Source organism: Capnocytophaga genosp. AHN8471 (assembly GCF_016806945.1).
GTDB classification, from domain to species: domain Bacteria; phylum Bacteroidota; class Bacteroidia; order Flavobacteriales; family Flavobacteriaceae; genus Capnocytophaga; species Capnocytophaga periodontitidis.
Window position 1 is genome coordinate 1 of sequence record NZ_JAESPJ010000029.1, and the last position, 57,671, is coordinate 57,671.

The 57,671-nt window shown below is 35.9% G+C and carries 55 protein-coding genes, 1 tRNA gene and 1 pseudogene (1 of these 57 running past the window's edge); 29 read left to right on the forward strand and 28 right to left on the reverse strand.

The window, feature by feature from the left end:
- The 9 genes and pseudogenes from JMN12_RS12075 to JMN12_RS12110 all read right to left on the reverse strand — a co-directional run.
- Positions 1 to 2,075: pseudogene (locus JMN12_RS12075) on the reverse strand (hypothetical protein); the annotation flags it as partial.
- Positions 2,076 to 2,080: 5 nt separating this feature from the next.
- Complete coding sequence (locus tag JMN12_RS12080) at positions 2,081 to 5,356, reverse strand: T9SS type A sorting domain-containing protein (RefSeq protein ID WP_203139502.1); 3,276 nt, start codon at positions 5,354 to 5,356, stop codon at positions 2,081 to 2,083.
- Between the two features lie 38 nt (positions 5,357 to 5,394).
- Complete coding sequence (locus JMN12_RS12085) at positions 5,395 to 5,685, reverse strand: hypothetical protein (protein ID WP_203139503.1); 291 nt, start codon at positions 5,683 to 5,685, stop codon at positions 5,395 to 5,397.
- The gene (locus tag JMN12_RS12090) at positions 5,669 to 5,884 is read right to left on the reverse strand and encodes a hypothetical protein (protein WP_088594354.1); all 216 of its coding nucleotides are present in this window, start codon (positions 5,882 to 5,884) and stop codon (positions 5,669 to 5,671) included. The genes JMN12_RS12085 and JMN12_RS12090 overlap by 17 nt, the downstream gene beginning before the upstream one ends.
- Before the next feature lie 19 nt (positions 5,885 to 5,903).
- Complete coding sequence (locus JMN12_RS12095; RefSeq protein ID WP_203139505.1) at positions 5,904 to 7,946, reverse strand: fibronectin type III domain-containing protein; 2,043 nt, start codon at positions 7,944 to 7,946, stop codon at positions 5,904 to 5,906.
- Positions 7,947 to 8,482: 536 nt separating this feature from the next.
- Positions 8,483 to 8,947, reverse strand: coding sequence for a tyrosine-type recombinase/integrase (locus JMN12_RS15350; RefSeq protein ID WP_238423908.1), 465 nt, complete (start codon positions 8,945 to 8,947; stop codon positions 8,483 to 8,485).
- A 17-nt stretch (positions 8,948 to 8,964) separates the two neighbouring features.
- Entirely contained in the window at positions 8,965 to 9,636 is a 672-nt protein-coding gene (locus JMN12_RS15355; protein WP_238423909.1) for a phage integrase N-terminal SAM-like domain-containing protein, read from the reverse strand.
- Positions 9,637 to 9,681: 45 nt separating this feature from the next.
- Positions 9,682 to 9,755: transfer RNA gene (locus JMN12_RS12105), tRNA-Met, on the reverse strand.
- Between the two features lie 262 nt (positions 9,756 to 10,017).
- Positions 10,018 to 10,371, reverse strand: coding sequence for a hypothetical protein (locus JMN12_RS12110; protein ID WP_203081351.1), 354 nt, complete (start codon positions 10,369 to 10,371; stop codon positions 10,018 to 10,020).
- A 385-nt stretch (positions 10,372 to 10,756) separates the two neighbouring features.
- Here JMN12_RS12110 and JMN12_RS15605 point away from each other — a divergent pair, with 385 nt between their 5' ends.
- Complete coding sequence (locus JMN12_RS15605) at positions 10,757 to 10,957, forward strand: hypothetical protein (RefSeq protein ID WP_410494248.1); 201 nt, start codon at positions 10,757 to 10,759, stop codon at positions 10,955 to 10,957.
- Positions 10,958 to 11,240: 283 nt separating this feature from the next.
- On the opposite strand, the gene JMN12_RS12120 is transcribed toward JMN12_RS15605, so the two are convergent.
- Both JMN12_RS12120 and pta read right to left on the reverse strand, forming a co-directional pair.
- Entirely contained in the window at positions 11,241 to 12,446 is a 1,206-nt protein-coding gene (locus JMN12_RS12120; protein ID WP_203081352.1) for an acetate/propionate family kinase, read from the reverse strand.
- Between the two features lie 63 nt (positions 12,447 to 12,509).
- Positions 12,510 to 14,585 (reverse strand): phosphate acetyltransferase, encoded by a 2,076-nt coding sequence (gene pta, locus JMN12_RS12125; protein WP_203139507.1) that lies wholly within the window; start codon positions 14,583 to 14,585, stop codon positions 12,510 to 12,512.
- A 291-nt stretch (positions 14,586 to 14,876) separates the two neighbouring features.
- Here pta and JMN12_RS12130 point away from each other — a divergent pair, with 291 nt between their 5' ends.
- The gene (locus JMN12_RS12130) at positions 14,877 to 16,205 is read left to right on the forward strand and encodes a TrkH family potassium uptake protein (protein WP_034555982.1); all 1,329 of its coding nucleotides are present in this window, start codon (positions 14,877 to 14,879) and stop codon (positions 16,203 to 16,205) included.
- A gap of 3 nt (positions 16,206 to 16,208) precedes the next feature.
- Positions 16,209 to 16,865 carry a potassium channel family protein gene (locus tag JMN12_RS12135; protein WP_009751053.1) on the forward strand — a complete coding sequence of 219 codons (657 nt, stop codon included), beginning with the start codon at positions 16,209 to 16,211 and terminating at the stop codon, positions 16,863 to 16,865.
- On the opposite strand, the gene JMN12_RS12140 is transcribed toward JMN12_RS12135, so the two are convergent.
- The 10 genes from JMN12_RS12140 to pyrE all read right to left on the reverse strand — a co-directional run bounded on the left by JMN12_RS12140 (position 16,855) and on the right by pyrE (position 27,460).
- Positions 16,855 to 17,736, reverse strand: a complete 882-nt coding sequence (locus JMN12_RS12140) for a CPBP family intramembrane glutamic endopeptidase (RefSeq protein ID WP_203139509.1) — start codon at positions 17,734 to 17,736, stop codon at positions 16,855 to 16,857. The genes JMN12_RS12135 and JMN12_RS12140 overlap by 11 nt on opposite strands.
- Positions 17,737 to 17,745: 9 nt before the next feature.
- A complete protein-coding gene (locus JMN12_RS12145) occupies positions 17,746 to 19,815 on the reverse strand; it encodes an alpha-L-fucosidase (RefSeq protein ID WP_203139511.1) in 2,070 nt (689 codons plus the stop codon).
- 22 nt (positions 19,816 to 19,837) lie between these two features.
- Positions 19,838 to 20,926, reverse strand: coding sequence for a CapA family protein (locus JMN12_RS12150; protein ID WP_088594347.1), 1,089 nt, complete (start codon positions 20,924 to 20,926; stop codon positions 19,838 to 19,840).
- A complete protein-coding gene (locus JMN12_RS12155) occupies positions 20,923 to 22,062 on the reverse strand; it encodes an AAA family ATPase (RefSeq protein ID WP_009751057.1) in 1,140 nt (379 codons plus the stop codon). The genes JMN12_RS12150 and JMN12_RS12155 overlap by 4 nt, the downstream gene beginning before the upstream one ends.
- A gap of 142 nt (positions 22,063 to 22,204) precedes the next feature.
- Complete coding sequence (locus JMN12_RS12160; protein WP_203083435.1) at positions 22,205 to 22,990, reverse strand: Bax inhibitor-1 family protein; 786 nt, start codon at positions 22,988 to 22,990, stop codon at positions 22,205 to 22,207.
- Positions 22,991 to 23,094: 104 nt separating this feature from the next.
- Entirely contained in the window at positions 23,095 to 24,162 is a 1,068-nt protein-coding gene (gene fbaA, locus JMN12_RS12165) for a class II fructose-bisphosphate aldolase (RefSeq protein WP_203083436.1), read from the reverse strand.
- Positions 24,163 to 24,238: 76 nt separating this feature from the next.
- Complete coding sequence (aroC, locus tag JMN12_RS12170) at positions 24,239 to 25,297, reverse strand: chorismate synthase (protein WP_203083437.1); 1,059 nt, start codon at positions 25,295 to 25,297, stop codon at positions 24,239 to 24,241.
- Positions 25,297 to 25,689, reverse strand: coding sequence for an SRPBCC family protein (locus tag JMN12_RS12175; protein WP_203083438.1), 393 nt, complete (start codon positions 25,687 to 25,689; stop codon positions 25,297 to 25,299). The genes aroC and JMN12_RS12175 overlap by 1 nt, the downstream gene beginning before the upstream one ends.
- 42 nt (positions 25,690 to 25,731) lie before the next feature.
- Positions 25,732 to 26,505 (reverse strand): DUF695 domain-containing protein, encoded by a 774-nt coding sequence (locus JMN12_RS12180; protein ID WP_203083518.1) that lies wholly within the window; start codon positions 26,503 to 26,505, stop codon positions 25,732 to 25,734.
- A gap of 313 nt (positions 26,506 to 26,818) precedes the next feature.
- Positions 26,819 to 27,460, reverse strand: coding sequence for an orotate phosphoribosyltransferase (gene pyrE / locus JMN12_RS12185; protein WP_203139512.1), 642 nt, complete (start codon positions 27,458 to 27,460; stop codon positions 26,819 to 26,821).
- Between the two features lie 6 nt (positions 27,461 to 27,466).
- Between pyrE and JMN12_RS12190 the strand changes: the two genes are divergently transcribed.
- From JMN12_RS12190 to JMN12_RS12260, 15 genes are all read left to right on the forward strand, one after another.
- Positions 27,467 to 28,075, forward strand: coding sequence for an NUDIX hydrolase (locus tag JMN12_RS12190; RefSeq protein WP_088594341.1), 609 nt, complete (start codon positions 27,467 to 27,469; stop codon positions 28,073 to 28,075).
- The gene (locus tag JMN12_RS12195; RefSeq protein WP_088594340.1) at positions 28,056 to 28,487 is read left to right on the forward strand and encodes a hypothetical protein; all 432 of its coding nucleotides are present in this window, start codon (positions 28,056 to 28,058) and stop codon (positions 28,485 to 28,487) included. Before JMN12_RS12190 ends, JMN12_RS12195 begins: the two co-directional genes overlap by 20 nt.
- A complete protein-coding gene (gene crcB, locus JMN12_RS12200) occupies positions 28,484 to 28,858 on the forward strand; it encodes a fluoride efflux transporter CrcB (protein WP_088594339.1) in 375 nt (124 codons plus the stop codon). Before JMN12_RS12195 ends, crcB begins: the two co-directional genes overlap by 4 nt.
- An 11-nt stretch (positions 28,859 to 28,869) precedes the next feature.
- The gene (locus tag JMN12_RS12205) at positions 28,870 to 29,484 is read left to right on the forward strand and encodes a DUF4230 domain-containing protein (RefSeq protein ID WP_088594338.1); all 615 of its coding nucleotides are present in this window, start codon (positions 28,870 to 28,872) and stop codon (positions 29,482 to 29,484) included.
- A 63-nt stretch (positions 29,485 to 29,547) separates the two neighbouring features.
- A complete protein-coding gene (locus JMN12_RS12210; RefSeq protein WP_088594337.1) occupies positions 29,548 to 30,606 on the forward strand; it encodes an NAD(P)/FAD-dependent oxidoreductase in 1,059 nt (352 codons plus the stop codon).
- Positions 30,607 to 30,648: 42 nt separating this feature from the next.
- The gene (locus JMN12_RS12215; protein WP_009751068.1) at positions 30,649 to 31,758 is read left to right on the forward strand and encodes a hypothetical protein; all 1,110 of its coding nucleotides are present in this window, start codon (positions 30,649 to 30,651) and stop codon (positions 31,756 to 31,758) included.
- Complete coding sequence (locus JMN12_RS12220; protein ID WP_088594336.1) at positions 31,759 to 32,094, forward strand: ferredoxin; 336 nt, start codon at positions 31,759 to 31,761, stop codon at positions 32,092 to 32,094. It begins immediately after the preceding gene.
- A 55-nt stretch (positions 32,095 to 32,149) separates the two neighbouring features.
- Positions 32,150 to 32,668 (forward strand): hypothetical protein, encoded by a 519-nt coding sequence (locus tag JMN12_RS12225; RefSeq protein ID WP_088594335.1) that lies wholly within the window; start codon positions 32,150 to 32,152, stop codon positions 32,666 to 32,668.
- Between the two features lie 2 nt (positions 32,669 to 32,670).
- Positions 32,671 to 33,762 (forward strand): DNA polymerase III subunit gamma/tau, encoded by a 1,092-nt coding sequence (gene dnaX, locus JMN12_RS12230; protein WP_088594334.1) that lies wholly within the window; start codon positions 32,671 to 32,673, stop codon positions 33,760 to 33,762.
- Between the two features lie 338 nt (positions 33,763 to 34,100).
- Positions 34,101 to 34,361: a hypothetical protein gene (locus JMN12_RS12235; protein ID WP_009751073.1), complete on the forward strand. Its 261-nt coding sequence runs from the start codon at positions 34,101 to 34,103 to the stop codon at positions 34,359 to 34,361.
- Between the two features lie 172 nt (positions 34,362 to 34,533).
- On the forward strand, positions 34,534 to 35,298 hold the full coding sequence (locus JMN12_RS12240; RefSeq protein ID WP_088594332.1) for a DeoR/GlpR family DNA-binding transcription regulator: 765 nt from the start codon (positions 34,534 to 34,536) through the stop codon (positions 35,296 to 35,298).
- Positions 35,299 to 35,328: 30 nt separating this feature from the next.
- Positions 35,329 to 35,670, forward strand: a complete 342-nt coding sequence (gene arsC, locus JMN12_RS12245) for an arsenate reductase (glutaredoxin) (RefSeq protein WP_088594331.1) — start codon at positions 35,329 to 35,331, stop codon at positions 35,668 to 35,670.
- Between the two features lie 7 nt (positions 35,671 to 35,677).
- Complete coding sequence (locus JMN12_RS12250) at positions 35,678 to 36,550, forward strand: outer membrane beta-barrel protein (RefSeq protein WP_088594330.1); 873 nt, start codon at positions 35,678 to 35,680, stop codon at positions 36,548 to 36,550.
- A gap of 172 nt (positions 36,551 to 36,722) precedes the next feature.
- A complete protein-coding gene (gene guaB / locus JMN12_RS12255; protein ID WP_088594329.1) occupies positions 36,723 to 38,192 on the forward strand; it encodes an IMP dehydrogenase in 1,470 nt (489 codons plus the stop codon).
- 138 nt (positions 38,193 to 38,330) lie between these two features.
- On the forward strand, positions 38,331 to 39,200 hold the full coding sequence (locus tag JMN12_RS12260; RefSeq protein ID WP_088594328.1) for a mechanosensitive ion channel family protein: 870 nt from the start codon (positions 38,331 to 38,333) through the stop codon (positions 39,198 to 39,200).
- Between the two features lie 106 nt (positions 39,201 to 39,306).
- On the opposite strand, the gene JMN12_RS12265 is transcribed toward JMN12_RS12260, so the two are convergent.
- Entirely contained in the window at positions 39,307 to 40,206 is a 900-nt protein-coding gene (locus JMN12_RS12265) for a GYDIA family GHMP kinase (protein WP_088594327.1), read from the reverse strand.
- 66 nt (positions 40,207 to 40,272) lie between these two features.
- Between JMN12_RS12265 and JMN12_RS12270 the strand changes: the two genes are divergently transcribed.
- The 6 genes from JMN12_RS12270 to hemW all read left to right on the forward strand — a co-directional run bounded on the left by JMN12_RS12270 (position 40,273) and on the right by hemW (position 45,590).
- Positions 40,273 to 41,184, forward strand: a complete 912-nt coding sequence (locus JMN12_RS12270) for a leucine-rich repeat domain-containing protein (RefSeq protein WP_088594326.1) — start codon at positions 40,273 to 40,275, stop codon at positions 41,182 to 41,184.
- Positions 41,185 to 41,209: 25 nt separating this feature from the next.
- Positions 41,210 to 42,268 carry a 4-hydroxythreonine-4-phosphate dehydrogenase PdxA gene (gene pdxA, locus JMN12_RS12275; protein ID WP_088594325.1) on the forward strand — a complete coding sequence of 353 codons (1,059 nt, stop codon included), beginning with the start codon at positions 41,210 to 41,212 and terminating at the stop codon, positions 42,266 to 42,268.
- Between the two features lie 7 nt (positions 42,269 to 42,275).
- Positions 42,276 to 43,175, forward strand: coding sequence for a Ppx/GppA phosphatase family protein (locus tag JMN12_RS12280; protein WP_009751082.1), 900 nt, complete (start codon positions 42,276 to 42,278; stop codon positions 43,173 to 43,175).
- Positions 43,176 to 43,332: 157 nt separating this feature from the next.
- Positions 43,333 to 43,866, forward strand: a complete 534-nt coding sequence (locus JMN12_RS12285) for a hypothetical protein (protein WP_009751083.1) — start codon at positions 43,333 to 43,335, stop codon at positions 43,864 to 43,866.
- A gap of 13 nt (positions 43,867 to 43,879) precedes the next feature.
- Positions 43,880 to 44,425 (forward strand): crossover junction endodeoxyribonuclease RuvC, encoded by a 546-nt coding sequence (gene ruvC, locus JMN12_RS12290; RefSeq protein WP_088594324.1) that lies wholly within the window; start codon positions 43,880 to 43,882, stop codon positions 44,423 to 44,425.
- Positions 44,426 to 44,438: 13 nt separating this feature from the next.
- Positions 44,439 to 45,590: a radical SAM family heme chaperone HemW gene (hemW, locus tag JMN12_RS12295; RefSeq protein ID WP_203139521.1), complete on the forward strand. Its 1,152-nt coding sequence runs from the start codon at positions 44,439 to 44,441 to the stop codon at positions 45,588 to 45,590.
- On the opposite strand, the gene JMN12_RS12300 is transcribed toward hemW, so the two are convergent.
- The 3 genes from JMN12_RS12300 to rplS form a co-directional block, all read right to left on the reverse strand.
- Complete coding sequence (locus JMN12_RS12300) at positions 45,564 to 46,028, reverse strand: hypothetical protein (protein ID WP_088594322.1); 465 nt, start codon at positions 46,026 to 46,028, stop codon at positions 45,564 to 45,566. The genes hemW and JMN12_RS12300 overlap by 27 nt on opposite strands.
- A complete protein-coding gene (locus JMN12_RS12305) occupies positions 46,021 to 47,349 on the reverse strand; it encodes an exonuclease domain-containing protein (RefSeq protein WP_088594321.1) in 1,329 nt (442 codons plus the stop codon). The genes JMN12_RS12300 and JMN12_RS12305 overlap by 8 nt, the downstream gene beginning before the upstream one ends.
- A 105-nt stretch (positions 47,350 to 47,454) precedes the next feature.
- A complete protein-coding gene (rplS, locus tag JMN12_RS12310) occupies positions 47,455 to 47,802 on the reverse strand; it encodes a 50S ribosomal protein L19 (protein ID WP_002678925.1) in 348 nt (115 codons plus the stop codon).
- 142 nt (positions 47,803 to 47,944) lie between these two features.
- Between rplS and JMN12_RS12315 the strand changes: the two genes are divergently transcribed.
- Both JMN12_RS12315 and mnmE read left to right on the forward strand, forming a co-directional pair.
- Complete coding sequence (locus JMN12_RS12315; protein WP_203139523.1) at positions 47,945 to 49,069, forward strand: hypothetical protein; 1,125 nt, start codon at positions 47,945 to 47,947, stop codon at positions 49,067 to 49,069.
- Positions 49,062 to 50,477 (forward strand): tRNA uridine-5-carboxymethylaminomethyl(34) synthesis GTPase MnmE, encoded by a 1,416-nt coding sequence (gene mnmE, locus JMN12_RS12320; RefSeq protein ID WP_088595303.1) that lies wholly within the window; start codon positions 49,062 to 49,064, stop codon positions 50,475 to 50,477. Before JMN12_RS12315 ends, mnmE begins: the two co-directional genes overlap by 8 nt.
- 66 nt (positions 50,478 to 50,543) lie before the next feature.
- Here mnmE and JMN12_RS12325 read toward each other — a convergent pair whose 3' ends face one another.
- Together JMN12_RS12325 and JMN12_RS12330 are read right to left on the reverse strand one after the other, a co-directional pair.
- Positions 50,544 to 51,494 carry an electron transfer flavoprotein subunit alpha/FixB family protein gene (locus tag JMN12_RS12325; protein WP_088594319.1) on the reverse strand — a complete coding sequence of 317 codons (951 nt, stop codon included), beginning with the start codon at positions 51,492 to 51,494 and terminating at the stop codon, positions 50,544 to 50,546.
- Positions 51,495 to 51,500: 6 nt separating this feature from the next.
- A complete protein-coding gene (locus JMN12_RS12330) occupies positions 51,501 to 52,247 on the reverse strand; it encodes an electron transfer flavoprotein subunit beta/FixA family protein (RefSeq protein ID WP_088594318.1) in 747 nt (248 codons plus the stop codon).
- Between the two features lie 144 nt (positions 52,248 to 52,391).
- Between JMN12_RS12330 and JMN12_RS12335 the strand changes: the two genes are divergently transcribed.
- The 3 genes from JMN12_RS12335 (at position 52,392) to JMN12_RS12345 (ending at position 56,881) form a co-directional block, all read left to right on the forward strand.
- Entirely contained in the window at positions 52,392 to 53,051 is a 660-nt protein-coding gene (locus JMN12_RS12335; protein WP_088594317.1) for a class I SAM-dependent methyltransferase, read from the forward strand.
- Positions 53,052 to 53,116: 65 nt separating this feature from the next.
- Positions 53,117 to 55,345, forward strand: a complete 2,229-nt coding sequence (locus tag JMN12_RS12340; RefSeq protein ID WP_203139525.1) for a patatin-like phospholipase family protein — start codon at positions 53,117 to 53,119, stop codon at positions 55,343 to 55,345.
- 81 nt (positions 55,346 to 55,426) lie between these two features.
- Positions 55,427 to 56,881 carry an aminoacyl-histidine dipeptidase gene (locus JMN12_RS12345; RefSeq protein ID WP_203139527.1) on the forward strand — a complete coding sequence of 485 codons (1,455 nt, stop codon included), beginning with the start codon at positions 55,427 to 55,429 and terminating at the stop codon, positions 56,879 to 56,881.
- Between the two features lie 99 nt (positions 56,882 to 56,980).
- Here the strand turns inward: JMN12_RS12345 and JMN12_RS12350 are convergent, their stop codons facing one another.
- Positions 56,981 to 57,671, reverse strand: partial view of a serine hydrolase domain-containing protein gene (locus tag JMN12_RS12350; protein WP_203139529.1) — the 3' portion only. The gene runs 461 nt beyond the window's last position; the window shows 691 of its 1,152 coding nt (coding positions 462–1,152); the start codon falls outside the window, past its right edge — the gene reads right to left on this strand; its stop codon occupies positions 56,981 to 56,983.

Here is a 57,671-nt window from a genome sequence, read left to right on the forward strand (position 1 = left end):
ATAGTAGCTTGTACTTGTTCTACGGCAAAGCTATGGAAACCTTTGAGAGTAAGCAAAAAGTCGTTAGAACCTTCTACTCGTTTGGATGCGATGAGTGCGCCTTTATCGGTTTTGAAGATAAGGCTATCAGCGCTAATATTCTTATCGGTAATCTGTACTTTGGCTAAGAAAGGTTCTGTTTCACCTTTTACCACCGCTTTAAACGGAATGTACTTACCGTCAAGCTTTTGGTAGTCCTTACTATAGGCTTTGGTAGGGACTTCATAAGCGTATTTAGAGTCGGCTGTATTCTCAAAAGTTACCTCAATACCTTTGGCGGTAAGGGCTGTAGCCTCACCTCCTTTGCTTACGCCATTGGTGTTTTCTTTGGTAGGTTTGCCTCCTTGAGCTACTATTTGAGGTTCAGATACTTTACCGTCTTTATCTATGCGATATATATATTCTTGGGTAGAGGTTACTCCATTGGTAGTAGTGGTTACTTTTCCTTTGACAGTGGAATCATTGCCTCCAAATGGGAATACTTCCTTGCGACCGTCTTTACCTGTAACAACTATTTCACCATTGCGAGTTTCTACCTTATCAATCTCAAAAGGTACGTTTATCTCATTAGATTTTTTGCCTTGACCTATGAGGTTTTCTATGAACTGTACATTTTTCCAATCGGCATCATAAGTAGTTTTCACTACTCCGTCTGTGAGCTGGTAATCACTGTTGATTTTGACGTTTTCAAATTCTACCGCCAGCTTAGTATCGTTCAAGTAAGGCACTTTTATAAAGCCTTTACCTGAAAATACACCATTGCTACCACTCACCTCCAAAAGGGTAACCGCAAAATCACCTGCGGTAAACACTTCATTGGTTATTAAACTATTGAGAGGCTTTTGGTTTGTAATCGTTATTTTGGGTACAATTCCGCAGTTATACCCTTGCTCAGTGGTGTTGGGTGTTTTCTCTATTTTGAAAGTCTGTATATCCGAATACACATAGCTGGGAGTAATACCATAGCGTTCGCCCTCGCAAGAAGCTCCTACACGAAACTCGTACTCACCCGCCTCCAAGTCGGCGATGAGGGTTTGGGTATTTCGGGTAAAGGTCTCGAACCACTGTGCGTCTTCTACGTTTTTCTTACGGTATTGGATATGGTATTTTTGGTGCAGTGTGTGCCCTTGCCAGAGTAGTTTGGTACGACTTTTACCCTGCTGTTCGCTTAGCAAAAAGAGCGGTTTGCTACAGTTTACGGCGTAGACAAACGTGTGTACCTCGCTATAACCATCGTTTTTAAAGACACTGTTTTCTGCCAGTCCACCTGTGGAGATAGCTCTTACGCGCCACGCATAGCGTCTACCAGGGATGAGGTTGGGTTTGCTCACATCATAGACGAAGGTGGTCATTCGTAAATCGTCTTCTTTGAGTATGCGTCGGCTTACTTCAAAAGCAAAACGAGGGTCGAGGGTAGGGTCTAAAATCTCACGTAATTCAAAGGAATAGGTTACATTGGTCGCGTTGATTTGACGGGGTGTCCAACTGAAAATAATATTTTGAAAATCGGTTACAGCTACTTGCTCATTATCAGAGGGAATATTCAGAATTGGGGGGTCATTGAGCATTAGATAGGCAATGGCGCAATGACTTTGGGAGAGCCAACGACCACTGAGCACATCTTTTACCCTAAAGCAGAATGAGTACATCCCATCGGGCAAGGCAGAGGCGTATTGTTGTGAGGTGATACCTTGCAGGTTGCGCAACTGGAAGTAGCTTGCCAGCTCGGCATTGGTGAGGCGGAGGATTTCGCCTCCACTGATACGCAAGGGTGAAACGCCTGAAAGTACAGGGGCTGAGGCTGCTGTAAGTCCATTGCCTTTAATCTCTACATATAATTGTACGGGGCGGTTCTGCACACTCAAGTCGGTAGTGATGAGTTGCAGTTGTACCTTATTAGCCATTGGGTTGGCATAGTCAGCAATCTTACTACTATATGGAGGTGTGAGCACAGGCACTACCTGCACAGGGTAGGTTTGTGCTATGAGCTGCCACGTTGTGAGCAGAAAGAGGAATATGTAAGAGAATAGGCGCATCGTACTTAAGGAATGATAATGATTTTTTTACTTAATCGTTGGTAAGGAGTTTCTAAAACCAATATATAGGTAGCAGCTGGTAGTGGGTCTTGAAAATCAACCCAGTGTTCAGTAGCTGAAGCTGAGTTTTTCTCGCTCACTAATTGCCCTGTGATACTATAAAGGCGGAATTTGATAGCCCCTGCTTTTTCTAAAACTACTTTTGCTTTGAACTTGCCATCGTTAGGGTTAGGTGCTACTTCAAATTCTCTTACAAAAGCCTCATTGGTTTTTTGAGTTTTAGGTAAATCGGTAGCGGGTTCTACAATGATATTCTTGTAGAACAACTCAAAGCAATTACCTTGTGTTTGCTTGATACCTATACGGTATTCACCTTTTGCTTTGAAGATGAGAGAGATATAGTCATCATTTTTATTGGTGACTTCAATAGCTTCATTTTCGGGGACTAACCACTCAGTAGTTTCTCCTTTAGGACTACTGGTGTTTACTAATATTACCTCTTCATTCTCATAGGCTTGGGTAGTGAGTAAGAACTCAGAAGCTATTTGAGTATTTGCACTTTCAATGGTAATAGCATCTGTTGCTGTACAACCATCTTTGGTAGTTACCGTAGCCCTATAAGTACCTTTTTCGGATAAAGTTACCTGAGGTGTATTAGAAGAAAAACCATTATCACCAGTCCATAGGTAAGTAGCTTGTGGATCATTAACAGCTATATTTAAGGTAAGTGTTTGTCCGTTACAAAGCGTACGATTTCCCCCTAAATCAATCTCAAATTTAGGAGGGTTTTCGATAGTGAAAGTTTTGAAGTGAGCACAACCTTGAGCATCGGTTATTTTTACCTTGTACTCTCCTGTGGGGAGGTTGTTTATATTTGCTGTTGTAGCTCCTGTATTCCACAGATATTGATAAGGTGCCGTACCTCCCTGCACTGCAAGCGCTATAGCGGCATTATTAGCATTATGGCAACGAAGTGGGGTGATAGTACCCGTAACCGTAAGGCTATTGGGTTGCAGAACAGCCGTACTTCCTTGTACCATACATCCTGCTCCATCTTTGATTTCAACTGTATAAGGCATAGGTAGCAAGTTTTCGATGGAAGCGGTAGTAGCTCCATTAGACCACAGATAAGTATAAGGAGGCGTGCCCCCAGTAGGGGTAGCGGTAATTTTACCATCGTTACCCTTGCAAGTAGCATCTGTTTTTTGGAGGGAAAGGGTTAATTTGGCAGGTTCTTTAAGCTCATAAACAACGTCTACCACTTTAGTTACTGTATGGGTGTTGTACTCACCCAATACAATACCATTGGCATCTTGTATATTAATAGCGTATTTGCCAGCAGAAAGATTTTTGGCAGTATCAGTCTCAATAGGGAGTGTTACCCAATAGCCATTGCTGTCTTGTTTTTTCCAAGTGTAAATGTAAGGCTTACCACCATTTTGAGTACCTGTAAAAGGAGTTCCTCCTGAAGCCTCAATTTTTAGTTCACCATCCTGACTTTCATCGCGCTGACCGTCGAGATTTCGGTCTCTCTCATTGCCAAATTCGTTTTGAGAGTTGCAGGATATAGATTTAGGAATAATTTTAGCAGTTAGAGGAGGCATAGCTTCTAACTTGAAATGACTATCTTTAACTAAACAATTAGATCTTCCCATGGGGTGATTATAGTAATTTATATCATAGGCCATTAAATAATAATCTCCTTTAGGAATATTATTCGCTATGATATAGAATTTTCCGTTTTCCGTATCGTATCTAGTAATTACTTGTGAAGTTATTTCTTCTATTGTATTTCCATCTCTTCTCTCCCAATAAAAAATATATCCTTGAAAGTAAGGAAGAACAGTTCCTCCTTCAACAACCGCTGTGATTCTTCCTTGAGTAGCATTAGAAAATTTGGGTCTTATTTGTAATTCTGGTGGATAAGAAACTTTTATAGGTAAAGGAGATTTCAGCTTCACCTCCATAGTTTCTCTATTTCTATTTCTATCTCTATCTAAGACTTTTCCTACACATCCTTTTACATCTCTTACGCTAATTGTATAAGTACCTTCAGGAAGATTTGAGAAAGTATGTTTCCTTCCATTAGAAAAATCAGTCCATTCTTCATTATTTATTTTAATCTGGTATGAATTATTTCCTCCCCTCGCTGTAATAGTAATACTACCATCACTATTTTGAAAACAAAAAGGACTTTGTATATCAGTAGGGTCTTCTATATAAAATTCTACAGGGTCGGGATTTTTGATAGTAAATATAAAAGGATGCTCCTCTGTATAAGGAGTATAAGCATTTGCTGAGCCATTTCCCAAATAAGAAACTGCATAAGTTCCTGCTTTTAAATTTTTAAAAGTTAAAGTATTACCCTTTTCTAATGAATCTAATCTATAAGTAAAAGGGTCAGGATTGCCAACATTTACACCTTTAATATTGAAAAACATTTTTTCACCTTCTTTTAAAGGACGATCAAATCGTAGTGTATAGTTAGCTTTATCACCATAACAATCAGTTATGATAACATCGTTATTATCATTTTTAAGAATAGGGAGGGATTTTTTAACTGTAAAAAATACTGGATCTGAAATATTTCCACAAGATGATCTTTGTATAAAAGAAATTTTTTGACCAATAAATTCTTCCATTCTACTTCCTAAAATATCGTAAGCATTCACTTCAATAGTTGATTGTCCATTAAATTTAGACAAATTCATATAACCATCTCCAATGTCATATTGCCAATTATAATCCACAGAGCGAAATCCGTAATCAGATTCTATTTTTATTTTATCTTTTGACGGAAGATCCCCTCCATCTTTTGTTCTGATAACTAATTGAGGATAAATCTTCACTGATATAATATGGTCCCACCAATCAATTGCTTCGCTATTTTCAAAAAAATTACCACAAAAATAAATTCTTTCTAGTTTTTCAGAATCATTAAAAGTTCCATTTCCTCCACATCCTCCTACCCTTCTTTTCCAATTTCTGGAAGCAACCGACCTTAAAAGCAAGGGGCTCCAAGTAGCTGGTACATTATTTTTTTTTATCCCATAATCGGAGTAATGATTTTGGGAGACACCATTTAAATCTTGTTCTAATATCTTTCTCCTTCCTTTATCAAAGAGAATTTCAATTAGAACTTGATTTTTACATCCACCACCATAATTTTCATTATGAGCTTTTATTTTACAGTGAGATTCTATAATATACTCCCCCAGCTGTGCTTGTCCATAAATAATGGAACAAAAAAATAAAGTAAAGATCACAAATATTTTTTTCATACTTTCGAAATAAAAGAAATTTTCTTATTTTTATAAGTTTATATTTTCGTGAATTGATATACAATGGAAACCACATTTTTATTCCAGTCTTGTTCTTTTTCTTTTTCCATTCCTTTAGAAATTTTGAACATTTGATCCTTATCAGGTAATTGCACAATTTTCATTTTAAGTTCTCCTAAACGCTCTCCATTATAGATAAAATCATTACTGATAATATTCCAAGTAAATAGAATTTCATCTACTTTAAATTTATCATCTGGAATACAATCTTTTGTATTTTGAGTTGTATATCCGATTTCTCTACCTCTACCATTAGGTAAAAATTCCAAAAAAAACACAATCATCGGCTTTTTGAACTTCATTACCTTTAGATTCCAACCCAATTTCTATAATTTTCCACTTTCTAATCAATTTTTGTTCGAGGGAGTTTTTAGGTTGTTCTTGAGGTTTAGTGTCGTCTTTTTTTCCACAAGCGTTACTTACAAATACGATTGCGACTAAGGCAATTAATAAAAATACTTTTCTCATAGTGTAAGTATTTAAAAAATTAATAATTAACTTCTACTTTTTCACCTTGTGTGGGTTTGCCATTAGCTAATGAAGGTAAAAAGTAATATTCATATATTGTATTGATATGTATTTCTTTATCGGTGATGTGTTGTTGTTTTGGGGTGAGTACTTTCCAAAGAGAAGGAGTATTGCCCTTTACATTTTTGTAAATCTGTATCTCGGTTACTTTGGCATTTTTTTGATATTTCCAAAACAAAGAGATAGAACGTGCATTCCTATCGGCTACAAAATCTACGCTTTTTATTACTTTATCAGCTCTTACTGGTGCTTTTATGGTTATGGTTGCATTGTCAGCACTTGACCATAGACCTGCTTTGTCCTTTGCTTGAATGAGATACTCATACGTTTTGCTTCCTTCAGTATTTTCATCAATAAATGTGTTGGTTTCTTTGTGAAATACTTGTAACGGTTGCCATTTTTCTGTTCCTTTTTCTCTTCTACTTAGGGTATAGCTTTCTACATCATCACTTGAACTGCTTATCCAATACAGTGTTATCTTTCCGTTTTCGGTAGTGAAATTATTAAAAATAGGGGCAGTAGGCGGGTTTTTATCAGGTTTCTCAACTACTATTACTTCAGAAAAAGGAGAGCGATTGTAACGTAAATCTTCTGCTAAAATTTTGTAAAACACCTTTTTATTAGAAAGAGAGAAACTCACTGTATCACGGACTGTATTTTCTGTAATGATATGATTAAAGATATCTACAAATTCTTCTTTATCGGTATTAGCTCTCAGTACTCTATAGCCTGCCAAGTCAGCCTCTGTATTAGCTTTCCACGAAAGAGTAACCACACCTAAACTATCAATTTTTCCTTGTAACCCAATAGGTTGAACAGGAGGAATAGAATCGGATGGTTGCACTAAAGTACTATGTGAAAAATGTCGTTTTTGTTGTTTATCAACTGAGGCTATTTTGAAGTAGTTAGACGCTGAAAGTTTCTTATAAATCAGTTTTCTATCTTCTTTTTTGATATTGTCCACCACTTTTTGATAGTTCGCATCTTCTTTGGTATTGTGCCAAAGTTCGAATTTTTCAGTAGCTTTTTCAGCTTCTTTAGGGTATTCCCAAATAAGTTCTACCCCGTCGTTAATAAAATTATAATCGGATATACGAGGGACAGCTGTAGTAGCAGAAATACCTTGTACTTTTATAGGGACTGAAGGAGTACCTTTTTCGCCAAAGGCATTGATACCATAGATGCGAAAGAAGTAAGGTGTATCATTTGTTTCTAAAGTAGTCGCATAGAACATTTGTTTTTTACTTGTTCCATTCATATCTACAATAGGTGTGGAAGAAATGGGCTGAAAGTCAGTGCCGTTTTCAGAGCGTTCTATGATATAAGAAGTATATATATCTTTTAAATAGGTAATCCCCCACGAAAAGAGCACCTTTTTATCATCGGGGATAGCTGTGAAATCGTGAATTTTAGGAAGTGTTTCAACATCAGAAAGCCCTACCATCACTGCAGAAGACTCTATTTCGGGCATTCCGAGAACTTCTACCTGATAAATATAGGTTTCTCCCGCTTTTACATCGGTATCTATAAATCCCCAACCTGCTTTCTGAGCTGCTACAAAGGACATATCTGCTGCAAAAAGAGCAAAAGTATGACGCTGGTTTAGCTCCTCTGCTATATTTACAATTTTAGATATACCATTTTTACTATCTTGTTCTACAGAAAAAGATTCACCATATAGTGCCTGAGCAATGATAGCGCCATAATTATCTTTTTGAATGAAGTCTATCCAATCTTCTTGTTTATCAGGTTTTAGAGTGGCTATAGTTTGTTTTTCAGGGTTTTCTAGGAGATTACCATCTTTTTTGAGGAGTATTTTGTGAAGAACAAAGCCTCTTTGATTTGCTTTCTGCCATTCAATAGGAGTATTTACCGCCCAACGGAGCAGTATTCTATCTTTTTGAACGTAGGACTTGAGCATTACTGAAGGAGTAATATCAGACAATTGAGCAAAAGACCAATTTACTACCCAAAAGCAGATAAGAAATAAGGCTTTTTTCATACTTATAGCATATCAAAAGTATAGTAATATTTTAAATGCCACAAAATTATACATTAATTTTTTAATTACAAATATATTCTCGAATAAAATTGAAATATATTTTGTTATAAAAATACAAAACTTTGTAATTCAATAAAATATAATTTATTTCTTATTTGAAAAAGATAAAAAAACATTTCTAAAACACTTCATAAATGTATTTATTGTATTTTATTTATAGAAATTGTTTCAATTTTTCTCTATCTCACCGTTAATTGTGTAATCTAAAAGAATGTTTTTTGAATTTACTAATAAAATGTGTATCTTTGCACAATCAAATTAGTAACTTAACGTTAACATTTTAATACTTAACAACAATGATAAAGAAAATATTTTTACTCACCTTTATGGCAATAGGAATGACTGCCTGCTCTAAGTCTGACGACACTCCTACTAATAATGGAGATAACAATAACTTATGCTGAAAGAGTAGCGTGCTCTGTAATGAGCATTAATCTATCATAAGTTTCATATTGAGAATATTGTGTGCGTAACTCTCAATATAGTTTCGTGATAAAGGTATACCTAAAAGAGTAAAGGCCATAATCTTTACCTAAATTTAATTCGTCCTTTACTTTCTTAAACCTTTTAGTCCAATAATCCCGTTTATTCATTTCTTCAGTTTGCCAATCTCCTACACCAGTAGGAGTAAATAAATAATGATTAGGGCTAAGTTCTTTAAAATGTTGGATTTCATTGAGTAAAATTTCAGGTATGATTTTTATTTTTACCAACTTATTTTTAGCTCTCACGTTTAGTTTAGCACCATCAAAATTAATATCTTTAACTTGTAATCTGCAAACTTCAATAGGACGCAAAAAGTTATAAGAAACAAATTTTACAAATAGTAGTAAATCTCTATCTTTCTCTTCCATAAGAGTAAAAATATCATCTTGCTGATTTTGAGTATAGGTTTTGTTACGTTCAGGTTTAGCTTGTAACTTCTTGTTTTTTTTCAACATTATTATGCTGAATAATCTCATTCCTCTAACGTACTAAAAATGGCATTCAGTACCGCAAGAGTGTTATTTCGGTTATGAGGATTTGATTTTAATAGTACTGAATTGAGAAAATCATTTATTTCTTTCTTTGTGATATTACTAATAGGAGTATTTTCTAATCCATTACTTTTTAGGAACTTTTGAAACTGACCTACTCTATATTTGTAATCAGAAAAGGTCTTGTTCGAAACGCTACTTTTCTTTAAGTTTAGAGTAAAATCAAGAGCTGAAATCACTGTGTAATCATTGTTTTGAACAATGGACTTAGAGCTAATTTCAGGTTGATCAGCATTAGGAGTATAGCCACTCTCCAAAATATTCTCTATGATATTTCGCAAAGAGTGGATTTTTATATATCTGCTATCAAAATCCTTGTACTCCTGGTTTATCTTAAAGAAGATAGAAGGCTGTTTTATCATTTTGCCGTCTTCATTTCTGAAATAGTAATACACATACCAACGTTTATGCTTTTTCAGAATCTCTTCTTTTTCTCTTTCAGAAAAAGCTGAAAGCCGTTTTTCAGAAATAATTTTAGGATAGATTTTGGGGATAGAATATTTCTTCTTCTCCATAAGTTCTTTCAATTTTGTATACTCGAAAATATACTCGGTTTTATACTCGCTTTGTATAAGTTCATAAAGTGTAGACATAAAAAAATACGCTTTAAAGCGTATTTTTATTAGGTTTTAATTTTGTAGCGAAGACGGGATTTGAACCCGTGACCTTTGGGTTATGAATCCAACGCTCTAACCACCTGAGCTACCTCGCCATTAATCTATGTCTTTTCTCTTTTGCGGTTGCAAAGGTACTACTTTTTTTTATACTACCAAAGAAATATTTATTTATTTTTGATTTTGAAATATGAAAAATATAAAAGTAATTAATTATCAAAAGATTATAAAATAGAAAAGCATTACTTATCCTTGATTTTTTCGGGGTTTGAATAAAATTTTATATCTTTTTTAATTTGAAAATAATGAAAAATACCTCCAAAATTTGAATTTTGGAGGTATTTTTAGTTTGAGTATAAGTTAAGAAACAGCAGTACTTGCTACAAAAAAAGTAGCTAAAAGGATAAGGAAAATAAGACCTATTAGAGAAATAGCAAGTCCTGCAATAGCTAATCCTCTAGGTGTTTTGGTAACGCCTATTCCTGATAGAATAAGTCCTAAAATCCAAACGATCCATCCTAAGAAAGGAACCCATACTAAAAAGATAGCTATTAAAGCTAATATAAAACCAGCTGTACCTATCCCATTACTATTAGAAGAATGGGTATTTTGGATAATGATAGTAGGAGGATTGTTTTCTTTAGCAACTTGTTGAGTTTGTTGCTGTGCCTGAGATACTGTTTGCTCTTGTGTTGAAGTTGTATTTTCTTCCATAAAAACTGAAAATTAAAATTACTTCCCTACTCTGTTAAAGGCTTTTCGGGTTATCGCCTTTTGTTATTTAACGTGAGTTCAATGTAAGTAATTTATTGATTTTCATAGTTGTAAATCAGTGTTTTGTTATATTGAACTGACATTATTTAATATATCGGTTGCAAAGATATGAAATATTATTATACGATGGAAAAAATATTTTAACAAAAAATTAGGTTTTAGATATAATAAAGTCTACTACTGTTCTGTTAAAAAAAAAAGGAAATCCTTTTTAACCAGCTAATTATTAGTAAGTTATATTGATTTTTAGTCGAATGTACTTGAATATATTTTGTTTATATTGCAAATAAAACAATCAGCTACGTGTTAAGATAATTACATTTTTATACAACTAACATCTTTTTTCAATTGCATTAAGCTTAATATAATAGTTGATAGCTATTCTGACAGCATATATGTTAAACATTATTCTTGTTGGAATCTACTTTTTACTATACTAAGTAATCGCGAAAGTTTTCGTGGTGTATTACTATACCTAAAAGTAATAAGACTTATAAAGTTTTGTGTAGAAGAAGAGAAAATGTGAATTAATTTCTTAAGTCAACTTTAGAAGGCTAATCTTTATAAGAATCGTTGAAAAATAGGAGTATTTTTTAATGGCTTAAACATTTAATAAAAAAAGAGGCTATTCGAAGAGTTTTGTTTTGCGAGGGTGATTTGCTAACCCTCTATAATATAACTAATAATAATTGATTATCAGTATAATTAACTTTGCCAAAGTTTTACACTTTGGCAAAGTTTAGTGTCATAAAGGCAATTTTGAGACTTTTGGGTAAGCCTCAGTATAGTCTAATGATTTGTTATTTTTGTTATTTAACCAAATTTACTATCTCATTTACTATTTGCAATTCTTCATTAGTAGGGATGATAAGTATCTTCACGCGGCTATCAGCAGCTTGAATCTCTACGGGTTTAGTAGGATGATTGAGTTCTTCGTTTTTTTTCTCATCGAGTTTGATTCCGAAGAAATCCATATTCTTACAAGCAAATGAACGGGTAAGAGCATCGTTTTCGCCCAAACCTGCGGTAAATACAATGCTATCCAAACCATTAAGAGCTGCTGTATAAGCGCCTATAAACTTCTGAATGCGGTAGCCGTACATCTCATAGCAAAGAGCAGCATTGGCATCACCTGAACGATATAGAGCTGCTACATCACGAGCATCAGAATGTCCTGTGAGCCCAAGCATACCACTCTTCTTGTTAAAGAGTGTTTTCACTTCTTCATAGTTCATACCTAATTCTTGTCCCAAGAAGAAAACTACTGAGGCATCTATCTGCCCAGTGCGAGTTCCCATAATGAGTCCATCGAGTGGTGTAAGTCCCATTGAGGTATCTACACATTGTCCTTTTTCGTTTACAGCAGCCATACTCGCTCCATTTCCCAAGTGAATAGTAATGTTTTTGATATGTGGGTTGTTGAGGTATTTACGAGCTTGAGCGTCTACATATTTATGACTGGTACCGTGGAATCCATAAGCGCGCAATCCGTATTTTTCATAGTATTCATTAGGAATGGCATAGCGGAAGGCTTTAGCAGGCATTGTTTGATGGAAAGCAGTGTCAAAAACCGCTACGTGAGTAGCTTTATTAAAGAGTTTTTGTGCTACGCGTATCCCTTCTAAATGTCCTGGGTTGTGCAAAGGTGATAGTGGAATAAGACGTTTGATTTCGGCTACTACCTCATCAGTAATTACAGTAGGTTGTACAAACTTCTCACCTCCGTGTACTACGCGGTGTCCTACCCCTTTAATATCGCTAGGGTTGTGGATAACGCCCACTTCAGGGTCTGTAAGAAGTTCAGCTACCAAATTCATACCCACTTCGTGAGTAGGAATAGGTTGTTCTTTCTTCACTTCTATCTCTTTGCCGTTTTTTACAGCCACATATTTCACGTAGCTACCGTCAATATTGATGCGGTCTACAATTCCTTTTGCTTTTGACTCTCCTGTTTTAGAGTCGATAAGCTGATATTTGAGAGATGAACTCCCTGAATTAATGATTAATATTTCCATTTTAGTCTTTTGTTATTAGTCGTTAGTTTCCCCCTCTTTTAGAGAGGGGGTAGGGAGGATATACTAAAATTCCGATTGTATTGCAGTGATAAGTACAGTGTTGTAAATATCAGGGATAAGAGCCCCACGACTGAGGTCGTTTACAGGTTTTTTCAAACCTTGTAACATAGGGCCTATGGCTAAACCTCCTGTTTCACGTTGCACCGCTTTATAGGTGTTGTTACCGGTGTTAAGGTCTGGGAAAATAAGCACATTGGCTTGTCCTGCCACGGGTGAATTTGGCATTTTTTGTTTTCCTACTTTAGGGTCTACCGCAGCGTCATATTGTATAGGTCCTTCTACGAGTAGCTCAGGGCGACGTTCTTTTACAAGTGCTGTTGCTTCACGCACTTTGTCAACATCGGCACCACTACCAGAATTACCAGAAGAGTAGGAGAGGAGGGCTACCTTAGGTTCAATACCGAAAGCAATAGCAGAGTCGGCAGAGCTGATAGCAATATCAGCCAACTGTTCAGCGGTAGGGTTAGGCACTACGGCACAGTCGCCATATACCAATACGCGGTCGTGCAAGAGCATAAAGAATACAGAGGAAACGGTGTTTACCCCTGGTTTAGTTTTTACAAATTGCAAAGACGGACGGATAGTGTGAGCAGTAGTATTCACTGCTCCTGATACCATACCATCGGCATCACCGAGGAATACCATCATTGTACCGAAGTAAGATGCATCGAGCATTAGATCTTTAGCTTGTGAAAGTTCCAAACCTTTGCTCTTGCGCAATTCGTATAGTTTTTCGGCATACGCCTCATACTTATCACTTTCAGCGGGATTGATAATACTGATACGTTCTTCGTTCCATTTCAAGCCCAAAATGTTTTTAGCGCGTGTTTTAATAGTTTCGGGTTCTCCCAAGATAGTGAGGTAAACGAGTTCATCTTCGGCTAATTGTGAGGCAGCTGTAAGAATACGGTCGTCAGTACCCTCAGGGAGCACGATGCGTTTTTGTCCGGCACGAGCTTTCTGTACCATATTGTATTGGAACATACGAGGGGTAATAGTTTCTGATTTGAAAGAAGCGATACTGTTGTTGAGTTTTTCGGCATCTACATTTTCATCAAATAGTTGAAGAAGCATTTTTACCTTTTCAGTATTTTCAGGGTAGATATGAGCTTGGGTATTACCGATGATGTTAGCAGTTTCGAAAGTATCAGTTTTAGCTACCATTATAGGGATATTTTTCTGGATACCGTCGAAAATCTTACTCATAGAAGGGTTGAGAGGTAGGTCGCCGTAGAGCACTACCCCTTTGATGTTAGAGAAGTTAGAATAGTTAGCTACCAAAGAACCTGCTATGAGGTCGATGCGGTCGATAGGGAGTACTGCCAAAGTATCTTCGTTTAGCTTGGCTAAATAGTTAGATAACTGCATAGCCCCTACAATAGTGCGTTTGGTGGTAACGTCGATATTATCACCTTTATAGAGGAATTCAGCATTGAGAGCGTTAGCAATCTCGCGAATGGTAGGGCGAGAGAGTTCTTCTTTGCGCGGAATAATGGTAAAAGTAGTATCGCTGAAGCGCTGTTCTAAACGGTTGATAGTAGCAGCAGTAGCATTAGTAGCTTTGTTTACAAACACGCTGAGTACGCGAACATCTTTTTCTATAAAATTGTTTAGTGTAGCTTGTACTTGGTTAGCGAGTTCATCTTCTGAAGAAAAATTATCTTTAAGTACTACCAATGCAGGAATGTTGAGACTTTGAGCTACTGAAGCATTGAAGTTTGCATCGAAATAGCTATCGTCTACAGCACTTGAGCTATCGACTAATACAAAGTCAAACTTACTTTCTAAGGCTTTGTATTTTTTGATGATAGTATCATACACTTCGCCTATATTACCTTCGTTTTTAAGAGCGATAACCTCTTGACGTGTGTAGGCATAGGCTTCATCATAACTCATATCGAGTTTAAAATGTTCTAAAACAGTTTCGATGAAAGTATCTTTTTTAGATTTACTTTCTACAATAGGTCTAAAGTAACCTACCTTGGCAGTGTTGCGCATAATCATTTGCAAGACTCCCAAACTCACTACCGACTTACCACTATGGGTATTTGCAGCAATGACATAAACAGATTTATTCATTTTTTATTTACTTTTTAGTGTTAAATGTTATAAGTTGCAAAGGTAATAATATAATTTAAGAAAACAAGCGAAAAAGGTATTTTTATTTTTAATACCTAAATAATTCATTTTAATTTTAGATAGAGATAGTTGTTATTTTCTTTTGAAAAACACTTGGTTACTTTAGTTAACTAATATTTTACAGTTGGTATCTTGAATAGAAGATTAGTAAAAATAACTTATTGATTAACAAATTAGTCTTGTGTTTTGAAATTATTTTGTACTTTTGCCTGCTGAAAATAAATGTAACAGATGTTAAAAAGAATATCCCCTTATACGCTAATAATGCTTTCCTTTTTTGCTTTGATAGTGTTAGGAGCTTTACTGCTGATGATGCCTTTTGCACACATAGCAGAAAAAGACCTATCTTTTTTAGAGGCATTTTTTACAGCTACTTCGGCAGTGACAGTTACAGGGCTTTCGGTGATAAATATTGGGGCTACATTCACTATTTGGGGAAAACTTATCTTGTTAGTGCTCATTCAGTTTGGAGGATTGGGAGTGCTTACTATTTCTTCTGTTTTGGTGTTACTTATAGCTAAACGTATTGGATTTTATACTAAACGTTTGGTTGCTGAAGGGCTCAACCACAACAAGACTTATGATATTTATGCGATTACTAAGCGTGTAGTGCTTATAACTCTACTTTTTGAGGCTGTAGGGGCGTTATTTTTGTTTTGTTCATTTATTCAGGACTATTCCTTTGCGCACGCATTGTTTATGGCGGTATTTCACTCGGTTTCGGCATTTTGTAATGCTGGGATTTCGTTATTTTCTAATAGTTTTGAGGGCTATACCTATAATATTTTTGTGAATGGGGTGATTGCTTTACTCATTATTTTTGGAGGTTTAGGTTTTACTACTATTATTCAATCGTATGAATATTTACGCAAAAAGCGTCGGAGGTTGGATATCAATTCACAGTTTTCGATTATTACTACAATTATATTGCTTTTAGCGGGGACTTTTCTGTTTTTTACTTTGGAATACGGTAATTATTACACTTTATATGGTAAGAGTACTTTCAATCGTTTGCTTATTAGTTTTTTTCATTCGGTGAGTTTGCGTACAGCAGGTTTTGATACCATTCCGTTAGAACATTTGAGTAGTGCTACTATTCTATTTTGTGTAACTTTTATGTTTATAGGAGCCTCACCTAATTCAACAGGTTCTGGGGTTAAAACTACTACTATTGGTATTTTGTTTTTAGGGATAAAAACAGCGTTGTTTAACAAGAATTATATTGAATTTTCTAAAAGGCGTATTTCTTGGAAACTTTTTAACAAAGCTTCAGCTCTTGTTTTTATAGCGATGATGTATGTGCTAACGATGATTATCGTTCTTACCGCTTTAGAACCTAACATAGAATTTACCAAAATAGCTTTTGAGCTTATTTCGGCATTTAGTACTTGTGGGCTTTCAACGGGAATTACTCCAGAATTGTGTACTTTTTCTAAGTTAATATTGATTTTTACGATGTTTATTGGTAGGGTAGGGCCTCTTACTATTATGCTTGCCTTTTCAAGACCACGTGCTGAAGGAAATTACAAATATCCCAAAGAAAATATTTTAATAGGATAGATTATGAAAAATTTTTTAGTTATAGGATTAGGAGAGTTTGGCAAATCGGTAGCTAAAACGCTCTATAAAAACAAAGCCACGGTATTGGCAATAGATTCGCGTGAAGGCGTAATCAAACAAGCTCTCAATGAGGGAATGATTGAAGAAGCAATCATTTTAGATGCTACAGATGAGATAGCTTTAAAAAAAGTGGTGCGAGACGATTTTGACACTGCTTTTGTAAGTGTAGGTGATAATATTCAGGCAAGTATTCTCATCACACTACAGTTGAAAGAAATGGGAGTGAAGAATGTGATTTGCAAAGCTGTAAACCACACCCAAGAAAAGGTTTTATACAAAATAGGTGCTACACAAGTAGTATTTCCTGAAGAATTAATGGGCGAAAAAGTAGCCTATTCGGTTTTGAGACCTACCATTATAGAGTATTTTAAATTTGCTGAAGATTATTTTATTTACGAAGTAAAAGTACCGAAAAGTTACGTGGGAAAATCGTTGATGGAACTCAATTTGAGGCACAAATATGAGATAAATATTCTTGCGGTAAAACATTCTGATGGCAAAATGAATGTTACCCCTGACCCTAATGTTAAACTCAATAAAGATGACCTTTTGATTATACTCTCTAATGAAAATGTAATCGACAGAGTTACTAAGGATTAAAAAGTTTCTTTTTCCATTCTTTCCAACTGTATTTCTTAGCATAGATATACAATAAAAGGGGGAAACACAATATTAAAGGCATCCAAATACTGAAACCTAAGGTTGGTTCTGAAATATCGCGTAGTATAGAAGGTACTTGAAATACTGTCCAATCGGAGGTGACTAAAAGGGCAGTAAAAAGGTTATTAGCGGTGTGAAAACCTAAGGCTAATTCTAAACCGTCATCCATTAGAGTTGTGATACCTAAAAACAGACCTGTACCGATGTAATAAATAAGTAAACTGTAGCCTAATTTTTCTACTTCGGGGTTGGCTATATGCATTAAACCAAAAGTAATAGAGGTGAAAAGCAACGGAAACCACGCACTGCGCGTTGCAAGTCCTAAGCCTTGCATTAAATAGCCCCTAAAGAATATTTCTTCAAAACTTGTTTGTAAAGGGATGAACAATACTACTATTACAAGTAATTTTAAGAAAGGTATCCATTGGAAGTTCCAAATATAATCATTGGGACTGATGAATAAATAGTCTACACAAGTCATTGCTATGGTTATGCTTCCCCATAGCCCAAAAGCAAACCAAAATCGTTTCCAACTGATGCTTGGTCGGGCGGTGATGAGGGCTACTAGCGGCTGACGATGAACGTATTTTACCCATAACAATAATAATCCTAAGAAAATAGCAAAGATTACTAAATTTTCAAATAAGAATTGTAATTCTCCTTTTTGGGAAATTTCTTGCTGGATAAGTGCTGTAGTGTCTAAAAATTGTGCTACAAAAAAGTTCAACCCTGTAAAGGCAAAGAACAGGGTTGGAACTATAATATAAAGCCATTTTGGGCTTTGTGATAATCTTCCGTTTGTAAGATACATAACTTTACTTTATTGTGTAATGATTCCTATTTCGGCATACGATACTCTATTGGTATCATCAACTGTTTTTACAGCAGTGAGTTTGATGTAACGAGCTTTTTCTTCAGCAAATGTAATACGTTGTTCAATAGGATTATTTTTTATATTACCAAACTCTCCTTCGCGTACTTTCTTCCAATGAATATTATCAGTACTTACTTCAAAAATATAATGGCTGATAGTTCCTTCTGCCCAACGGTCTTGTGAAGGTAAATAGATAAATCCTTTTAGGTTTAAAAGTTCTCCTAAATCAATAGTAACAGCTGTAGGAGTTTTGCTTTTTTCTTGGATAAACCAAGAAATGGGGTCTTCATCTACTATTTTTTGAATATCATTGATAGTAGAGAGTACTTTCCATTTTGTTTTAGGAATATCTAAGGAATAAGAAGCTACTTCACTATACAATTTTTTACTTTGGTCGTAGGCTACAAACTTGAGAGTTGTAGGATGAGTAACAGAGAAAGGAGTAGTGTAACGCAACGATTTATCATTAGGTTTACTGCCGTCTAAAGTGTAGAAAATTTCGGTAGATTCATCGGCTGGGGTAAGAGTTACTTGTCCGTTTTTATCACGGCTGAACTGAGGTGTTACTAATAGGGCAGGAGCATTATACACCCCTATGTTGCTAATGAGAGGAGAGGCTTTGGCGTCTAATATTGTAAAGCGTACTTTAGTAGCTGTTACAGGCGGAAAACGCAATAAGCGCTTGTAGCCAATAGTAGTTTGTTCATCTATAGTTTCCCATTTTCCATCTTTTTGGTATTCTAATTTGAATTTCTTTACGCGTTGTCCTAATGGGATGTATTCTTGAGCCATAAATCGATTGAAGGTTGTAGGCTTGGTAAAGTTTATATCAATGGAAGCTTCGGTTACGCCTTCATCGGTTGCCCAATAGGTATTTTTATCGTTGTCGATAGTTTTTTCAGCGCTGAAAAACTTGTGATTTTCGCGAATATTAGAAGCCGTTATAGAGGCATCAGTTACGAGGTTATGTGCAAAATCTGCTTCTATAACTTTTTTGAGTTCCATTAATCTCTTGATGTCGTTTTCGTGTACTAAACCGCGTCTATCAACAGGGAGATTCAGCAATAAATTGTAACCACGACCTACTGAAGCGTAGTATATATCAACCATTTTTTCTAAGGGGCGCACTTGGTGGTCTTCACGTGCGTGGTAATACCAACCTGGACGGATAGACACATCGGCTTCAGCGGGAATCCAATTGATGCCATTTTCATCGCCTTCGCCTAAGTGATGTAGGTGGTCTTTTCCTTGTAAGGAAGGGTTAGAGGTAAAAGGATTCCAATTAGTAGGTGTACCATAGCCTAACTCATTGCCTATCCATCGGATATTAGGACCTTCATCGCCAAAAATAGTGGCATTGGGCTGTAATTCGCGTACTATAGCGAATGTTTTATCCCATTGGTAATATGTATGAGCATCGATAGTGCGGGTTTCGTTAGCACCACCATAATAGCCAGAACCGCCATTAGCTCCATCGAACCATACTTCAAATATTTCGCCATAATTGGTGAGTAATTCTCGGAGTTGGTTATGGAAATAGGTTACATATTCGGGTCTTCCATACTCGGCGTGGTTTCTATCCCAAGGGGAGAGGTATACACCGAACTTGAGTCCTGCTTTTTTGCAAGCATCGGAAAGTTCTCTAATTACATCGCCTTTACCGTTTTTCCAAGGGGAGTTTTTTACAGAATGCTCTGTGTATTTTGATGGCCATAAGCAGAAGCCATCGTGGTGTTTAGCGGTAATAATAACCCCTTTCATACCAGCATCTTTAATTACTTTCACCCATTGATTTACATCTAACTCGGTAGGGTTAAACAAGGCAGGATCTTCACCCCCTGTACCCCATTCCATATCGGTGAAAGTGTTCATATTGAAATGGATAAAAGCGTAGTACTCCATTTCGTGCCAAGGTAATTGATATGAAGGAGGAAGAGCTCCCACAGGTTTTGGAGCTTCAGGATTTTTACAAGCTATCAAGCAAAGTGCTGATGCTAAAAATAAAAATTTTTTCATAATTGTGAATGATTGATGATGATTATTCTTTTTCGTTGATAAAAATATTCTTTTTAAATAGTTTACGCGAGTTGTCTATAAAGATATTCATACTATCTTTGGCAGTCTCGGAGAGCTCTTTGTAGGAAGCTGTTTCATATTCTTTGCAAGGCAATATTTCAAAAAGGTATTTTTTATTAGTTTTAAGGGTACGATTCACCCAAACTAAATAATATCCTTTATCGGCGATGTGAGTGCCTCGCGCGTCCTTAAAGAGAGTTAGTTCTACCATAGCGCCTCCATCGGAAGGGGATTTACGTTGGTTAGATATAAAATTACCGAGAGAATAGACAACAAGCTGTTCCTTATGTAGTCCTGTTTGTGGATAATAGTACATAGGTTGTAGCACGTGAGGGTGCCCACCTATGATGATATCTACCCCGTTATCAAAAAGGAATTGAGCTACTTCTTCTTGATTTTTGTTTTGTTTTTGTTGGTATTCTATTCCCCAATGAATCACTACTATCAGTTTGTCGAGCTGTGCTTTTTTAGCTTTCTCGATGTCTTGTTTCATCAGGTTGAAGTCTATACGGTTTACGACAGTAGGTTCGGGGACGGGTAAGCCATTGGTGCCATAGGTGTAGTTGAGAATACCTACTGAAATGCCATTTTTAGAAAGCACTAAAAGGTTTTTTTTATCAAACTCAGCTTTGTTGCGGAAAGTGCCTGTATGAGCTATTTTAAGAGAGTCGAGCACATTTAAAGTGCGGATGATTCCTTTTTTACCTCTATCACAGGTGTGATTGTTAGCAGTTACTAACACATCTATCCCGCTATCTCTACAGGCGGCAGCCAAGGCATCGGGAGAGGAGAATTGAGGGTATCCTTTGTAAGGTTTTCCTGCTAAAGTAACCTCCAGATTGGCAATTGCAAAGTCTACTTGAGCGAATTTGTGTTTAATTTTGTCAAACACGGGCATATAGTCATATTGCTTAGTATCAGCATTGTAAGCTCCTTCTACTTGAGGGATATGCCCCATTACATCCCCCATAAAGAGCAACGACATTCGGCTGCCAGTTTCTTGAGCAAAGGTTATTGAAAAGAAGAGGAAAGTGAGTAATATGCGTATCATTTAAAACCTATTTTAGTTTGTTTGTTTTGTTCTTTTAGTTCTTTTACATCTATATTGGTGAGTTCAGCCAAAGAATAAGGTTTATCTATGATGAAGTCTCTATCAGTAGATTGTAAATACTTATTGCATTTTTCGACAGTTAGTTCTTTAAACTTATATTCAGCTATTAATCTTCCTTTGCGCAATAAGGCAGAGTCTATTTTAGAAATATCGGAATTGAAAGTACATATCAATTGGCATTCCAAGACATCGGAGAGCATACCATCGGCAATGTTTAGGATAGAGGATACGACATCGGTATTGCTATTGAGAGCAGTGCGTTCGGCTATGTAGTTTTCACAGTCTTCGAGTACTAATACTGAATTTTTATTGTCTATTAGCAAACCGATAAAGGCAGGGTCGGTAAGAGATCCAATCATTGAGGTAGGCACAAAGATAAATTTCTTATTAGGGATTTGACTTGTAAGCCATTTGATATAATTAGTTTTTCCTGATCCTGCAATTCCGTGAAAGAGTACGACTCCTTTATTCTCATTGGTAAGGGCGTTTTTCACTCTATTGTGTATCTCAAAGAAATCATCATTATACATCGTTTCAAAGTCGATGCGATAAGGCTTGATAGTATGTGTTCTCACTTCGAGCCCCACTTGGGTTTTTAATAAGATAGATACCTTAGAATCTTTAGAAACATATTTTTCGATATATTCAGAAAATAGGGCGTTGAGATGTTCCTTTGCTTTAGGATTGGTATTTTGGTAATGTACACAACTCACTCTGTAAAGTCCATCTTCAAAAATCTGATTGTCATACTCATTAGAAAGATTTTTGTCAATCAATAGAAAAACTTCTAAGTCAGGATGATAATAGCATTCTTCGGATTCGTAAAGTTCATTTTGTTTAGAGGCATAGTCTATAGTGTAATAATCTGTGCATTTTTCAAAATGTTTCAGTTTATCACGTTGGATTACTAAATCATCACTTCCCAGATAGATGTGAGCCATCAAATCATCGAGCAAAGAGCGAAACGGATTTGAAAAAGTAAGGAGGCAATATTTATCACATACTTCTATATGGTCGTCATTATCGAGTTGTAGGATATTAACTGGGTGGTAATATTTAGATTCTTTTATTTTCATAAGCAAAATAATAAGGTGCAAAAGTAGTATATAATTTATAAATTAGCAAACTTTATAAAACAAAAAACTTTGCTAAAGGACGACCTTCAGCAAAGTTTCAATAAGTTGTTTTTCATTAGCAAATTAGCAAATTGGCTAATTCTTAGTTTCTTCTTGATAGTAAGATTCTCAATACGTACCAGAATAGTAACATTACTGATGAGAACAATTGTAAGGCTGCAGCTACATATTGGTCGGTGCTATATACGTTTTTGATGTTATAGGTTTCGTATAGAATTCCTCCAGCAGCTAAAGCTACCATTGCTACTGAAAACCAAAGGCCTAAGTCAAAATTAAACAAAGCTCCTGCAACGATTAATCCTAAGGCTAAAAAACCACCTACTACCAATACAGTACGCAAGAATGAGAAATCTACACGAGTGAGAAACACTACAGCGGTAAGTCCCGCAAACAATGATAAGGTAATGATACCCGCTTGAGAAATGATAGCTAAGTCATCACTAAGATCTATTGCTATATAAATCATCGGTAAGAAGATGATTGCTTCTAAAAGTACATAAATGCCTAAGCCTCTATATTGGGTACTTTTATCTTGTGCTTGAGTCCATTTATTAGCAAGCATAGAGCCTAACCAGAACCCGCCTAAAATAAATAACCATACGAAAGGACTACTAACCATAGAGAAAATTAAACTTTCAGGCACTGTATTTATCAAAATAGCTTCTACTACTATAAAAGCCAAAAGTGCTATTGCTACGTGAGAGTAGGTTTTACGATAGAAAGTAGCTTGTTCTATATTAGTTGCATACGATACTAATTCAGGAGCGTTGTTGTTCTGATAGTTAGTATTGTAGTTGTTGTTGAAATTTAAGTTATAGCCATTATTGCTATTACTATTGTTGTTTAGATTGTAATTGTTGTTGCTCATAAAATTCTATTTAAAAAGTATTTGTTTTTTAGTAAATCAAAAACTTTGCCAAAAGATCTACCCTGATACTGAGTAGCCTTTTGACAAAGTTTATCAAGGGAATACTATAAAGTATTTACGTTGTTAAGATCTTCGAAAGCTTTTTTCAAGCGGGTAACGAAAGTTTTTTCACCTTCACGAAGCCATACACGAGGATCGTAATATTTTTTGTTAGGAGCTTCAGGACCTTCAGGGTTACCTATTTGACCTTGCAAGTAAGCAGCTTTGGCTTTCATATAGTCGCGAACACCTTCGGTGAAAGCGTATTGCAAGTCGGTATCGATGTTCATTTTGATAACACCGTAAGAAATAGCCTCGCGGATTTCTTCGAGAGTAGATCCAGAACCGCCGTGGAATACGAGGTCGAGGGCGTTATGACCTAAGTTGTATTTTTTAGAAACGTAGTCTTGAGAATCTCTTAAGATTTTAGGAGTTAATTTTACGTTACCAGGTTTGTACACTCCGTGAACGTTACCAAAAGCGGCAGCGATAGTGAATTGAGAGCTTACTTTAGAAAGTTCTTCATAAGCGAAAGCTACATCTTCAGGTTGTGTAAAGAGTTTGTTGCTATCAACGTGAGAGTTATCCACTCCATCTTCTTCACCACCAGTCATACCGAGTTCGATTTCCAAAGTCATATCCATTTTGCTCATACGTTCGAGGTAACGTTTGCAAGTTTCGATATTTTCTTTGATAGGCTCTTCAGAGAGGTCAATCATATGAGAGCTAAAAAGAGGTTTTCCTGTTTCTTTGAAGTGTTTTTCAGAAGCGTCGAGCATACCGTCTAACCAAGGAAGCAATTTTTTAGCACAGTGGTCAGTATGCAAGATGATAGAAGCGCCGTAAGCTTCGGCGAGTTGGTGAACGTGTTTTGCTCCAGCTACAGCTCCAAGAACTGAAGCACGTTGGTTGTCGTTAGAGAGACCTTTACCAGCCATAAACTGAGCGCCACCATTAGAGAATTGGATAATCATTGGGGCGTTTACTGCTACAGCGGTTTCTAAAGCAGCATTGATAGAGTTAGAACTGATAACGTTGGCTGCAGGAAGAGCAAAGCCTTTTTCTTTGGCGTATTTGAATACTTCTTGTACTTCTTTTCCAAGAATTACGCCTTTTTTAATGTTATGTGCCATTTCTTTATTAAGATATAATTAGTTTTCAATTTGAGACTGCAAAGATATAAAAATTCTATTGAACTATCAAAATAATTTAGTGTTTTTTATTTAACAAACAAAAATCTAATAGCACCATTGCGGTCATTGCCTCGACAATAGGTACGGCACGGGGTACTACACAGGGGTCGTGCCTGCCTTTACCTTGCATTGTTACTATGTTGCCTTTGCTATCGAGGGCAGGTTGTTCTTGCATAAGGGTAGCTACGGGCTTAAAAGCTACTCTAAAATAAATATCCATACCGTTGCTGATCCCCCCTTGTATACCGCCTGAATAGTTGGTTTGAGTGGTACCATCGGGATTGAAAAGGTCGTTGTGCTGACTACCACGCATTGTAGTACCTGCAAAGCCACTACCATATTCAAAGCCTTTTACAGCATTGATAGAGAGCATCGCCTTGCCGAGTTGTGCGTGGAGCTTGTCGAACACAGGTTCGCCCCAACCTATAGGCACTCCTTTTACTACACAACTTACTACTCCGCCCACTGTATCACCTTCTTTGCGAATAGCTTTGATATAGGCTTCCATTTGTTCTGCTAAGATAGGGTCGGGACAGCGCACGGCATTGGTTTCGGCTATGGCTAAATCGAGATCGGTATAGGGTTTAGTAAGGGAAAGCTCGCCTACACTCGATACATAAGCGTTGATTTGTATTCCTTTGAGTACTTGTTTGGCTATAGCTCCTGCTACTACACGGCTTACGGTCTCGCGTGCTGATGAGCGTCCGCCTCCACGAACATCACGAATACCGTATTTCTGTTGATATACATAATCGGCGTGACTGGGACGGTATACCTCGGCTATATGGGCATAATCGGCTGAATGTTGATTTTCGTTTTCAATGATAAAGCCAATAGGGGTGCCTGTAGTCTTGCCGTTTAAAATACCCGAAAGGAAACGTACCTTGTCGCCCTCTTTTCGTTGAGTAACAATAGCTGACTGCCCTGGACGGCGGCGGTCGAGCTCGTGCTGTATGGCTTCAAAATTTAAAAGAATATTAGGGGGACAGCCATCAATAATGCCTCCTAATGCCTCGCCGTGCGACTCACCAAAGGAGGTGAGCCTAAAAAGTGTGCCAAAGCTATTGCCTGCCATTATAAGTCTTTCATTTTTGTTACTAATACCTCTATAAACTTACTGATAGGTGTTTTGACCATCATTGCCATTATGGGGTTAAAATCCCCTTTGAAGAGTAGTTGCACTTCACTTTCTTTATCTGATATTTCAGCAATATTGGTAGTGAGCAGGAAGGGGATTTTACCATTTGCTTCCCCTAATACCAGCTGGCTATAAGGGGTACTACTTTTCTTTTCTAAATAAATTTCAGGCATTCCTTTTAAGGCAAACACAAAAGAAGTGTCGGTGAGTTTTTCAAATTTGCTGATGTTGTCGGGCATCAAGCGTTCAAAGGTCTCTACTTTTTCTAAGAGAGCAAAGAGGTCTTTAGCACTCTTGGGGACGATTGTTTTTTGGGTTTCTAAATTCATTGGATAATTTGTCAATTTGGTGCGAGCCGCACGGGCAATTTGTTATTTTACTAAAATGGTTTCCCAGCCGTCGTACTGGCCGTTAGTATCAAGAGCTACATCTATCAAGTCCCAAGTGTCGGGGTCGATAGCCTCTACAGTATTTACTTTGGTAATTATCAATTGGTAGCCTAAATCTTCGTTAGGGTCATCGTCTTCTTCGGGTTCTATTTTGCGACTTTCTTGTATTTCATAGCCTAAGGCTTTCACCTTATCGATAGCTTCTGCCATATCCTTTTCAGTATTGAAATACAACCAGTGGTCTATAGGGCGCTCTTGATCGGTATGGTCGCCTGACTCTTCACAATGGCGCTTTACAGCACTGTTTTTGATGCTTTGATGTTCGTAGATATTGGGGTAAAGATAGTCGGAATATATTTCCCAATTAGGGTCATCTACGACACGTATTTCAGGTTCGTAATCGGCAATATTTGTGAAAGCCTTTTCGATGTTGGCTACCAATAAAGGAGCGTCTTGAGTATAGTAAAACCACGTTATATTGCCTTGATAGGTTACAACTCCTGCTAAAAAATCGGTCTCTTTTAGTGAAGGCATTATAATATCTTCAATGTTATAGAGACGTTCTCTTTCCTCATCGGTAGTAAAACCATACTCATCGGGTGCTTTAAGGACAAGGTTTAGCCTTACGCATTGGGTATAACCCTCTATAGGGGAATCGGTTTCGCCTATACCTAAATTGACACGAAACACAGCGGGTTTATCTTCTACTCTACCGATATAGACAGCCCAGTTTTCGGGGATTTCTGTTTTTTGAATCATATTTATTTGTCGATTTATCTATTTTGCAAAATTGTTAATATTTTTTAGTTTTTATTGCGAATTTTTCAATTATAAGATAAAGTATTTAAGCTATTGATTGTTAGTGTTGTATCGTGTTATCTTCGCTTTGTGTTCGGTATGTGTTCGCTCTTCCTTCGTTCTTTCTATATTGTTCCTTCAGTGAAAAAAAGGATAGGTAGTAAAATGAAACACTGATTACCAAGCTATTTAATTTATTGATTTACCCATTTATCGATTAGAGAATTTATTGAAAAATTCGCAATGTTTTGACTAATAATTTACAGATTTGTTAATTACGCCATGTGTCGGGGCTTTTGCGCCATTCTTTGAGAGTATCCAGTTCATACTCACTGATGTAGCCTATAGCTAAGGCTTTGATGAGCAAATGGTCGTAGTCGCTGAGGGTATGGAGTGAGAGCTTTTCGGTAGCAAAATTGGCATTTGCTACCTCAAAATTATATGAGAAGATAGCCACCATACCTAAAACTTCAGCGCCGAAGTCGCGAAGGGCTTTTACAGCATTGAGACTACTCATACCAGTGCTGATGAGGTCTTCTATAACGATTACTTGCTGTCCTGCAGAGAGTAATCCCTCTATTTGGTTTTGGCGACCGTGTTTTTTAGGTTCAGGACGCACATAGACAAAGGGCAAATCGAGAGCATTGGCTACCAACATCCCCATTCCGATAGCCCCTGTAGCTACCCCAGCTACCACATCAGCAGTGGGATAATAGCTTTTTATGTAGGTAGCCATAGTGTTGGCTACGTAATTGCGAACCTCTGGAAATGAGAGGATTATGCGATTATCGCAATAAATAGGCGATTTCCAACCGCTTGCCCACGTAAAATAATTTTCAGAATTCAATTTTATTGCGTTAATTTGCAGTAAAAATTCGGCAGTATGTTGTGCCATAATGTTATCTAAAATCATAAGCTTATGTATGAAATTTTTTTAGACGATAAGTCGATTATTTTGACAAATGTACGAGAAAATATTGAGAACGTCAAATATTTTCCATTAAAAGATGTAACCTTTGATGAAATCATCGAGGAATTAGGTCGTAAAGAGGTAAGTAGAATATATCTCTATCATCCTAAGGAAGAGAAACTTATGAAGAAATTTAAGAAGCTTGTACCCACTATAAAAGCAGGAGGAGGTGTGGTGTATAATGAGGAAGGAAAAGTTCTGCTTATCAAGCGACACGGCAAGTGGGATTTGCCCAAAGGAAAGAAAGAAAAGGGTGAAAATATTGCTACTTGTGCCTTGCGTGAAGTGGAGGAAGAAACGGGGGTAAAAAAGCTCCTAATACAGCGTTTTAGGACGATTACTTACCACCTATTCAAACGCGATGGACACTATTTTTTGAAAGAAACCTATTGGTATGATATGACCACAGCTTACAAGAAAAAGTTAGTGCCTCAAACAGAGGAGGATATAGAGAAAGTATGTTGGAAAGATGAGGCAGAGGCAAAGGAATTGGTGAAGAACTCGTATAAGAATATTCAGTTGGTGTTAGGTGTTAGAAATGGAAAAGAATTTTTATGATTTGGAGCTTATCAAAATATTAGAAGAGCATATAGAAGATGGAGATTTTCAAATAATAAGCTCTGATATTTATGTAGATAAGGTGAATGCTAACTTACCTTTTAAAGGGAGTAGGGTAGATTTTGAGCTATTGGATGAGTATCAAAGAATGTTTTTTGATGAGAATGAAGCCGTTGTAGCTTTTGTAAAGAATATTGCAATGGAGGAGGCGGGGATAGCACCAGATGAAAAAGTGGTGTATTTAGGAGATAATGTATCGAACTTAACCTATATATTCTCATTTAAATATTTAGAAAAAGTCATAGTAGATATATTGGATAATATACCTGAAAATCATTACTTTCTATCTGAAAGTATGAAGTGGATTCTATACATATCGTATGAAGATTGTGCTGATTTTGCGTTGATATGATAAAAGATATACTAATAGTTGGCCTTGGTAGCTTTATAGGAGGTACATTGCGCTATATGCTTTCAATAGCCTTCAACAAGATAGTGCGCACTTGTACATTCCCGATAGGCATTTTGGTAGTAAATGTATTAGGATGCTTTTTTATAGGTGTATTGTATAGCTATTTTAAGAATAGAGTAGGGGAGAGCCTTTTACCCTTATTGCTGATGACAGGTGTTTTGGGAGGTTTTACAACATTCTCTACTTTTTCATTGGAGGTACTGCAGTTATATCAACAAAATGAACTACTAAAAGCTATTCTTTATGTAATAGTTAGTGTAGGAATTGGTATTTTGGCGTGCTTTTTGGGGTGTATTGTAGGTAATAAATAAAGTATAAAAAAATGAAGAAATTTTTATTAGGAGTAGTCGTAGCGGTCGCTGTATTGCTACTTATAAAATATTTTAGCGATAAAAAAGAAAGTCAAGAACGATTAGAGGCTGATACAGCCCTAATACAAACACAAATCGCAAATGTGAGCAAATTGGTAGTTACCGAAGGACATTTTGCCGAAGTGCTCTCGTATACCGATACTCAAAAGTACTTTATGGATTTGCTATCGTTTGATAAGAAAATCCTTACAGTAGTAAATGCCGATGTAACAGTAGCTTATGACTTGCACAAAATCGACTATGAAGTAAACGAAGAACAAAAAAAAGTTATCATTAAATCGTTACCAGAAGCTGAGGTGAAGATTTACCCTACAATGAAGTATTACGATGTGAGTCAGAGTCAAGTAAACCCATTTACCCCTGATGATGTAGAAAAAATACAGAAAAAAGTGAAAGCAGAATTACAGCGCAAGGTAGATGCTTCTACTTTGAAGAGCAATGCCCAAAACAGACTGCTTACTGAGCTTTCTAACCTTATCTTTGCTACCCGTGCCGTAGGTTGGACTTTAGAATACCAAAACACACCTATTGAAAACAAAGATGATTTTAAACTTCTGAAACCATAATTTGTTTATTGTTACTTGCTAATTGTTAATTATTTTGTACCTTTGCCCCCAAAATAGCAATAAATGAAAGAAACAGATATCATTATTATAGGGGCAGGACCTACGGGGCTTTTTGCAGTATTTGAGGCAGGGCTCCTTCGTTTAAAATGCCACTTGATAGATACACTCCCACAAGTAGGCGGACAACTTACTGAATTATACCCTAAAAAACCTATTTTTGATATACCAGGATATCCTACTGTAGGAGCTTCTGAATTAGTAGATAACCTAATGGAGCAAATTAAGCAGTTTCAACCTGAATTTACTCTTGGAGAAACTGCAATGACACTCACCAAAAATAATGATGATACATTCATAGTAACTACAGAAAAAGGTACCCAAATAAAAGGAAAAGCCGTAGCTATAGCTGGTGGATTAGGTACTTTTGAACCTCGTAAGCCTGAATTACCTAATATTGAACAATATGAAAATAAAGGGGTGACTTATTTTGTCAAAAATCCAGAAAACTATATAGGTAAGCACGTCGTAATTGCAGGAGGAGGGGACTCTGCTTTAGATTGGAGTATTTATTTAGCTGAAAAAGTAGCTACTGCTTCAGTTACTTTAGTACACCGTCGCAATGAATTTCGAGGAGCTTTAGATTCAGTTGAGAAAGTAAGAGCGTTAAAAGAGGCTGGTAAAATCAATTTAAAAACTCCTTATGAAGTAGTAGGATTAGAAGGAAATGGGCATTTGGAATCATTAGTGTTAGAGCAAGAAGGAGGTAATAAAGAAACTCTTATAGCCGATGCTTTTATTCCACTCTTTGGTCTTACTCCTAAATTAGGACCTATTGCTACTTGGGGGGTAGAGATCGAAAAAAACGCTGTGAAGGTAAATAATGCTTTAGACTACCAAACTTGTATAGAGGGGGTATATGCCATAGGTGATGTGAATACGTACCCAGGAAAACTTAAACTCATCCTCTGTGGTTTTCACGAAGCAACCCTAATGTGCCAAAGTATATACAACCGAATTTATCCTAATAAAAAATATGTATTAAAGTACACTACTGTAGTAGGAATTGACGGCTTTGATGGCAGTAGAAAAGAAGCCGAAAAAGCTGTGGTAAAAGCAATTTAAACAGTGAATATATCTTATAGTAAATACTAATAACTAAATAAAATGAAGAGTATAAATGTACTATTAGCAAGCACTTTTTTAGCATTTTCTGCTTCGCTAAATGCCCAAATTGATACAATTAGCAGCAAAACATTACTATTGAAAGGCAAAATTAAAAAAGTAGAAGATTATTCTTTTTTTCTCGACCCTGACCCTAAAGGTACTAAAACTTTCGATGGAAAAACTTATAGCGTTTTTCCTTATGCCGAAGATTGGAATATAGAAAAAGATGAAAATAAATTCTCTAAAACCAATATTGCCTATATTTTCGACAATACAGGTCGCAATCTCGAAGTAATCACTTACAATGCCGAGAATCAACCTTTTGGTGGAATGCGATTTTACTACGATAAGAAAGGTAGAGTAAACAAAAGTCAATCCTCTTTTTCCTTAGGAGATGGTGAACTTTTAGTAAACCGACAATACTTTTACAACGAGAAAAACCGATTAGTAAAAATAGATGAAACTGACGGCAATACCAATGAATGGCTCATTACTATTACCTACAAATATGATGATTTAGGCAATTGTATTGAGAGAAACAAAGTAGCGAGTAATTCAGCTTTAGAAAAAGATATACAATTGTATGAAGAAAAAAATCTCGTGTTAGAAAAGAAAATACGTCCAGAGTATACACGTGAAAAATCTTACAAGTACAACCAACTTAATAAAGTGTCTGAAACAGAGGATAAAGTACTAAACAAAAATGTGTATTTGAAAACCGAAAACGAATACAACAAAGAAGGGTTACTTTCTAAAGCTAAATTCCTGAACGCCTCAAGTCAAGAAACTATCTGTACTTATAAATATAATAAAGCAGGACGTCTTATCCAATCAATTTGTACTGCTACCGATGACCCCAATTTTTATATAGAAACCAACTATATGTTCAATAAATCTGGAGAAACTCAAGTAATAAAAACCCGTACAGAAGTAGCCTCTACTAAAGTATATGATGAACATAATCTACTCACCTCATATATTACAAAAGAACTTAACTATAAGTATCGTTATACTTTTGACAAAATGGGAAATTGGACTCAAATATTAATGTTTGAAAATGATAAACCAATTTGTGCCCGTGTTCGCAAAATAGAATACTTTGCTAAATAAATGAACGAAATACATCTAAAAATAACCGATCGCGAGGGGCTTCTATACGAAATAGAAGCCCCTACCGATATGAATATGAACCTAATGGAAGTAATGCGTGCTTACGAAATCGCTCAAGATGGCGAAATAGGTATTTGTGGAGGTATGGCAATGTGTGCTTCTTGTCAGTGCTATGTACAAAATGAAAACGAAGTTACACTACCTGAAATGGGTGAAGAAGAACGAGCAATGCTTTTTGAAGCTTTTCACGTAAAACCTAATAGTAGGTTAGGATGTCAAATACCTATTACCCCTGAAATCAACGGGTTAGAAGTTGTGTTAGCTCCTTTTTCTTAAATAATAGGCTTTTATATATTATTTTTTTATATCTTTGCCAAAATATTAAACTTGAATGAATAGAAAAATACTTTTATTTGCTTTTATAATAGGGCTTTTCGCGATGGCTTGCAACGATGGTGATATGGAGGTCGAATCTATCTCTTTTGAAAATTCTGATGTTCTTTCTTGTAGAGCAAATGATACCGCTGTTGATTTTCTGTATAAGTATAATCAAAAACAAGCTCTTTATCTCACAATTCCTGCAGGTGTCTTAGAAAATAAAGAAAAAACAGTTACAGGTACAATACCCAATAACTATAAGCTCTATTACCGCACCTTTAGTGATGCAGTAAACAGTAGTTATTTTTGTAATACCATATACCCAGCTTCTCCTCAGATTACTTTTAATAGCGAAGCTACAGGAGGAACAGTTACTATCGCAACTCGTCCTATTTACAACGAAAATACAGGGACTTTATTGCGTTATGATCATCAAATAACAATTAGTAACTTAGTACTCCTAAAAGAAGATGGTAATAAGTTAGTGGAATCTAACCTCATCTTTGGTACTTATCAAACTAACAAACAATAACAATGAACCACTTTGTAGTATCAGCACGCAAATATCGTCCTCAATCATTTCGTGATGTGGTAGGACAACAAGCGATTACCAATACCCTCCTCAACGCCATTGAAAACAATCACTTGGCACAGGCACTTCTTTTCACAGGACCACGTGGTGTAGGAAAAACTACTTGTGCACGTATTTTAGCTAAAAAAATAAATGAGCAAACTTCTGGAATGGAAGATGAAAATGACTTTGCTTTCAATATTTTTGAACTCGATGCTGCTTCTAATAATAGTGTAGACGATATACGCAAACTCATTGAACAAGTACGCATTCCTCCGCAAGTAGGCAAATACAAAGTATATATTATTGATGAGGTACACATGTTATCTCCTTCTGCTTTCAACGCTTTTCTAAAGACTTTAGAAGAGCCACCTAAACACGCTATCTTCATCCTTGCTACTACGGAAAAACACAAAATTATCCCTACCATTTTATCACGTTGTCAAATATTTGATTTCAAACGCATTACAATTAATGATATTCGAGAATATCTAAAGTATATAGCCCAACAACAAGGAATAGAAGCCGAAGATGAAGCATTACAAATCATCGCACAAAAAGCTGACGGAGCTATGCGTGATGCCCTTTCTATCTTTGACCGCGTAGTGAGTTTTTCAGGAGAGAAAATTACTCGACAAGCTACTTCCGAAATACTAAATGTACTCGACTATGAAGTCTATTTTAAAGTAACCGACCTTATTTTAGACAATAAACTTCCAGAGTTGTTAGTAGCATTCAACGATACGATAGCACAAGGGTTTGATGGCAATCACTTTATAGCTGGTTTAGCAAGCCATTTCCGTGATTTAATGGTATGTAAAAATCCTACTACCATAACTCTAATGGAAGTAGGAGAGGAGACTCAGAAAAAATATACCGAGCAAAGTGCTCGTGCAACTGTTCCTTTCTTAATGGACGCCATTGCTATTGCAAACGATTGCGACCTGAAATATCGCACCAGCAAGAACCAGCGACTATTGGTAGAAATAGCTTTAATGCAACTCGCCTCTATAACCTACCAAGGAGATAAAAAAAAAATGATGGACGCTTCGTAATTCCGGCTTACGTTTTTAATAGACAAGAACAACCCTCTAATGAGGTTACAAAAGTAGTCCAACCATCACAGCCTACTATAACTACCGCTTCTCCTATTCCTAATATTCCTTCTATTAGTAAAGAACAACGACATAATGTAGTTTCTGGATTTTCTATCAAAAGTGTACACGTAAAAACGGAACACCAAAAGAGCAATAAAGAGATTATAATAGACCCTAATTCTTTACCTAAAGAAACATTTACTCAAGAAACTTTTCAACACTATTGGGATAATTATATAGAAGAATTACTTGCAAAAGGAGAGCGTATACAAGCCTCCATTCTAAAAATAGCTAATTTGAAATTAGAAGGAACTACTATTGATTTAGAAGTATCAAGTAATACTGCAAAAACAGGAATATTGAATATAGAACATCATTTGTTGGATTATCTACATAGATCATTACGCAACTATGATATGAATATTCAAATAAAAGTGAATGAAGAAATTGCTAAAAAAATAGCAGTAAGTCCTGAGGATAAATATGAACGATTATTAGAAGAAAACCCTCTGTTACAAGATTTTAGAAATGCTTTTAGCTTAATGTTAAAACCTTAATTATCTGTATTATAAAAATATTATTGCTGTTGTGTTTAAGTGCAATAGCATTTTTTTATTTCTAAAACTTTTGTTTTTTTCAGTATAATGTTTAATTTTGCCCCAAAAATGTTAATATAAGACTTTTTTAAATGAACTTTTTCCAACACGAATATTAATAAAATTATAAAATATGAAAGTACTTAATGAACGACAGTCTAAGATTTTGGAGAGCTTAGAAACCAAAAAGTACATCAGCGTAAATGAACTGAGTGAAAAGCTTAAAGTTTCGGTAGTTACTATACGTAAAGACTTAACGCTCTTAGAACAAGAAGGTTACCTCCATCGTACTCACGGAGGTGCTAGCAAGCAAATGCGCTATGTGTTTGATCAAACAATAACTGAGAAAGAAACTCAAAATGTAGAGGAAAAAACGCGTATTATTACTAAAGCGTTAGACTTTATCAAAGAAAATGAGTTTATCATACTTTCATCAGGAACTACAGTTAATTTATTAGCTCAAAAACTTTATGGTTTCCGTAATCTTACTGTGTTAACCCCTTCATTAAGGGTTGCCTTAGAAGTATGTAAAAACCCTAATGTAAACACCATCCACTTAGGAGGTGAGGTACGCAAAAACTCTACTTCTACTATAGGTGTACTCGCCGAAGAAACTCTTAGCAACTTCTCTTGTACTACTTTATTCTTAGGAATAGAAGGTATAGATCTCGATTATGGATTGAGTTCTACCAATGTAGGAGAAGCTCATCTCAACAAAAAAATGATGGAACGTGTAGATAAAACTATCGTCCTCGCCGATTCCTCAAAAATACATAAACGCGGTTTTGGCTTCATCTGTTACGTCGAAAAAATAGATATGCTCATCACTGATAGCAATGTAGACCCCGAGTTTGTAGAAGAACTCGAAAAAAGAGGGGTAGAAGTAGTAATTTGCTAATTAGCAAATTCACAAATCAATAAATTGTTTATGATACAAATATATCACAATCCTAAATGCTCCAAATCACGTTGTGCTTTGGAGCTTTTAAAAGAAGCTAATAAGGCATATAAAGTAGTAGATTACCTCAAAGAAGGTATTTCTAAAGAACAAATTAAAGAACTACTTACTAAATTACAACTATCTCCTATTGAATTAGTTCGTACTAAAGAAAATGTTTGGAAAGAACATTTTAAAGAAAAAACACTTACTGATGAACAAATTATAGAAGCGATGGTAGAATACCCTCAGCTTATTGAACGCCCTATTGTTGTGGTAGGGGATAAAGCTGTAATAGGGCGCCCTACTGAAAAAATAAATGAAATTATATAATTAACAAATGAGAAAAACATTATTATGTGTCATTGCTTTCGTTTGGGGAGCAACAGCTATCTACTCACAAGCATACATTTCAGTGAGTGGTGGGTATGGATTTAAAGCTCATGAAAAGACATTAGGTAGAGACGCTACTAATGCTACTGCTATCACCGATTTAAAAGGAAGTTATGGAGAAGGTTATCAAGCGCAATTGAGCGGAGGTTATTTCTTCCATAAACGTTGGGGAGCTGAATTAGCTTTAGGTTATCTCTACGGTGAGGATATGCCTACCAATAAAAACCAAATATTGAATATGAAGGGACACGGTCGTGCTTATGGAGCTTCCCTTTCATTAGTATTCAATATTACTGATAATTTGTATGTACGTGCTGGAGGTGTTACCAAAATAGGTGGTAAAACCGAAATACAAACAGAACTTAATGCTAAATTACCTTTGAGAATGTTTAACCCAATGGCTCCTTCAACAACTATGGTAGATATGAAAGCTGATTTTAATAATAATTTCCACGGAAAAATACCTTTTGGTTTTATAGGAGGAATAGGCTATCGTTTTAAAGTAGCTGATAGAGTAGCTTTTTTTGTAGAAGGAGAATATCTTAACATCAATGTACCTCGCAAGGAATCTAAACTAAAAGATTTCTCAGCTACTCGCACTATAGCAGGCACTACTTCTACAATTAGTCTTCAAGAGTTCAAAGGTTATATGGTAACTCTACAAAATGCTCCAGCATCTCCTCAAACAGTAGCGTTGAAACAATTGGCAACTCAAATATCACCTCTATTGGAAGATACTTATAGTTGGGAAGGCAAGGGAGCTCCTGATGCGCCTTACTCATCTATAGGAGTTCATTTTGGAGTAACCTATACTTTTTAAAAAATTTTCTTCATTATCATATAACAAAACACTTATCAGTTGAAAGTTTACCGAAACTGATAGGTGTTTTTCTTACCAAAAAACAGTCAATAAAAGAAAAATACTCAGAAAAAATTTGCTTCATATATAAAAAAAGAAGTACATTTGCACGCAACTAAATTCTCTTTTTTAAATGAATTTCCAAGATAAAATTATTAATGAAGGATTTACCTATGATGATGTCCTTCTAATCCCCAATTATTCTGAGATATTACCTCGTGAAGTGTCGATAACTTCACATTTTACCCGTAATATCACTTTGAATGTACCTATTATCTCAGCAGCTATGGACACTGTAACCGAAGCTGCTATGGCTATAGCTATGGCACGCGAAGGAGGCATAGGGGTACTCCACAAAAATATGATTATTGAGGAGCAAGCTAAACAAATACGCAAAGTAAAACGTGCCGAAAGCGGTATGATTATCGACCCTGTTACGCTTCCGTTAAACAGTAAGGTGAGTGATGCAAAACGCTGTATGAAAGAAAATAGTATTGGTGGTATACCTATTGTTGATGCTAACGGAATCTTAAAAGGCATTGTAACTAACCGCGATTTACGCTTTGAACACGATAATAATCGCCCTATAACTGAAGTAATGACCTCTAAAAACCTCGTGATTGCCAACGAAGGCACTTCTATGAAGGAAGCTGAGGGTATTTTACAACGCAGTAAGGTAGAAAAACTCCCCGTAGTAGATAAAAACTACAAATTAGTAGGTCTTATTACTTTCCGAGATATTGCCAACTTGCAAGAAAAATCTATTTCTAACAAAGATAGCTTAGGACGCTTGCGCGTAGCAGCAGCCTTAGGCGTTACTGCCGATGTAGTAGACCGTGCCGAAGCTCTTGTACAAGCAGGAGTTGATGCCGTAGTTATCGATACAGCTCACGGACATACAAAAGGCGTAGTGAATGCTCTTAATGCCGTAAAAAGCAAGTTTACCGACTTAGAAGTAGTGGTAGGAAACATTGCCACTGCCGAGGCCGCCCTTTATTTAGCCGAAAATGGCGCCGATGCAGTGAAAGTAGGCATAGGTCCAGGCTCTATATGTACTACCAGAGTGGTAGCAGGTGTGGGTTATCCTCAATTATCAGCGGTGATGAACGTCGCAAACGCTCTTAAAGGCAAAGGAATCCCTGTGATTGCCGACGGAGGCATTCGCTACACCGGCGATATCGTAAAAGCTATCGCCGCAGGTGCCAATAGTGTGATGCTTGGCTCTCTGCTTGCTGGCACTAAGGAATCACCGGGGGAAACTATCATTTTTGAAGGCAGAAAATACAAATCTTATCGCGGTATGGGCTCGGTAGAAGCGATGAACCAAGGTAGTAAAGACCGCTATTTCCAAGATGTAGAAGACGATATCAAAAAACTTGTCCCCGAAGGCATTGTAGGGCGCGTGGCATACAAAGGCGAACTACAAGAAAGTATGCATCAGTTCATCGGAGGCTTGCGCGCAGGTATGGGATACTGTGGTGCCAAGGATATCGAAACGTTGCAAGCCGTGAGTCGCTTTGTGCGCATCACTGCAAGCGGAATTACCGAAAGCCACCCCCATAATATTACCATCACCAAAGAAGCTCCTAATTATTCACGTTAATAAACGAATATAACTTCCATAAATGAGGCTGTCTAATCTTTTCAGACAGCCTCATTTATGTAATAAATAACAAAAAAGTGACTATCAACAATATATTTTGTACTTTTGCCAGCTGATAAAATAAACTCATTAGACTCAATGAAAAACGGAATAGTAAATGATTATATTAATATTATAGAAGTATTCACTAAAAAAATACATCTATGGATTCAACTCTTCATCGATAAAACACCTAATATTGTAATAGCTTTATTAGTTTTTATTTTGGGCTTTTATCTTTCTAGACTTATCAAAAAAATAGCCATTCGTATCTTAGAAAGGCGCGGTGTAAAACCTTCTTCGCGCATAATGCTTGGTAATATTATTTCTGTTTTAGTAGTTATTACCTTCTTTATGTTTTCGTTAAATATTTTAGATCTCGAAAATATGTTCAAAACCATTTTGGCAGGGGCTGGAGTAGCTGGATTAGCTATCGGTTTGGCTTTACAAGGAACGCTTAGCAATACTTTTTCAGGCATTACTTTATCTTTTAGCAAGAGTATTCGTATAGGGCATCAAATTGAAACTATGGGCTATACAGGAACTATTGAAGATATAAATTTGCGTACTATCAAGCTTAAAATGGCTGACGGGAACTATGTTTCTATACCCAATAAGCTTATAGTAGATAATCCTATGAAAAATTATTCTGAAAGTGATACAGCCAATGTATTAGTAACTTGTGGTGTAGGTTATGAATCGGATTTAGAACAGGTGAAAATACTCACTGAGACTACTATTCGGAAGATGATGCAACAAAAAGAGCTTGATACGGCTATTTCTTTTTATTATACTGAGTTTGCCGATAGTGCTATCAATTTTATCGTATATTTTACCATTCCTTCCAAGAAACTTTCTGAGTCTTTTCTGTATAAATCAGAAGCTATAATGGCTATCAAGAAGTGTTTTGATGCACATAATATAAATATACCATTTCCTATTCGCACTGTTCAGATGGATAAACAATAAAAATAGACCCCAATGTTAAAAAATTTTTGAACTTCTATAAAGTTTTTAAATTTCTCTTGTGTTGCACTCTATAAACTTTCTATTCCTACAAAGTGTATTTACTTTCTCACACCATTTCATCATAAGGAATACAAATATCAAAACCTTTAGATGAAAAATAATTCGGTGTATCTTCAGTTTCTGAAATAGCTAATACAAAATCTCCTCCCCAAGCTCCTAAACTCTTTACTGTACCTTTATAATCAGAGAAAAGATATTCTTTCACTGTGGGAATACCGAGATACTCACTGATGAGCATTTCGTGTTCATTAAGTATAGCGCAAAAATCGGCTATGGTATAAGCTAATACAAGGTGTTCTGTAAGGTGTGTGATACTCTCAGCGAGTTTGCGTTTGCTTTTACTTACTGAGCGATAGCGTGCAATACCTTCTCGGCTATTTTGTTTTTGGTTGAGATAAACAAAGTAAATATAGTGGGTATGAGGGAAAAGAAAACGCAAGGGGTAACTATGGGGTTTATCCTCTTGAAGACGATATAATAAAGGAGTTTGACTCTTAGCACAAGCAATATCATAACCACTACCACCAAAACTCTTAAATAGAAGTTCATACGGGTTTACTGTTGCCCACTGGGCTATGTTATTGATAAGTGTAGAAGATGTTCCTAACCCCCACAAACGAGGAAATTCTAAATGTGTTTGCACTTGTGAATACATCCATTTGTTTTTAAAATCAGGATTGAGTTCTGCTGCTGTAGTGAGTATCTTTTGTAGAGTTTGAGCCACTTTCTGGTCAGCATCTGTTGTGAGCACAGCGCTATCAAACCATAAATTACCATTGCTATCAAAGGCTTGCCAACCTCCTTGCACATCATTTTCAGTTACTTCTAATGTTTGTCCTTTTCGAGTAGGAAGGGCAAAAGCAAGTGCCCCATCAAGCACCGCGTATTCACCTGTGATAAGTAATTTACCATTACTGTGAAAAGAATAAGTTTGTGTTACTCTCATATTTTTTATATCTTTGCACTCTGAAAGTACAAAAGTAATAATTATTTACAGATAAAAAATAGAACAATGAAAAAAATAAAACAACTTTTATGCTCCTTTATCATAGCAATTCCTATGTTTACTCAAGCGCAATCTATACGAGTAAACATTGCTACTTCTGATGGTAACGACCTAAATTTCAACTCGGTTGATGAATTGATAAAAACTAACTTTACTAAATTTAAAGAAGTAAAGATATATAGCAACGACCAAGTACAATTAAATGAAACTTTGTTAAAAAAACTACTCACCGAGGCAAATCAATTAGAGTATTTAGAAATAAAAGAAGTAGGCATCTCTACTTTTCCTGAATTGAGTGCTGAAAATAAATCACTAAAAACATTAGTGTTGCGTCTCAACAACCTCACTAAACTCCCCGAAAATATTGGTCATCTTTCTGCTCTACAAACCTTAGACGTCTATAATCCTATAACCGAAGTTCCTAATTCTCTCATCAACTTACAACAATTAGAAAATTTAAAGTTTGAAGGAGCTGAATTAATTGTTTTCCCTGAACAAGTATTTGCCTTGTCTAAACTGAAATCACTCATCATTAGTCAGTTCGACACTAAAAATAAAATCAAAACTCTTCCTGATAATTTCGACAAATTGCCTTTGCTCGAAGAACTATCTTTGCGCAATGCTGCACTTACTGAAGTTCCTGCCTCTATAGGGCGTTTGCAACACTTGGAAAACGTATATTTCAATGCAAACAATCTTACCAAATTACCTCAAGCATTAGCTGAAAATCCTCATTTAACTTACGTAAATATTAACAACAACCCTCTTGATTTCAAACAGTTTATAAAATCTGTCGAAAAAGTACTATGGAAAGGGGTTTTGTATATAAACAACCGTAATTTTACTACTCAACAATATGAAGAAGTAGAAAAACGCCTACCTAAAATAACCGTATTCTACAATCAAAAAGAAGAATAATACCCTAAAAAACATCTCAATTTTTATGAAAGATAAACTGATAAAAGTAGGCATTTCCATTGGTGATATGAATGGAATAGGGCTTGAGATTATCCTCAAAACCTTTGAAGACCACCAAATATTGGAATTGTGTACCCCTATTATTTTTGCTTCTAATAAATTAGTTTCTTTCCAAAAGAAACATTTCAATACAATGGCTAATTTTCAAGGCATCGATAGTGTAGATGCCGCCATTGAAGGTAAACTAAATGTACTCAACTGCTGGAAAGAAACTCCTACAGTTACCTTTGGTCAGGAAACTGAAGAAGGTGGAAAATATGCTTTCCTATCGTTACAGGCTGCTGTAGAAGCTCTTAAAAATAACGAAATTGATGTATTAGTAACTGCTCCTATCAATAAAAACAACATCCAGTCTGATAATTTTCACTTCCCTGGTCACACCGATTACTTAGCCAAAGAACTCAATGGAACCAGCCTAATGTTTATGGTAAGTGAAGACTTAAAGGTAGGATTACTTACAGATCACGTGCCTCTAAAAGACGTATCCTCTCTCATTACCGAATCACTCATTATGGAGAAAGCTCGTTTGATGAATGAATCTCTCATCAAAGATTTCCGCTTGCAACGCCCTAAAATAGCTGTATTAGGTATCAATCCTCATTGTGGAGACAAAGGGGTTATTGGCAATGAAGATGATGAAGTGCTACGCCCTGCCTTAAAAAAACTGTACTTCGATGAAAATATATTAGTATTTGGTCCTTTTGCTGCCGATAGTTTCTTTGGTTCTCAAACTTATCGCAACTACGATGCTGTGCTTGCTCCTTATCATGATCAAGGTCTTATAGCTTTCAAAACCATTGCTTTTGGTAGTGGTGTGAACTACACAGCTGGACTTAGCAAAGTACGCACTTCCCCCGATCATGGTACTGCTTACGAGATAGCAGGTAAGGGTATTGCCGATCCTGAGTCATTCCGCCATGCTATTTACACCGCTTTAGATGTATTCAGAAATCGGGAAGAATATGCCGAACTAACTAAAAACCCTCTGAAAGTACGTGCTTTAGAAGCAGATAAAGATAAATAATTACAATATGAATATCAAAAAGTTAGGAGCTATAGATATAGGGTCTAACGGGGTGAGATTGCTCATCTCTAACGTTTTAGAAGAACCTAATGAAGCCCCAAAATTTACCAAAGCGAGCTTAGTACGTGTTCCTATCCGTTTGGGAGCTGATGTGTTTTTAGATGGACTTATCTCTCCTGAAAATACTGATAGATTAGCTGATGCTATGCAAGCCTTTAGCTTGCTGATGAAAATAAATCAAGTAGAAAACTATCGTGCTTGCGCTACTTCGGCAATGCGTGAATCTACTAATGGACAACAAGTAGCCGATGAGGTTTATAAACGCACTGGAGTACGCATTGAAATTATAGATGGCGCTGAAGAGGCGAGCATCATTGCCTCTACCGATATTTCAAGTTTGATACAAAAAGATAAAGATTACCTATATATAGATGTGGGAGGAGGTAGCACTGAGTTCACTGTCTTTTCTAAAGGGAAAGTAAAAAAATCGCGTTCATTCCCTATTGGTACAGTGCGCTTATTAGATAACAAGGTGAGCGACAAAACGTGGGAAGATGTTGAAAAATGGATAAAAAAACACACTAAAGATTGTGAACATATAGAAGCCATAGGCTCTGGCGGAAATATCAATAAAATCCATAAGAACTCTAATAGTAAAGAAGGTGAACCTCTTAGCTATCAGTATCTCACCGATTATCACAACTATGTTTCTGGTTTTTCTTATGAAGAACGTATTAGGCTCTTAGGATTCAATCCCGATCGCGCCGACGTAATCCTCTATGCTCTCACTGTATTCACTAATGCAATGAAATGGTCGGGAGCTGAGATTGTTCACGTACCTCGTATTGGTCTCGCCGATGGTATCGTAAGGACTATTTACAACAAAGAAAACAACGTTATAAAATAAGTTTAAAATAATTATATTTATCTTATTATCAGTGATTTATATATCAAACTACTCTGTAAATTACACTTTAAAACCTCAAAAAATAAACGATTTATTTTTATAAATCATTTTTTTGTAATACTTTTGAGCCCTAAAAACATTTAATACACATTCAATTATGAAATTTTACTTTTGTTTTTTAGCTTTATTCTTAGCTTTTGCTTCTTGCAAAAAGAATGGATCTCAACTCACTCCTGAACAGAAAGAAGCTGAGTTACAAAAAAAATTAGACTCTCTTGCTAAGATTAAATTTGATGAAGTAATAAAAGAAGATGTAGATACTTACCCTATTTTTAAAGGGGTATGCGATACCGCTACTACTAAACCTACTCAAAAAGAATGCTTTGAGAAAACTTTTGCAGCTCTCTTTGAAGAACGCTTGCGAAAAGACCCTTACGAAGTGTCTGAACCTATTAAAGATAGTGTTATTCTCAACATAAAAGTAGATAATATCGGAAAAATAGTGCTCATAGATATTAAAGCTGATGAGAAAACTAAAGAATTACTCAGCACCGAAAACGAAAGTTTTGAGGATTCTTTGCGCGCTAATCTATCAATGTTGTCTGATAACGATGCTATTGCCCCCGCTACTAAAAATGGACAAAATGTAAGCACTCAATTTGAACTCCCTATTAAAATTAACGTTAAATAATCTGTAGTAGCTTTTGGAACGTGTTATTTTAGGTATCGACCCTGGTACTACTATTATGGGCTTTGGACTTATTCAGGTGGAAAGAGATACTATGAAACTCTTACAACTGAATGAACTTCAACTCAGTAAATACAGCAATCACTACTTAAAACTAAGTGTGATTTTCAATCGTACTTTAGAACTGATAGACACCTATAAACCTGATGAATTAGCTATTGAAGCACCTTTCTTTGGTAAAAACGTTCAATCAATGTTGAAATTAGGGAGAGCTCAAGGAGTAGCGATGGCAGCAGGTTTATCGCGCGAAATCCCTATTACTGAATACGAACCTAAAAAGGTAAAAATGGCTATTACGGGCAACGGTAGTGCTTCCAAGGAACAAGTAGCCAAAATGCTTCAACAACTTCTAAACATAAAAGAACTCCCCAAACACTTTGACGCAACCGACGGTCTGGCGGTGGCTGTTTGTCACTTTTTTAATGGTGGTAAGGCACAAAAACAGCAAAACTATAGTGGTTGGGATGCTTTTGTAAAACAAAATCAAGACCGTATAGGTTAAAAAATACTTCACTTTGTATAGCTTATACATTCATATTCCCTTTTGTAGACGTGCTTGTCATTATTGTGATTTCCATTTTTCAACTACTCTGAAAAGAAAAGAAGAAATGGTAAATGCCCTTTGTGAGGAACTCATTTTGCGCAAGGATGAAGCTATAAATAGTGAATTACAAACAGTCTACTTAGGAGGAGGGACGCCCAGTATCCTTTCGTATGACGAATTACAACAGCTTTTTCATACAATCTTCACACATAACAAGGTAAGCCCCACAGCCGAAATTACCTTAGAGGCTAATCCTGATGACTTTTTTAGAGACTCCTCTCCCCAACAAATGTTAGAACAATTGCGCTCTTTGGGTATCAATAGACTAAGTATAGGAGTACAATCGTTTTTTGAAGAGGACTTACAATTGATGAACAGAGTGCATACGGTAAGCCAAGTAGAGACTTTATTACAGATAGCTCCACAGTATTTTAATAATATCACGATTGATTTGATTTACGGCATTCCTCGAATGAGTAAGGAACGTTGGCAGGAGAATATCAATAAGGCGCTGTCTTTTGATATTCCACATATCTCAGCCTATGCACTTACAGTAGAAGAAAAAACAGCTTTGCACAAGTTTATAGCTACGGGAAAAATACCACCTATAAACGATGAGCAAGCCTATACACACTTTCAAATACTGATAGACACTCTTGAAAAGGAAGGGTTTATACAATATGAGTTTTCAAATTTTGGTAAAGAGGGGTATTTTAGTAAGAATAACACAGCGTATTGGTTTGGCAAACCTTATATGGGGATAGGTCCTTCAGCTCATAGTTTTAATGGAAAAGAACGCAGTTGGAATATTGCTCATAACATTAAGTATATACAACAAATACAGCAGGGAATATTACCTCAGGAAAAAGAAGAACTTACCCTCAACAACCGATATAACGAACTTATTATTACGCGTATACGAACGATGGTAGGAATTGATTTAGAAGAAGTAAAAACTTTTTTTGGGGAAGATTATAACCAATATTTATTACAGCAAGCACAGAAGTACCTTGCCGATGAGCTTTTAGTTATAGAAGAAAACCATCTGAAAGTAACGCGCAAAGGCAGATTCCTCTCAGATGGTATAGCTTCGCATTTATTTAGGGTGGATGACCTCATCTAGGGCTTTAAAGGTAACATTTTGGTTGCCATCAATGTGGTATTCCAAAAGCAGGTCGCCCCACAATTCACCATCAGTAAATTCACAAATCACCCATTTTTCATTGAGTATTCTTATTTTATTAAATAAGAATTTGCCGTTAGACTCTGATTTGATGTAAGGGTTATGATCCTTTACATTCATCTCCATTAGCGCATTCATAACAATTTGTGAAGGATTGTCAATTTTTAAATCTTCAAAATATTGTTGTGCTAATTCATTAGTTTCAAGACTGAAATTCAATGCTTCAAGGCGTTGTTCGTCAATCTTTTTGATAGAATCAGTAAGTTTTGAAATCTTTTCAGCCGATTCCTTTAATGCTGTGGCACTTTCATTGTTCGTTGAGTTACAACTTACCAAAACAGCAGTTCCTAAGAGTGTAATAAAAAAATGTTTATTCATTATGATAAGGTTTTTGTTCGCTTAGTTTGAGTACCTTTACCTTGGAGTTCTTACGGAGATAAGAGTGTAAAAGGTGTCGGTTGAGTAAAGAATTGGCTAAAGGAGTGATAAGGGTTTCTAAAATAGAACGTTGTGTGAGTTGGTAGTTCAGATTTAAAAATCCATACCCTTTGATATTGCCATCTATTACTAAAATCATACTTTTTTCACCTACTACTCTGCCTTTATCTACAATTGCTACATCTTCATTTTGTAGTCCGTATTTAGCAAAAATTTCTTTAACTCGTTTATTGTATATTTCAGGAGATTCGTTATAGAAATCTACTTCGTTGAGTTGAAATTCTTTTTCTATGCGCTTCAAAAAAAACAATCCTTCTTTTAGTGTTTCAAAAGTAGTGATAAAATTGTTTTGCGATTGCAATAATTCTATAGAAAAACAGAGGTATCCTCTTTTGTTGTAATGAGAAGTAAGTATATAGTTGATATTCTTTAATTTATCAATACTCCGGTTGTTACATTTAGGATTGTTAAGTTGTATAAGTTCTAATTCTTTAAGGGTTGCAATGAGTTCATTTCCCATTTCTTCATAAGTTACCTTATAAGTATGGCGTTGCAAATATCTATCGCGTTTAGAGGGAGAGGTGAGCAATTGGTTCACCCGTCCTTTGATGTTTTTATGTTTTCCTACATAGATAATTTTACCTTCTTCGTTGTGAATATAGAATACGCCTAAGGTTTCAGGGAGTGCATCGAGTATTTTTAGGTGTCGTGAAGCCATTTCTAAGCGTACATCATTTTTTACTGAAGCGGTGATAATACTCTTTTTAGTGTCTTTTTCAAGTAAATATTTAAAAAGATTGAGGGTAGCCATAGCATCGCCCGAAGCACGATGGCGTTCACTCATCGGGATACCTAAAGAACGCACTAATTTTCCTAAGCTATACGATTCTTTATCAGGAATGAGTTGTTGTGAGAGTTCTACTGTACAGAGTGTTGTTTTGATGTACTCATATCCTAAACGGCGAAATTCTGTTTGCAAAATGCGATAATCAAAGGCGGCATTGTGCCCAACAATGATACACCCTTCTGTAATCTCCACTATGCGTTTGGCTATCTCATAAAACTTTGGTGCATTGCGCAACATCTTGTTGTTAATGCCTGTAAGTTTAGTAACATAGTCTTGTATAGGGCGTTCGGGATTGATAAGAGAGATAAACTGATCAGTAATAGTATGTCCATCAAATTGATAAATAGCAATTTCGGTAATACCTTCTTCATCGTATTTACCTCCCGTAGTTTCTATGTCGAGTATTGCGTACAAATGTTTAAGTGTTAGGGATTAGACATTTAGTCATTAGTAAATGAAAAAAAGCAAAGAGAAAGGCATACTTTACTCTTTGCTTTTATGTTGTTCATCAATTTTCTTTTAGCGAACTTCTTTAATACGGGCTTTTTTACCTGTAAGTCCTCTAAAGTAATAGATGCGAGCACGTCTAACTTTACCTTTTTTGTTTACTTCAATTTTTTGAAGGGCAGGCATATTGATAGGGAAGATACGTTCTACCCCTACTGTACCAGACATTTTGCGAATGGTAAATGTAGCTGTCACGCCGTGACCTTTGCGTTGTATTACAACACCTTTAAAAAACTGAGTACGTTTTTTGTCTCCCTCTTTGATTTCATAATACACAGTGATAGTATCACCTGCTGAAAATTCTGGGAATTCTTTTTTCTCAATAAAGTTGTCTTGTACGTACTTTAATAATGGTTCCATAAAAAATATAAAATAATTATGTTATCATTGGGCAACATTCACGACTCTCGCCAGAGGTTACTCCAAATCGGGGGCAAAGGTACTATTTTTTTTTGAATTAGCAAGTTTTTTCGTACTTTTGTCGCCTCACTAATACACAATTATGAATTTTAACAAACTATTTCTTATTATTTTAGGAGTGATCCCTTTGATAACAAAAGCTCAATTTCTGTCTCTTTTTGCCGATGCTAAAGACTATAAGGGGAAAGTAAAAACTATACAAACAGAACTCCTCAAAATTGATAGTTCAGTAAATAAAAATCTGTATAAATTTACCCATCATTATGATAAAGAAGGATATTTGTTAGAAAGAGTATTTTATGATGAAAGTAAAAATACTTATACTATACATCATTATACTCATAACAAAAAAGCTCGTAGTGTGAGAGATGAGGAGTACAGTGAAAATGAACTGAAAGAAATAACTATAAGTTTTTACAATAAAAAGGATTTAATCACTAAAGTAATATATTATGATGATATGAAAAATCTAAAGAAAAGGACTGAAAATGAATACCACTCTTATGGTAAGTTTAAAAGTATTTTTGAATACAATGCAAGCGGCAAATTGTACAGAAAAGAAGTTTATCAATACGATAAAAAAGGTAATCTCACTGAAGATGCTATATTTGAGGACGGTAAGAAGAAAATTATAGAAAGTAATATTTATCAATATAATAGGGAAGGTAATATATTAGTGCAAAAGCAATATTTAAATACTCTACAATATTATACTACCTATGTTTTCACGTATGATGCTAAAGGTAAAGTCATAAGATGTGATAGTACCTCAGAATCTTTCAAAAATTATACTTTGTATTCCTATCCTAACACAGGCGAAACTTTAGAACAATTCTTTAATGAAAAAGGAGAATTGCTACAGAGTATTCATACTATTAAGGATACAGAGGGCAGAATCCTCAAGAAAACAAAAGAGGATTTTATGACTACTAATGCCTTTTGTACAGAAGAAGTATATGATGATTCTCATAATACCTATACCTATAAACAATATAAAAACGATACACTAATCTATTCATATACTAAACAATACAATGATAAGAATAAATTAGTACAATACATTTATACCAATAGAAATAACAAAACAAGCATTGAAAACCACACATACTCTTATGATATTATAGGAAATTTGGTTGAAGAAGTTGTAACCGATGAAAATAATCGATTGTTGTACATCGAAAAAACAAATATCACTTACTATGAATAAGAAAAATACAATATATACGAGCGATACTATTGTTGCTTTAGCAACTGCTTCGGGAATAGGAGCTATTGCTGTTATTCGATTATCAGGTGTCGATGCTATAGAGATATCTGACCGAATATTCAAGAGCTATAGCAAAAAACCTTTAATCAACGCTCCCTCCCACACAGTACATTTAGGAACTTTAGAAGCTAAAAACCAAGTGATTGATGAGTGTTTGGCTACTATTTTCAAAGGTACAAAATCATATACAGGAGAACCCGTAGTAGAGTTTTCTTGTCACGGAAGTAATTATATTGTAGAAGAAGTTATTAAATTGTGTTTAGCCAATGGCGCTCGTTTGGCTGAAGCAGGAGAATTCACTAAACGCGCTTTCTTAAATGGCAAATTAGCACTCAATCAAGCAGAAGCGGTAGCCGACCTAATTGCCTCTGATAGTAAAGCCTCTCATCAAGTAGCTTTGCAACAAATGCGTGGAGGCTTTACTTCTGAAATAGAAGCACTACGACAAGAATTACTCAATTTTGCCTCACTAATAGAGCTTGAGTTAGATTTTTCGGAAGAAGATGTAGAATTTGCTGATAGAAGTCAGTTTAAAACCCTTTTAAAAACTATTAAAACTACGTTATCATCACTTATCCAATCATTTTCAGTAGGAAATGTTTTGAAAAATGGTATTCCTGTGGCAATTGTAGGGAAACCCAATGCAGGCAAATCAACCTTGCTCAATGCTTTACTAAATGAAGAGCGTGCTATTGTATCGGATATTGCAGGCACAACTCGTGATACGATTGAAGAAACCTTACATATAGGAGGTATTGCTTTTCGTTTTATTGATACGGCAGGTATTCGTGACACACAAGATCAAATAGAAGCAATAGGGGTACAAAAAGCCAAAGAAAAAATAGAAAAAGCCTCAGTGATATTATTTCTATTTGACGACAAAGATAATACAGTGAGTGAAATCACTACTTTTGTAAAGGAAAACTACCGAGAGGGTGCTAAATATGTTTTACTACACAACAAAACAGACTTATCATCAGAAGAGACAACTGCTTTTGATGATGAGATTCTACAATCTCTCAAAGGCTATACTGATACTTTATTAAGAATATCAGCTAAAGAAGGGCAAAATATCACTGAGTTAAAGAACTTTCTCGCTGATTATGCCCAAACGCTTAGTCAAACTGGCAAGGCAACTGTAGTAACGAATATCCGTCATTACGAAGCTCTTTCCAATGCCTTACAAGCTATTGAAAAAGTAGAAGAAGGAATGCAAATGCATTTATCGGGTGATTTATTAGCTATTGATATACGTGAAACACTTTATCATTTAGGCAGTATCACTGGAGAAGTAAGTAATGAGGAGGTCTTAGGAAACATATTTTCCCGCTTCTGTATCGGGAAATAAATAAAAAATAAAAACTTTGCCAAAGGACAGAATCCTTGGCAAAGTTTATAATGTTTGGATTATTTGTTATTGTCTTGCTTTAAGTTTTTCAATGAGTTTAGGAACTACCTCAAAAGCATCACCTACAACACCATAATCGGCAGCTTTGAAAAAAGGTGCTTCAGGATCAGAATTGATAACTAATTTCACTTTAGAGGCATTTACTCCTGCCAAGTGCTGTATAGCTCCCGAAATACCTATAGCTATATAGAGATTAGGCGCTACAGGTTTACCCGTTTGTCCTACGTGTTCAGAATGAGGTCGCCATCCCATATCAGCGACAGGTTTAGAACAAGCGGTTGCTGCACCTAATACTTCAGCAAGTCCTTCCACTATCTGCCAATTCTCGGCTGCTTTCAACCCTCTTCCTCCTGAAACCACTATAGTAGCATCGTCTAACGACACTTTACCTGAGGTTTTCTCAGTAGTGATTACTTGTATCTCCTGATCACTATCAGGAAGTGTAGGAGCAAAAGGTTCTACTGCAAGTTCAACATTTTTTTCTTCTATTTTAAAAGCATTAGGAGCTAATCCTAATACTTTTATAGGGGTATTGATTTGACTAAGGCTAATCGCTTTGTTTGAGAACACATTACTTTTTACAATAAAATCTTCAGTAGGTAAAGAAATGATATTAGATACATACCCCGCTTGCAAACTATTAGCTAATAAAGGAGCTACTTCTTTGGCTTGTGAAGAAGCACTAAATACCACTATTGTACTATTTTCTTTTGCTACTGCTTGTTGCAATAGATGATTGAGTGTATTGGCAGAAATATGTTGTAGTTGGTCATTGGTAATGCTAAGCACTTTATTTACCCCATAAGCAGCTAATACTTCAGGTTGAGGTACATTTATAGTTACAGCTACTACTTTTGTTTGTTGTTTATCGGCAATTGCACGAGCATAGGTAGCTACTTCAAAAGCGCTTTTTTTCACTTTTCCGTTTTCGGAATCTATATATATGAGTACTGACATTTTTAATTAAATTACTTTTGCTTCGTTGTGTAATAAATCAATAAGGGTATCTAAATCATCGGCAGATACCATTTTCACAGGTTGTTTTGCAGGGAGTTTCTCAAATCCTACAGTTGTTACCCTCACATCGGTAGCCTCAGCAGGTAATACCGTGATTGCTTTAGTGCGTGCTGCCATTAAGTTACGCATATTGGGGATACGGAGGTCTTTCTCTTGAGTAAGACCTTTTTGCCCTGCAATTACCAAAGGAAGTGTAGCAGTTAGTTTTTCTCTGCCGCCATCTATTTCTCGTTGGGCAGTTACTTTGATGCCTTCAATTTCTAAACCTATACATTTGTTTATAAAAGGAAGGTTTAAAAGCGAAGCTAAATAACCTCCTACCATTCCACCATTGTAGTCGATAGATTCCTTACCTGCGATGATAAGGTCATAATTACCTTCTTTAGCAACTCTTGCAAGCTGAGTAGCTACAAAAAAAGCATCAGTAGGGGCGGCATCTATACGAATGATATCGTCGGCTCCTATAGCTGAAGCTTTTCTTAGTACTGGTTCTGTTTCTTGTGTTCCCACATTCACAAGGGTAACACTTGCCCCTAATTGTTCTTTAAGCATAATAGCTTTAGTGAGGCAAAACTCATCATTAGGATTGATAATAAACTGTACCCCTGAAGGATTGAACTGTTTGTTATCTTCCGTAAAGTTTATTTTAGAAGTAGTGTCGGGAACACTACTGATACATACTAATATCTTCATAATCTTATAGATAATAGGATTAAATTCAACTTAATGTTTTAATTTTAAAGGCGTAAAAGTACTATGTTTTTACTAACTACACAAATTATTATACAAAAAATCGTAACTTTGCCGTTCTAATTAATTGAAATACTATAAGAAATAATGACCCCTCCCATTACTGATATGCGTCTGTTAGGACAGTTGTTTCGTCACCCTGAAGGAGACTACGCCAAAGAAGTAGGCGATTTTATTTTTGCTTCCAATAGTGCTATGATAAACTGTACTATTGATTGTTTAGCACTGCAACCCCATCAAAAAGTTTTAGAGATAGGTTTTGGTAATGGCAATCATCTCCCGTATTTATTTAACAAGGAAAGTTCCCTACAATATATAGGGGTAGAAACCTCTGCTGCAATGATAACTGAAGCAACTGAGTACAACAACGTTTTAGTTAGTCAAAAAAAAGTACATTTTTTAGAGGTAGCTGCTGATAAGCTCCCTAATTTCGATTATTCTTTTGATGTATGTTTTTCGGTAAATACCCTTTATTTTTTAGAAAACCCATTATATTATTACAAAAAGATTCGCGCTTTACTCAGCTCACAAGGTAAAGTAGCTATTGGTTTTATAGATAAAAGTACGGGAGAGAAGACGCCTTTTGCGCGTGAAGGTTTTCAGTTTTATACCGCTGAAGAAGTAGCTGAAATACTTAAAGTAGCTGGTTTTGAAGATATAACAAAATTGCCTTTTGAAGAAACTCTTGTTTCAGCAAAAGGCAAAAGTATCCAACGAAAGTATTGGGTTGTGATAGGAACTTGCTAATTTAAAATTTGTTAATTCACCAATTATTTGTACCTTTGTGCCAAGTTTATAAAAGAAGAAAATGTATGAGAATTTTATTACTTATCATACTCCTTATAATAACTCCTTATATAGTTTATAGTCAGTCAAATACTTCTAATAAAGACTTAAAAGTAGGCTTAGTGCTCAGTGGAGGTGGAGCGAAAGGATTAGCGCATATAGGAGTGTTAAAAGTATTGGAGGAAGCAGGAGTACGTATTGATTATATTGGGGGGACAAGTATGGGGGCAATGGTAGGTGCTATGTATGCTGCAGGATACTCGGCTAATGAATTGGACTCTATCTTCCGACAATTAGACTTTGATAAACTTTTGCAAGACAAAACTTCACGTCGTGCAAAATCATTGCACGAACGTTATATATACGATCGTTATACTGTAGCATTACCTTTTGATAACTTCAAAGTAGGGTTACCTCGTGCAGTATCGAAAGGTCAAAATATCTATAATGAATTTGTGAAATTACTCTATCCTGTGAATGAAATTTTTGATTTTTCTAAGTTACCTATTCCTTTTCTATGCGTGGCTACTGATATAGAAACAGGGAAAGGAGTAGTACTTGAAGACGGCTTCTTACCTCAAGCTATACAAGCTAGTGGCTCATTCCCTTCGCTATTTGATTTGGTAGAAATAGATGGTAAATGGCTTACTGATGGAGGTATAGCTGATAATTACCCCGTAGACGAAGTGAAAAAAAAAGGAATGGATATTATTATAGGGGTAGATGTACAGAGTCCGTTAGCAAAACGTGAGGAAATCAACTCTTTTTTAAGTATCTTTTCACAAATTACAACTTTCCCGATGGTAGATAATATGCCACAGAAAATAAAAGAAACAGATGTATACATCAAACCTAATATAGAAGGATTCAATGTGATTTCGTTTGATAAAGGTGAGACAATCATCAACAATGGGAAAATAGCTGCTGAACATTTTTTGCCTCGTTTGCGTGAAATAGCTGCTCAACAAAAACATACTACCCAACGGAGAGAACCTATAGAGAAAATAGATTCTTTTTATCTAAAAGAAATACATTTTCATAATAACGAGCACTTTACTCGTAGCTACTTGCGTGGAAAACTCCACTTAAAACACTTGGATCGCAAAATTTCGTTTGAAGAATTGAACGACGGATTGTCTAACCTAATGGCAACAAATAATTTCCATTCTATTAATTATCAAATTAGACATACTTTTGAAGGGGAACATATTGATTTTTTCTTGAAAGAAAATCCGCAACGTACTTTTTTGAAGTTTGGCATTCATTATGATAATCTGTTGAAAACAGGCTTCTTGATGAACTATACTCAAAACTATTTTTTACAGGATAGTGACTTCCTTTCACTTGACCTTATCGTAGGCGATAATATACGCTATCAGTTTGATTATTTTGTAGATAAAGGATTCTATATCAGTTATGGATTGCGTTCTAAATTTGTGCAGTTCGACCGTAATCTGAATACAAGACGTTTATCTAATTATAGAATAGAACAATCTGAACTCAACCGAATGGACGTAGAGGCTTACGATTGGGTAAATCAATTGTATTTACAAACGCTCTTAGGCAATGGTTTTGTGTTTGGATTAGGTGCAGAACACCGCAAAGTACAGTTTGATGCTGAACAAATATATTCAGTAAGCGCTATTGCTTCATATTCTGAAAAAAAACACTTTGGCAGTTTATATTCTTATTTAAAATACGATAGTTTTGACAATAGTTTTTTTCCAAGTAAAGGTGTGTTTTTTAATACACAATTTAACCTTTACGCACTTGCAGCTCCTAATGATGCAAATTTTAATAAGTTCACCACAGGCAAAACAGAAATATCATTCGCTATTCCCATACTACCAAGATTGAATACACGAATAGGGTTTGAAGGAGGTGTTACGATAGGAAATTCTAAAACGTATTCATTAGACTTCTTTTTAGGAGGATACAATAAAAATGTATTCTCTAACTACTCACCTTTCTATGGCTATGATTTTTTGAGTATTGGTGCTAAAAACTACTTAAAAACAGAATGGGTGATAGATTTTCAACCTTTTAAAAAACATCACTTGTTACTATTGGCTAATGTAGCTAAAGCAGATAATAATCTTTTTGAAAGTTTTCAATGGGAAAAATACCCTGATTATTCGGGCTATGGTATAGGGTATAGTATTGAAAGTTTTTTGGGACCTATAGAACTAAAATGCACTTACTCACCCGAAATACGGCAAGCAATATGGCTGTTTAATATAGGGTATTGGTTCTAAAGTGAAAAAATGAAAAGTGAAAGATATTAGCGACAAAATACTAAAAACAATATTACGATAACTAATAAATAACTAAATATAATGAAAATAACAGAGTTAGAACCAAAACAGTTATGGGCGAACTTTGCGAGCTTGAATGCCGTACCTCGCCCATCAAAAAAAGAAGAGAAAGTCATTGCTTTTATGGTGGCTTTTGGCAAAAGTTTAGGACTTGATACCTATCAAGACGAAACGGGCAATGTAATCATTAAAAAGCCCGCTACGGCAGGAATGGAAAACCGTAAAACAGTAGTGTTACAATCACACCTCGATATGGTACACCAAAAGAACAACGATACAGTGTTTGATTTTAGTACGGAAGGTATCAAAATGTTAGTAGATGGCGACTGGGTACGTGCTGATGGTACAACTTTGGGAGCCGATAATGGTATTGGGGTAGCAAGCATTATGACAATACTCCAAAGTAAGGATATCCCTCACCCTGCTCTCGAAACACTCTTTACTATTGACGAAGAAACAGGAATGACGGGTGCTAAAGGGCTCAAAGGCGGATTGCTCTCTGGTGATTTTCTTCTCAACTTAGATACTGAGGAAGACGACGAAATTGATATAGGATGTGCTGGTGGTGTAGATGTATCGGCGTTTAGAGAGTACGACGTGGTAGATACGCCTGATAATTCAGTAGGCTATATACTTACCATAAAAGGATTGCACGGCGGACATAGTGGTACAGATATCCATAAGGGTTATGCTAATGCCAACAAACTAATGAACCGTATATTATTCACTTGTACTGAGAAATTTGGTTTACACATTGCAAGTGTAGATGGAGGCGGTTTGCGCAATGCTATTCCGAGAGAAAGCGTCGCTGCGGTAACTATTGATAAAAACGACGAAGTGGCTTTTAAAAAAGAAGTAGCTACGCTTACCCAAGCACTCCAACACGAGTATTCAGTAACTGAACCGACTCTTACAGTATTACTTGAACCTACTGCGGTACCTGAGAAAGTAATGGAAGAAGAAGAACAAGAAGATGTATTACGCGCTCTTTACGCAGCTTTCAATGGGGTGTACAAAATGAGTCAGACGATTGCTGACCTTGTAGAAACCAGTAATAATGTAGCAAGGGTACAAATTAAAGACGGCGAAATAAACGTGTATTGCCTCACTCGTTCAGCTTCAGAAACTTCTAAATATGATTTGGCTGATACGATTCGTACTGCTTTTGAGCTGGCTGGATTTGAAGTAGAATACACTGGTAGTTACCCAGGTTGGGAGCCCAAAGTAGATGCTGAAATCTTGAAGATTGTAAAAGCACAATACAAAACACTCTTCGGTGAAACACCTAATGTAGTAGCTTGCCACGCAGGCTTAGAATGTGGCATTTTAGGAACCCATTACCCCGAAATGGAAATGGTGAGCTTTGGTCCTACTATCAAAGGGGCACACTCGCCTGCTGAAAAGGTAAATATAGCTTCTGTACAGAAGTTTTGGAAGTTCTTGTTAGCAATACTTCAGAATATTCCTACAAAATAGAAATATAGTTACCAAAAAATAAATCTTATTTGCAGAGGCGTTTCGTAAATGCCTCTGCAATTTTTTGAAGTATGGAGGAAGATATATAAAACTGAATATTTATTGATAAATAGACGGAATATGTTCAGCTCCTTCTAAAATAAAGTCGGTGAGGCGTTGCAAATAGATACTAATTTGTGGGTCGGTTACATTGAAAAGCATTACTATTACTACTTCTTCATTAGGATATACTGATAACCAACCAAATCCTCCTACGCCCATACCCGTATGACCAAAATAATCACGTCCGTTCCAATCGCGTTGTACTTGCCAGCCAATACCATAACTTATTTCAGTATCGTCTATAGTACATTGTTTTTTAAGCATTTCATTTTGGATAGGTTGAGAAAGAAAGCTGTGGCGTTCTATAGCTGTACCCATTTTAGCTATATCATTGGATGTAGAAAGGAATCCACCGCCAGCAAGCTTGAAGTAGTTATTCACATCAGTAGCTTTATCCAATCCCTTTTTACTGCGTGTGTAAGGAATAGCTTCATCTTGAATAATTTTACCTCTATCGGGGAAAGTGCGCCACATATTTAAAGGTTTAAAAACTTCTTCTTTTGCTATATCTTCAAATTTTTTATTGAGACATTTTTCAATAGCGAACGAAATAAGGTTGATACCATAACTGCTATAAAGAAACTTTGTACCAGGGGCTGATTGCAAAATATCATCTTTAAATAAATCAACTCCTTGCGCTATAGTATAAGGCTTGTTGAGTGTATATTCATTAGCTTTGTAGGAGCGT

Bases quoted from the DNA above. Each gene is read 5' to 3' on its own strand.
- aroC (WP_203083437.1), bottom strand. From the start codon at position 25,297: ATGGCAGGCAATAGCTTTGGCACACTTTTTAGGCTCACCTCCTTTGGT.
- JMN12_RS12130 (WP_034555982.1), top strand. From the start codon at position 14,877: ATGTTAAAAAGAATATCCCCTTATACGCTAATAATGCTTTCCTTTTTT.
- JMN12_RS12285 (WP_009751083.1), top strand. From the start codon at position 43,333: ATGAAATTTTACTTTTGTTTTTTAGCTTTATTCTTAGCTTTTGCTTCT.
- JMN12_RS12090 (WP_088594354.1), bottom strand. From the start codon at position 5,884: ATGAGAAAAGTATTTTTATTAATTGCCTTAGTCGCAATCGTATTTGTA.
- JMN12_RS12155 (WP_009751057.1), bottom strand. From the start codon at position 22,062: ATGAAAATAAAAGAATCTAAATATTACCACCCAGTTAATATCCTACAA.
- JMN12_RS12280 (WP_009751082.1), top strand. From the start codon at position 42,276: ATGAATATCAAAAAGTTAGGAGCTATAGATATAGGGTCTAACGGGGTG.
- JMN12_RS15350 (WP_238423908.1), bottom strand. From the start codon at position 8,947: ATGTTGAAAAAAAACAAGAAGTTACAAGCTAAACCTGAACGTAACAAA.
- JMN12_RS12160 (WP_203083435.1), bottom strand. From the start codon at position 22,990: ATGAGCAACAACAATTACAATCTAAACAACAATAGTAATAGCAATAAT.
- JMN12_RS12140 (WP_203139509.1), bottom strand. From the start codon at position 17,736: ATGTATCTTACAAACGGAAGATTATCACAAAGCCCAAAATGGCTTTAT.
- JMN12_RS12345 (WP_203139527.1), top strand. From the start codon at position 55,427: ATGAAAATAACAGAGTTAGAACCAAAACAGTTATGGGCGAACTTTGCG.
- JMN12_RS12225 (WP_088594335.1), top strand. From the start codon at position 32,150: ATGAATAGAAAAATACTTTTATTTGCTTTTATAATAGGGCTTTTCGCG.
- JMN12_RS12335 (WP_088594317.1), top strand. From the start codon at position 52,392: ATGACCCCTCCCATTACTGATATGCGTCTGTTAGGACAGTTGTTTCGT.
- JMN12_RS15355 (WP_238423909.1), bottom strand. From the start codon at position 9,636: ATGTCTACACTTTATGAACTTATACAAAGCGAGTATAAAACCGAGTAT.
- JMN12_RS12175 (WP_203083438.1), bottom strand. From the start codon at position 25,689: ATGAATTTAGAAACCCAAAAAACAATCGTCCCCAAGAGTGCTAAAGAC.
- JMN12_RS12205 (WP_088594338.1), top strand. From the start codon at position 28,870: ATGAAGAAATTTTTATTAGGAGTAGTCGTAGCGGTCGCTGTATTGCTA.
- dnaX (WP_088594334.1), top strand. From the start codon at position 32,671: ATGAACCACTTTGTAGTATCAGCACGCAAATATCGTCCTCAATCATTT.
- JMN12_RS12270 (WP_088594326.1), top strand. From the start codon at position 40,273: ATGAAAAAAATAAAACAACTTTTATGCTCCTTTATCATAGCAATTCCT.
- JMN12_RS12315 (WP_203139523.1), top strand. From the start codon at position 47,945: ATGAATTTTAACAAACTATTTCTTATTATTTTAGGAGTGATCCCTTTG.
- JMN12_RS12240 (WP_088594332.1), top strand. From the start codon at position 34,534: ATGAAAGTACTTAATGAACGACAGTCTAAGATTTTGGAGAGCTTAGAA.
- JMN12_RS12145 (WP_203139511.1), bottom strand. From the start codon at position 19,815: ATGAAAAAATTTTTATTTTTAGCATCAGCACTTTGCTTGATAGCTTGT.
- arsC (WP_088594331.1), top strand. From the start codon at position 35,329: ATGATACAAATATATCACAATCCTAAATGCTCCAAATCACGTTGTGCT.
- JMN12_RS12150 (WP_088594347.1), bottom strand. From the start codon at position 20,926: ATGATACGCATATTACTCACTTTCCTCTTCTTTTCAATAACCTTTGCT.
- pta (WP_203139507.1), bottom strand. From the start codon at position 14,585: ATGAATAAATCTGTTTATGTCATTGCTGCAAATACCCATAGTGGTAAG.
- crcB (WP_088594339.1), top strand. From the start codon at position 28,484: ATGATAAAAGATATACTAATAGTTGGCCTTGGTAGCTTTATAGGAGGT.
- JMN12_RS12215 (WP_009751068.1), top strand. From the start codon at position 30,649: ATGAAGAGTATAAATGTACTATTAGCAAGCACTTTTTTAGCATTTTCT.
- JMN12_RS12095 (WP_203139505.1), bottom strand. From the start codon at position 7,946: ATGAAAAAAGCCTTATTTCTTATCTGCTTTTGGGTAGTAAATTGGTCT.
- JMN12_RS12220 (WP_088594336.1), top strand. From the start codon at position 31,759: ATGAACGAAATACATCTAAAAATAACCGATCGCGAGGGGCTTCTATAC.
- mnmE (WP_088595303.1), top strand. From the start codon at position 49,062: ATGAATAAGAAAAATACAATATATACGAGCGATACTATTGTTGCTTTA.
- JMN12_RS12110 (WP_203081351.1), bottom strand. From the start codon at position 10,371: ATGGAAGAAAATACAACTTCAACACAAGAGCAAACAGTATCTCAGGCA.
- fbaA (WP_203083436.1), bottom strand. From the start codon at position 24,162: ATGGCACATAACATTAAAAAAGGCGTAATTCTTGGAAAAGAAGTACAA.
- JMN12_RS12250 (WP_088594330.1), top strand. From the start codon at position 35,678: ATGAGAAAAACATTATTATGTGTCATTGCTTTCGTTTGGGGAGCAACA.
- JMN12_RS12135 (WP_009751053.1), top strand. From the start codon at position 16,209: ATGAAAAATTTTTTAGTTATAGGATTAGGAGAGTTTGGCAAATCGGTA.
- guaB (WP_088594329.1), top strand. From the start codon at position 36,723: ATGAATTTCCAAGATAAAATTATTAATGAAGGATTTACCTATGATGAT.
- JMN12_RS12325 (WP_088594319.1), bottom strand. From the start codon at position 51,494: ATGTCAGTACTCATATATATAGATTCCGAAAACGGAAAAGTGAAAAAA.
- JMN12_RS12190 (WP_088594341.1), top strand. From the start codon at position 27,467: ATGTATGAAATTTTTTTAGACGATAAGTCGATTATTTTGACAAATGTA.
- JMN12_RS12340 (WP_203139525.1), top strand. From the start codon at position 53,117: ATGAGAATTTTATTACTTATCATACTCCTTATAATAACTCCTTATATA.
- pyrE (WP_203139512.1), bottom strand. From the start codon at position 27,460: ATGATTTTAGATAACATTATGGCACAACATACTGCCGAATTTTTACTG.
- JMN12_RS12195 (WP_088594340.1), top strand. From the start codon at position 28,056: ATGGAAAAGAATTTTTATGATTTGGAGCTTATCAAAATATTAGAAGAG.
- JMN12_RS12330 (WP_088594318.1), bottom strand. From the start codon at position 52,247: ATGAAGATATTAGTATGTATCAGTAGTGTTCCCGACACTACTTCTAAA.
- pdxA (WP_088594325.1), top strand. From the start codon at position 41,210: ATGAAAGATAAACTGATAAAAGTAGGCATTTCCATTGGTGATATGAAT.
- JMN12_RS12265 (WP_088594327.1), bottom strand. From the start codon at position 40,206: ATGAGAGTAACACAAACTTATTCTTTTCACAGTAATGGTAAATTACTT.
- JMN12_RS12080 (WP_203139502.1), bottom strand. From the start codon at position 5,356: ATGAAAAAAATATTTGTGATCTTTACTTTATTTTTTTGTTCCATTATT.
- JMN12_RS12260 (WP_088594328.1), top strand. From the start codon at position 38,331: ATGAAAAACGGAATAGTAAATGATTATATTAATATTATAGAAGTATTC.
- JMN12_RS12120 (WP_203081352.1), bottom strand. From the start codon at position 12,446: ATGGAAATATTAATCATTAATTCAGGGAGTTCATCTCTCAAATATCAG.
- JMN12_RS12210 (WP_088594337.1), top strand. From the start codon at position 29,548: ATGAAAGAAACAGATATCATTATTATAGGGGCAGGACCTACGGGGCTT.
- JMN12_RS12300 (WP_088594322.1), bottom strand. From the start codon at position 46,028: ATGAATAAACATTTTTTTATTACACTCTTAGGAACTGCTGTTTTGGTA.
- rplS (WP_002678925.1), bottom strand. From the start codon at position 47,802: ATGGAACCATTATTAAAGTACGTACAAGACAACTTTATTGAGAAAAAA.